The sequence below is a fragment of the Rhodoferax sp. P2_H8_2 genome, from assembly GCF_056403235.1.
Genome location: NZ_JBFUFW010000005.1, coordinates 115344 through 171976 on the forward strand (window position 1 = coordinate 115344; position 56633 = coordinate 171976).

At 59.2% G+C, this 56633-nt stretch carries 54 protein-coding genes (1 of these 54 only partly in view); 41 read left to right on the forward strand and 13 right to left on the reverse strand.

The features are described from left to right. Positions 1-119: 119 nt before the first annotated feature. Positions 120-1241 carry a HupE/UreJ family protein gene (locus tag AC1DV6_RS10955; protein ID WP_477977501.1) on the reverse strand — a complete coding sequence of 374 codons (1122 nt, stop codon included), beginning with the start codon at positions 1239-1241 and terminating at the stop codon, positions 120-122. Further along, positions 1241-2440, reverse strand: a complete 1200-nt coding sequence (locus tag AC1DV6_RS10960; RefSeq protein ID WP_477977502.1) for a tetratricopeptide repeat protein — start codon at positions 2438-2440, stop codon at positions 1241-1243. The genes AC1DV6_RS10955 and AC1DV6_RS10960 overlap by 1 nt, the downstream gene beginning before the upstream one ends. Before the next feature lie 67 nt (positions 2441-2507). Between AC1DV6_RS10960 and AC1DV6_RS10965 the strand changes: the two genes are divergently transcribed. Continuing rightward, the gene (locus AC1DV6_RS10965; RefSeq protein WP_477977503.1) at positions 2508-2693 is read left to right on the forward strand and encodes a hypothetical protein; all 186 of its coding nucleotides are present in this window, start codon (positions 2508-2510) and stop codon (positions 2691-2693) included. Between the two features lie 67 nt (positions 2694-2760). Here AC1DV6_RS10965 and AC1DV6_RS10970 read toward each other — a convergent pair whose 3' ends face one another. Further along, positions 2761-3672 carry a pseudouridine synthase gene (locus AC1DV6_RS10970; RefSeq protein ID WP_477977504.1) on the reverse strand — a complete coding sequence of 304 codons (912 nt, stop codon included), beginning with the start codon at positions 3670-3672 and terminating at the stop codon, positions 2761-2763. After that, a complete protein-coding gene (gene trmB, locus AC1DV6_RS10975) occupies positions 3647-4429 on the reverse strand; it encodes a tRNA (guanosine(46)-N7)-methyltransferase TrmB (protein ID WP_477977505.1) in 783 nt (260 codons plus the stop codon). The genes AC1DV6_RS10970 and trmB overlap by 26 nt, the downstream gene beginning before the upstream one ends. A 227-nt stretch (positions 4430-4656) precedes the next feature. Between trmB and AC1DV6_RS10980 the strand changes: the two genes are divergently transcribed. The 12 genes from AC1DV6_RS10980 to AC1DV6_RS11035 are packed head-to-tail and all read left to right on the forward strand — an operon-like array spanning position 4657 to position 10457. After that, positions 4657-4869, forward strand: a complete 213-nt coding sequence (locus AC1DV6_RS10980) for a hypothetical protein (RefSeq protein ID WP_477977506.1) — start codon at positions 4657-4659, stop codon at positions 4867-4869. Between the two features lie 58 nt (positions 4870-4927). Continuing rightward, a complete protein-coding gene (locus AC1DV6_RS10985) occupies positions 4928-5314 on the forward strand; it encodes a DUF1801 domain-containing protein (protein WP_477977507.1) in 387 nt (128 codons plus the stop codon). 27 nt (positions 5315-5341) lie between these two features. Then, the gene (locus AC1DV6_RS10990) at positions 5342-5590 is read left to right on the forward strand and encodes a hypothetical protein (RefSeq protein ID WP_477977508.1); all 249 of its coding nucleotides are present in this window, start codon (positions 5342-5344) and stop codon (positions 5588-5590) included. A 16-nt stretch (positions 5591-5606) separates the two neighbouring features. Next, positions 5607-5996: a tautomerase family protein gene (locus tag AC1DV6_RS10995; RefSeq protein WP_477977509.1), complete on the forward strand. Its 390-nt coding sequence runs from the start codon at positions 5607-5609 to the stop codon at positions 5994-5996. 11 nt (positions 5997-6007) lie between these two features. Then, complete coding sequence (locus AC1DV6_RS11000; RefSeq protein WP_477977510.1) at positions 6008-6385, forward strand: GFA family protein; 378 nt, start codon at positions 6008-6010, stop codon at positions 6383-6385. After that, entirely contained in the window at positions 6382-6768 is a 387-nt protein-coding gene (locus AC1DV6_RS11005; RefSeq protein WP_477977511.1) for an iron chaperone, read from the forward strand. Before AC1DV6_RS11000 ends, AC1DV6_RS11005 begins: the two co-directional genes overlap by 4 nt. Positions 6769-6781: 13 nt before the next feature. Then, positions 6782-7147, forward strand: a complete 366-nt coding sequence (locus AC1DV6_RS11010) for a VOC family protein (RefSeq protein ID WP_477977512.1) — start codon at positions 6782-6784, stop codon at positions 7145-7147. Between the two features lie 10 nt (positions 7148-7157). Next, positions 7158-7643, forward strand: a complete 486-nt coding sequence (locus AC1DV6_RS11015) for a DUF6265 family protein (RefSeq protein WP_477977513.1) — start codon at positions 7158-7160, stop codon at positions 7641-7643. A gap of 13 nt (positions 7644-7656) precedes the next feature. Then, positions 7657-8283 (forward strand): glutathione S-transferase family protein, encoded by a 627-nt coding sequence (locus AC1DV6_RS11020; protein WP_477977514.1) that lies wholly within the window; start codon positions 7657-7659, stop codon positions 8281-8283. Then, positions 8280-9413 carry an acyltransferase family protein gene (locus tag AC1DV6_RS11025; RefSeq protein WP_477977515.1) on the forward strand — a complete coding sequence of 378 codons (1134 nt, stop codon included), beginning with the start codon at positions 8280-8282 and terminating at the stop codon, positions 9411-9413. Before AC1DV6_RS11020 ends, AC1DV6_RS11025 begins: the two co-directional genes overlap by 4 nt. A 22-nt stretch (positions 9414-9435) precedes the next feature. Beyond that, positions 9436-9990 (forward strand): YdeI/OmpD-associated family protein, encoded by a 555-nt coding sequence (locus AC1DV6_RS11030; protein WP_477977516.1) that lies wholly within the window; start codon positions 9436-9438, stop codon positions 9988-9990. After that, complete coding sequence (locus AC1DV6_RS11035; RefSeq protein WP_477977517.1) at positions 9987-10457, forward strand: GNAT family N-acetyltransferase; 471 nt, start codon at positions 9987-9989, stop codon at positions 10455-10457. Before AC1DV6_RS11030 ends, AC1DV6_RS11035 begins: the two co-directional genes overlap by 4 nt. Positions 10458-10461: 4 nt before the next feature. Here AC1DV6_RS11035 and AC1DV6_RS11040 read toward each other — a convergent pair whose 3' ends face one another. The 4 genes from AC1DV6_RS11040 to AC1DV6_RS11055 all read right to left on the reverse strand — a co-directional run bounded on the left by AC1DV6_RS11040 (position 10462) and on the right by AC1DV6_RS11055 (position 16011). Continuing rightward, positions 10462-12774, reverse strand: coding sequence for a penicillin-binding protein 1A (locus tag AC1DV6_RS11040; protein WP_477977518.1), 2313 nt, complete (start codon positions 12772-12774; stop codon positions 10462-10464). Positions 12775-12799: 25 nt separating this feature from the next. Continuing rightward, on the reverse strand, positions 12800-13780 hold the full coding sequence (gene gluQRS / locus AC1DV6_RS11045; RefSeq protein WP_477977519.1) for a tRNA glutamyl-Q(34) synthetase GluQRS: 981 nt from the start codon (positions 13778-13780) through the stop codon (positions 12800-12802). Next, positions 13777-14820 carry an NAD(P)/FAD-dependent oxidoreductase gene (locus AC1DV6_RS11050; protein ID WP_477977520.1) on the reverse strand — a complete coding sequence of 348 codons (1044 nt, stop codon included), beginning with the start codon at positions 14818-14820 and terminating at the stop codon, positions 13777-13779. The genes gluQRS and AC1DV6_RS11050 overlap by 4 nt, the downstream gene beginning before the upstream one ends. A 249-nt stretch (positions 14821-15069) precedes the next feature. Further along, positions 15070-16011, reverse strand: coding sequence for a LysR family transcriptional regulator (locus tag AC1DV6_RS11055; protein ID WP_477977521.1), 942 nt, complete (start codon positions 16009-16011; stop codon positions 15070-15072). Between the two features lie 116 nt (positions 16012-16127). Here AC1DV6_RS11055 and AC1DV6_RS11060 point away from each other — a divergent pair, with 116 nt between their 5' ends. From AC1DV6_RS11060 to AC1DV6_RS11075, 4 genes are read left to right on the forward strand one after another with little or no spacing between them, the layout of a single operon-like run. Then, positions 16128-16829: a pirin family protein gene (locus AC1DV6_RS11060; RefSeq protein ID WP_477977684.1), complete on the forward strand. Its 702-nt coding sequence runs from the start codon at positions 16128-16130 to the stop codon at positions 16827-16829. 22 nt (positions 16830-16851) lie between these two features. Then, positions 16852-17406 (forward strand): flavodoxin family protein, encoded by a 555-nt coding sequence (locus tag AC1DV6_RS11065; protein WP_477977522.1) that lies wholly within the window; start codon positions 16852-16854, stop codon positions 17404-17406. Positions 17407-17432: 26 nt separating this feature from the next. Next, positions 17433-17852, forward strand: a complete 420-nt coding sequence (locus tag AC1DV6_RS11070) for an OsmC family protein (protein WP_477977523.1) — start codon at positions 17433-17435, stop codon at positions 17850-17852. Beyond that, positions 17849-18727, forward strand: a complete 879-nt coding sequence (locus AC1DV6_RS11075) for a pirin family protein (protein ID WP_477977524.1) — start codon at positions 17849-17851, stop codon at positions 18725-18727. The genes AC1DV6_RS11070 and AC1DV6_RS11075 overlap by 4 nt, the downstream gene beginning before the upstream one ends. A 13-nt stretch (positions 18728-18740) precedes the next feature. On the opposite strand, the gene AC1DV6_RS11080 is transcribed toward AC1DV6_RS11075, so the two are convergent. Continuing rightward, the gene (locus AC1DV6_RS11080) at positions 18741-19205 is read right to left on the reverse strand and encodes a cyclic nucleotide-binding domain-containing protein (RefSeq protein ID WP_477977525.1); all 465 of its coding nucleotides are present in this window, start codon (positions 19203-19205) and stop codon (positions 18741-18743) included. Positions 19206-19209: 4 nt separating this feature from the next. Then, entirely contained in the window at positions 19210-19728 is a 519-nt protein-coding gene (locus AC1DV6_RS11085) for a Crp/Fnr family transcriptional regulator (RefSeq protein WP_477977526.1), read from the reverse strand. A gap of 126 nt (positions 19729-19854) precedes the next feature. On the opposite strand from AC1DV6_RS11085, the gene AC1DV6_RS11090 reads away from it, so the two are divergent. The 23 genes from AC1DV6_RS11090 to AC1DV6_RS11200 all read left to right on the forward strand — a co-directional run bounded on the left by AC1DV6_RS11090 (position 19855) and on the right by AC1DV6_RS11200 (position 50727). Continuing rightward, positions 19855-20673, forward strand: coding sequence for a tetratricopeptide repeat protein (locus tag AC1DV6_RS11090; RefSeq protein ID WP_477977527.1), 819 nt, complete (start codon positions 19855-19857; stop codon positions 20671-20673). Positions 20674-20685: 12 nt separating this feature from the next. Then, entirely contained in the window at positions 20686-22359 is a 1674-nt protein-coding gene (locus tag AC1DV6_RS11095) for a ShlB/FhaC/HecB family hemolysin secretion/activation protein (protein ID WP_477977528.1), read from the forward strand. Positions 22360-22397: 38 nt separating this feature from the next. Then, entirely contained in the window at positions 22398-31685 is a 9288-nt protein-coding gene (locus tag AC1DV6_RS11100; protein ID WP_477977529.1) for a filamentous hemagglutinin N-terminal domain-containing protein, read from the forward strand. 159 nt (positions 31686-31844) lie between these two features. After that, positions 31845-32114, forward strand: a complete 270-nt coding sequence (locus AC1DV6_RS11105; protein ID WP_477977530.1) for a Flp family type IVb pilin — start codon at positions 31845-31847, stop codon at positions 32112-32114. A 45-nt stretch (positions 32115-32159) separates the two neighbouring features. Further along, complete coding sequence (locus tag AC1DV6_RS11110; RefSeq protein WP_477977531.1) at positions 32160-33755, forward strand: TadE/TadG family type IV pilus assembly protein; 1596 nt, start codon at positions 32160-32162, stop codon at positions 33753-33755. Between the two features lie 8 nt (positions 33756-33763). Next, the gene (locus tag AC1DV6_RS11115; RefSeq protein WP_477977532.1) at positions 33764-34585 is read left to right on the forward strand and encodes a hypothetical protein; all 822 of its coding nucleotides are present in this window, start codon (positions 33764-33766) and stop codon (positions 34583-34585) included. Further along, entirely contained in the window at positions 34585-35271 is a 687-nt protein-coding gene (locus AC1DV6_RS11120) for a hypothetical protein (protein WP_477977533.1), read from the forward strand. The genes AC1DV6_RS11115 and AC1DV6_RS11120 overlap by 1 nt, the downstream gene beginning before the upstream one ends. Continuing rightward, on the forward strand, positions 35268-35474 hold the full coding sequence (locus AC1DV6_RS11125; RefSeq protein WP_477977534.1) for a hypothetical protein: 207 nt from the start codon (positions 35268-35270) through the stop codon (positions 35472-35474). The genes AC1DV6_RS11120 and AC1DV6_RS11125 overlap by 4 nt, the downstream gene beginning before the upstream one ends. A gap of 9 nt (positions 35475-35483) precedes the next feature. Next, positions 35484-36482, forward strand: a complete 999-nt coding sequence (cpaB, locus tag AC1DV6_RS11130) for a Flp pilus assembly protein CpaB (RefSeq protein ID WP_477977535.1) — start codon at positions 35484-35486, stop codon at positions 36480-36482. Between the two features lie 20 nt (positions 36483-36502). Continuing rightward, positions 36503-38008, forward strand: coding sequence for a type II and III secretion system protein family protein (locus AC1DV6_RS11135; RefSeq protein ID WP_477977536.1), 1506 nt, complete (start codon positions 36503-36505; stop codon positions 38006-38008). Between the two features lie 5 nt (positions 38009-38013). Next, positions 38014-39888, forward strand: coding sequence for an ATPase, T2SS/T4P/T4SS family (locus tag AC1DV6_RS11140; RefSeq protein ID WP_477977685.1), 1875 nt, complete (start codon positions 38014-38016; stop codon positions 39886-39888). After that, on the forward strand, positions 39885-40736 hold the full coding sequence (locus tag AC1DV6_RS11145) for a type II secretion system F family protein (protein WP_477977537.1): 852 nt from the start codon (positions 39885-39887) through the stop codon (positions 40734-40736). Before AC1DV6_RS11140 ends, AC1DV6_RS11145 begins: the two co-directional genes overlap by 4 nt. Positions 40737-40753: 17 nt before the next feature. After that, the gene (locus AC1DV6_RS11150; RefSeq protein WP_477977538.1) at positions 40754-41635 is read left to right on the forward strand and encodes a type II secretion system F family protein; all 882 of its coding nucleotides are present in this window, start codon (positions 40754-40756) and stop codon (positions 41633-41635) included. After that, the gene (locus tag AC1DV6_RS11155; protein ID WP_477977539.1) at positions 41632-41994 is read left to right on the forward strand and encodes a DUF192 domain-containing protein; all 363 of its coding nucleotides are present in this window, start codon (positions 41632-41634) and stop codon (positions 41992-41994) included. The genes AC1DV6_RS11150 and AC1DV6_RS11155 overlap by 4 nt, the downstream gene beginning before the upstream one ends. Beyond that, on the forward strand, positions 41991-42506 hold the full coding sequence (locus AC1DV6_RS11160) for a tetratricopeptide repeat protein (protein WP_477977540.1): 516 nt from the start codon (positions 41991-41993) through the stop codon (positions 42504-42506). The genes AC1DV6_RS11155 and AC1DV6_RS11160 overlap by 4 nt, the downstream gene beginning before the upstream one ends. After that, positions 42490-43395 carry a TadE/TadG family type IV pilus assembly protein gene (locus AC1DV6_RS11165; protein ID WP_477977541.1) on the forward strand — a complete coding sequence of 302 codons (906 nt, stop codon included), beginning with the start codon at positions 42490-42492 and terminating at the stop codon, positions 43393-43395. The genes AC1DV6_RS11160 and AC1DV6_RS11165 overlap by 17 nt, the downstream gene beginning before the upstream one ends. Before the next feature lies 1 nt (position 43396). Beyond that, positions 43397-43915 (forward strand): DUF3617 domain-containing protein, encoded by a 519-nt coding sequence (locus AC1DV6_RS11170; protein WP_477977542.1) that lies wholly within the window; start codon positions 43397-43399, stop codon positions 43913-43915. 23 nt (positions 43916-43938) lie between these two features. Continuing rightward, complete coding sequence (locus AC1DV6_RS11175) at positions 43939-45726, forward strand: ABC transporter ATP-binding protein (RefSeq protein ID WP_477977543.1); 1788 nt, start codon at positions 43939-43941, stop codon at positions 45724-45726. A 260-nt stretch (positions 45727-45986) separates the two neighbouring features. Next, positions 45987-46559, forward strand: coding sequence for a transcriptional regulator (locus AC1DV6_RS11180; RefSeq protein WP_477977544.1), 573 nt, complete (start codon positions 45987-45989; stop codon positions 46557-46559). Next, positions 46556-47641 carry a sensor histidine kinase gene (locus AC1DV6_RS11185; RefSeq protein WP_477977545.1) on the forward strand — a complete coding sequence of 362 codons (1086 nt, stop codon included), beginning with the start codon at positions 46556-46558 and terminating at the stop codon, positions 47639-47641. Before AC1DV6_RS11180 ends, AC1DV6_RS11185 begins: the two co-directional genes overlap by 4 nt. Positions 47642-47652: 11 nt before the next feature. Then, on the forward strand, positions 47653-48399 hold the full coding sequence (locus AC1DV6_RS11190; protein WP_477977546.1) for a LytR/AlgR family response regulator transcription factor: 747 nt from the start codon (positions 47653-47655) through the stop codon (positions 48397-48399). A gap of 194 nt (positions 48400-48593) precedes the next feature. Further along, the gene (locus AC1DV6_RS11195; protein WP_477977547.1) at positions 48594-49061 is read left to right on the forward strand and encodes a cache domain-containing protein; all 468 of its coding nucleotides are present in this window, start codon (positions 48594-48596) and stop codon (positions 49059-49061) included. Positions 49062-49128: 67 nt separating this feature from the next. Next, complete coding sequence (locus tag AC1DV6_RS11200; RefSeq protein ID WP_477977548.1) at positions 49129-50727, forward strand: methyl-accepting chemotaxis protein; 1599 nt, start codon at positions 49129-49131, stop codon at positions 50725-50727. Between the two features lie 121 nt (positions 50728-50848). Here AC1DV6_RS11200 and AC1DV6_RS11205 read toward each other — a convergent pair whose 3' ends face one another. Further along, complete coding sequence (locus AC1DV6_RS11205) at positions 50849-51601, reverse strand: sulfurtransferase (RefSeq protein ID WP_477977549.1); 753 nt, start codon at positions 51599-51601, stop codon at positions 50849-50851. A gap of 28 nt (positions 51602-51629) precedes the next feature. Next, the gene (locus AC1DV6_RS11210; RefSeq protein WP_477977550.1) at positions 51630-52055 is read right to left on the reverse strand and encodes a hypothetical protein; all 426 of its coding nucleotides are present in this window, start codon (positions 52053-52055) and stop codon (positions 51630-51632) included. 140 nt (positions 52056-52195) lie between these two features. On the opposite strand from AC1DV6_RS11210, the gene dnaE reads away from it, so the two are divergent. Continuing rightward, positions 52196-55750, forward strand: a complete 3555-nt coding sequence (gene dnaE, locus AC1DV6_RS11215) for a DNA polymerase III subunit alpha (protein WP_477977551.1) — start codon at positions 52196-52198, stop codon at positions 55748-55750. A gap of 78 nt (positions 55751-55828) precedes the next feature. On the opposite strand, the gene tolA is transcribed toward dnaE, so the two are convergent. Continuing rightward, on the reverse strand, positions 55829-56633 hold the 3' portion of the coding sequence (gene tolA / locus AC1DV6_RS11220; protein ID WP_477977552.1) for a cell envelope integrity protein TolA. 95 nt of this gene lie beyond the right edge of the window; 805 of the gene's 900 nt are visible here — the last part of the coding sequence; the start codon falls outside the window, past its right edge — the gene reads right to left on this strand; it ends in the stop codon at positions 55829-55831.

Below are 56633 nucleotides of genomic sequence, written 5' to 3' on the forward strand. Positions count from 1 at the left end.
AGGTGGGTTGGGTGCTCTGCGCAGCGAAATCAAGGAGGAGCGGCCCTCCCGGCCGCGGGGGACATTCGCGGAGGGGAGTACCCGACACGCGTGATCCAGAAGTAACGCTACCTCAGCAACTAAAACCCAAGAATCCGAAGATTAAACGCCCGCTCCGAAAACCAGATAGTCGCCAACACAATCGTCAGCACAGAGCCACCTACAAACACCGCCTTCCGATAAAAGACGGAATTACGAAGCATATAGGCCAATGGCAGGAACGCGGTAACGATTGCCAGTTGTCCCAGTTCGACGCCCAGATTGAAGCCCAGCAGTGAAGCGACCAAGGTGTCTTTGGGCAATTCCAGATCTGCCAGTACGCTGGCAAAACCAAAGCCGTGGATCAGACCAAAACCAAACGCGACGGACCAGCGCCGCTTGCGCACGACGGGATACAGATTGTTCAGCGCGGCGACGATGATGGAAAACGCAATCGTTGATTCCACCAGCCGGGAGGGCAGGCTGATATAGCCCAGTGCTGCCAACGACAACGTGATCGAATGCGCGGCGGTGAACGCGGTCACCACCCAGAGCACTTCCTTCAATGCATCTCTGAAGCGCGTTGCACCACGCCATCCCTGTGCAGAATGAACCAGCACCGCCGGTAGCAGCAGCGATAGCAGAAAAAGGATGTGGTCAAAGCCAATCCAGATATGCCATACCCCCTCGACCACGTACTTGCCGAGCTGCTTCAACACGGACGGGTCCTGGTCGTCGAACTGCTGCGTCGCTGCATTGGGGCCGAAAATGCTGGTCTGCGTCTTGCCGTCAAGCGTGAGTTGCAACAGCCCTCGGTGCAGGGCATCCACATCAAATAGCAGCCGATACTGCATCTCAAGTGGCCCCTTGGCTGAGGGACAGTCACCTTGCAGCATCAGGACGGTGTAGTGCCCGTCGGTGTGTTCGTCCACCAATTGTTCGGCAACCTTCACGTTGCAGACGCCACCGCGCTGCAGGTTGAGACTGCTCATCGCCCATGCGGCGATATCCGCGTGCCGGGCTTTGACTTCACCCCACGTAATTTCGCCGTTGCCATCCGCGTCCAGTCCGATCGCAAAGTCGATGTCCCGCAGCGCAATGTCCCAGTGCCCCGACACCTGCGTCCCTTGCACCTGCAATGTCAAATAGCTATCGCTTGCCTTGTGGGCGAAAGCAGGCAGGGCCAATATCCAGAGCGCAACGACTATGAGGATTTTGCGCATCATGGGTTGCCAGCCTTCGCCGACTCTGTCGCCAGTGCGCGCAGGCGCGCATCTTCGAAGCCGCTGGACTGCAGCCAGTCTCGCGCTGGCTGTGCGGCGGCGCTGTCGCCTGCAGCAATCGCTGCTTCAAGCAAGACGCGTGCATCGCGCGGCTCGCGCTGCACCGCAAAGTTGAGCGAGGCCAGCTTGAGTGCTTGAGCGGGGTTCTTGCGCAGCAGCAATTCAAAGCGTGCTTCTTCTGCGCGGTGCGTGGTGTCGCCGCGCAGCGTGGCCGCAGCAAAGCGGTCGCCCAAGATCTGTGCACTGCGCGCCGCTTGGGGAAGCTTCAATGCCTGTTGCGCCAATGCAAGCCGCAACAGCAAGGGGTCAGACGCCTCCCAAGCGCTCAGCAAATCCAGCGTGTTTTGGTAGCGTCCATGCTCCAGAAGAAAGTCACTCCAGGCAGCCAGTAGATAGGCGTCGTCCTGGCCTAAAGCCAGGGCCTGGCGGAAATGCTCTTCAGCGCGTTGCGGCTGGTTGCGCCAAACGGAGACCTCCGCCATACGGGTCTGCAGCCACAAGCGGTTGCCGTCTTGGCTGGTTTGCTGCAATGCCTGCGATAGCGTGGTGTATGCCGCATCGAGTTGACCACCATAGGCTTGGACCAAACCTTTACAGGCACCCCACAGCGCGCGGCGCTCGAGTTTCAACAAGGCAGCGCACTCAGCGTCCGCTGCCGGGTAGTTCGCTTGCACCAAGTAGATCGCACCGCGCCATGCATGCGCAGCCGCCAGCTGCGGGTCTTGCGCCAATGCGTCGGAAAAGTCTTTCAACGCGGCAGCGAAGTCGTGCTGGTATTGCTGCAACATGCCGCGCATCAAGAGCAGTTGTGGCGTCAGCGCATTTTTGTATCCCGCGACAACGGCGCGCGCATAGCCTGCATAGCGCGGGTCGCCGGTTGCTGCCGCGGTGTCAAAGTAAAGTTCCGCCAGTTGCACTGCGGCATTTGCGTTGTCGGGCTGTTCTTTCACGGCGCGACGTAACGCAATTAACTCTTTGGCCACCTGCCGGTTGGCGCGCAGTGGCAGGCGCTCCAGCACCGCAGCGTCGGAGCTGGGCGTGTAGGGCTCTGCATGCAGCGCCACATTGCTTACAAGCAGCAACGCAACGAGCCCCAGATGCTTCAGGTGCGAATAGCGATGGCGCTTGCTAATTGGCATGGGGCGTGTATATCATGCGCGAGCCGAAACCCCGGCTGCATGCTAAGAACATTTAGGAGTACACCTCATGAAGAAGTTACTGACTGGTTTGATGGTTATGGCGTTTGCTGGCGTGTCGTTCGCCGCATCCCATGGCGGCGCTATGAAGGACGACAAGAAGATGGAAGAAATGAAAGCAGCCTGCAAGAAGGCTGATCCCAAGATGGACGACAAGATGAAGGCCGAATGCAAGAAGTTGGAAGAGAAGAAATAAAACGGCTGCGCGTCTTGCGCCAATGAAAAACGGGCCCCAAGGGCCCGTTTTGTTTTTCGGTCGTTTTTTACCAGAGCAACTTGAGCCGGCTTTCAAACGCCAGTGGCGATTGGGTCACCGGGTCGGTGAATTGCAGATGCTTGGCCAATAGTTGCAATGGCTTGGCGTAGTCGGTGGCGTCTTCCGGTGTCAGCACCGGATAAATGCCATCGTTCTGGATTGGCAGGCCCAGTGCGTTCATGTGCACGCGCAATTGGTGGCGCTGCCCACTCAATGGCTTGAGTTGATAACGCGCCCAGTCGCCGCGCGCTTCCATAGGCGCAATGTCAGTGATCGCATTCACTTCGCCCGCCTCTTCGGATTGCTGCATGAAATGCTGCGCATTGCCGATGCGCGTGGCGCGGTGTATCGGCCATTGCAATGCCGGGTTCCATGGCGCAATGCACTCGTAGGTTTTGCTGACCTGGCGCTCGCGGAACAGCGCTGCATAGGCATTGCGCGTGGCGGCGCGTACCGAGAACAATACGAGTCCAGCGGTGTCGCGGTCTATGCGGTGGATGGGGGTGAGTTCGGGCAGGTTGAGTTCGTTTTTCAGGCGCACCAGCAGCGTCTCTTGCACATACTTGCCTGACGGCATCACCGGCAGAAAGTGCGGCTTGTCGGTCACCAGCAGATCGTCATTGCGCCACAGCACGGTGGCCTCAAACGGGATGGGCGCTTCGGCCTCGACCTCGCGGTAGTAATAGAGCCGCTGGCCCGGTACGCAGGGGCTCTCGGCGGCGAGCACGGCGCCGTTGTCGTCTGTCACATCGCCTTGGGCCAGACGCTGTTGCCAGATAGCAGGGTCAACGCGCGCAAAGCGCTGCTGCAGAAATTCGAATACGGTAGACCATGGGCCCGCAGGCACCACCACGCAACTGGCACCCACGCCATTGCGCGGTGCAGGGCTGTGTTTACGCGACGCGCTCAAACACGACATCCCACACGCCGTGACCCAACCGGATGCCGCGGTTCTCGAACTTGGTCAGCGGGCGGTAATGCGGCTTGGGCGCGTAGCCCATCAGCTCGGGGTTGGTCGCCAGTGCGCGATTCTTCAGCAGCGGCTCGGCGGTGAGCACTTCCAGAATCTGTTGGGCATAAGGCTCCCAGTCGGTGGCGCAATGCAGGTAGCCGCCGACCTTCAGGCGCGCTGCCAGCTTGGCGATCAGCGGCGACTGGATCAGGCGGCGTTTGTTGTGCTTGGTCTTGTGCCAGGGGTCGGGGAAGAAGATGTGAACACCGTCCAGGCTTTGCAGTGGCAGCATGTGGTCGATCACCTCCACCGCGTCGTGGTTGCAGATGCGGATGTTGGTGAGATTGTTCTCGCCAATGCGCTTCAACAGCGCGCCCACGCCCGGCTCATGCACCTCGCAGCACAGGAAATTGGTGTCTGGCAGTGTCGCAGCGATCTTGGCTGTGGCCTCACCCATGCCAAAGCCGATTTCCAGTACCACTGGCTTTTCAGCGCCATTTTGGCTCGGAACGCCCGCAGAATGTGCGTAAGCAGCTACCAAATCGATAGCATTCTTCTGGAAGGGCAACAGGAATTGGGGCCCCAAATCCTCAAACGCTTTGGCCTGGCCCGCAGTGGTGCGCCCCGCGCGCTTCACAAAGCTCTTGATGGTGCGCATGAAGGGCCGGTCGGGTGTACCGGTCTCAAGCGTGGTTTCGGGGGATTCGGTGGGGGCGGTCGTCATGGTCAGGAGGAGAGAAGTCAGGCCCCGATTGTAGAGAGGCGGGCCTGTCAGCTTGGGGCGACCCAAATACTGCCCTAGCGCCTGGCGCATATTTGTACACTGGAGTCAGCGCAATACCGGAGTCATTTCATGATCGTGGTTCTTGGCGGATTGGCGTCCGAGCCGCCTGACATGGTGATGTACGAATCCACGCCACTGGCCATGCCAGGAAAAACAGGAGTTCCCCCATGAGTTTTGCAAAAAGCTTGAACTGGTTAAGCCTCGCCATCGCCGTGGGTGCGGTGGGTGCGTGGTTTCTGGATTTTCCTGTCCTGTGGGGGGCGGGCCTGGGGGTTGTGGTGCTTGTCTGGGCCTACTTCAAGAAGGACAGCAAGAGCGATGACGATTCCGAGGGTCTCATTAATACTTCGGACGTGCTGGATATCTTCGACGGCGACTGACCCAGGTCTTCTGAATGGCTCTGGCACGCTATTAAGTGGGGGATTTGAAATGGCCGGAATGCAGAAATCAGTCGCTGCGGCGAGCCCGGACGCCTATGTCGCTGCTTTGCATGGCTGGCAGCGCGAGTGCGTGCAGCATTTGCGTGCGGCTACGAAGGGCGCCGCCAAATTGGAAGAAGTGATCAAGTGGCGCCATTTGGTCTACTTCAGCAACGGGCCGGTGTTGCTGATTCGCGCTGAAGAGCAGCGCGTGCTGTTCGGCTTCTGGCGCGGGCAGCGCTTGCGCGAGACCGAGCCACGCCTGAAGCCGGGCGGCAAATATGAGATGGCGACCCTGGAGCTGCGCGAGGGCGATACCATCTCTGCCACGCTGGCACGTCGCCTGGTCAAGGAAGCGGTGACGCTGAACCTGAGCCTGGGTGACCCGACCAAAGTGAATGACTAAACAAAGATTCTCTTGATGGAGGTGTTTATGCAAAAAGAAACAGCGTATTGGTTTCCCGCCAAGACCTACGGTTGGGGCTGGGGCATTCCTGCTACGTGGCAAGGCTGGGTGGTGCTGGCAATCTTCACGGGCTTGATGCTGGCAGGCGGCCTCCTGCTGCTTCCCAATTACGGTCCCGTGACGTTTGTTGCGTACACCGCGGTGCTCTCACTGTTTCTGATTGCGGTGTGCTGGCTCAAGGGCGAGCCGCCCACCTGGCGCTGGGGCAACAAGTGACTGTGAAAGACCGACCATGCCAATAGCCAAAATCGAAGTCCGTAAATCCCGTCCGCCTGCGGAGGTGCAGGCACTGATGGACGCCGTGTACCAAGCGCAGATTGATGCACTGAAGGTCCCCAAAGACGATAAGCAGATCCGCTACATCGAGCACAAGCCCGAGCACTTTTCCGTGCCTCCCAGCAAGACCGAGAACTACACCTTCGTGGAAATCCTGATGTTTCCCGGCCGCTCGCTGGACGCGAAGCGCAACTTGTACCAGGGCATCGTGCGCCGCTTTGGCGAGTTGGGCATTGCGCCCAGCGACATCATCATCGTGCTGAACGAGCCGCCGCTGGACGACTGGGGCGTGCGCGGCGGCATACCGGGCTCCGAGGTGGATCTGGGTTTCAAACTGAACGTGTAAAGGAGCAGTCGATGATTTCAGGTTCTTGCCACTGTGGTGCGGTGCATGTAGAAGTCCCGCGCCGGCCACCCAGCGTCACCAACTGCAATTGCTCGATTTGCCGCCGCTACGGCGTTCTGTGGGCGTATTACCAAGCCAAGGACGTACGCATCATCGCCAAGCCAGGCGCGACGCAGAAATACCGCTGGGGCCGCAATGCGCTGGACTTCGTGCGTTGCAGTAGCTGTGGTTGCGTGATGGCCTGGCAACGCGTGGACCCGAGCAAGGGTACACGCACGGGTATCAACATGCGCAACTTCGATCCGTTGATGTTGGGTGCGGTGCGCATCAAGTTGCTGGATGGTGCATCCAGCATGGACTATGTCGTGGTGGAGGCCCCGGCCTCATGAAGGCCTGGGACAAGGTCCCGGAGACCATAGACGAATACATCGCCGCGTTTGACGGCGAGCCACGCAAGCGGCTGATTAGCCTACGCAAGGCGATTGCCAAACACGCCGCTGGTGCGACGGAGTGCATCAGCTACCAAATACCGACCTTCAAACTGCACGGCAACCTGTTGCACTTCGCGGCGTACGACAAACACATCGGCTTCTACCCAGGCGCTGCAGCGCTGGTGAAGTTTGCGGATGACCTATCGATCTACGTTACTGGCAAAGGCTCGGTGCAGTTCCCGCACACGCAGCCGATTCCGATCAAGCTGGTCGAGACGATTGTTCAATACCGGGTGCAGACAAATCTGGAAAATGCGCACCTGAAGAAATCAAAAAAGTGAAGGAAAAGTAACCATGTTGTTAGGTTTGCGCACTGCGATTTATCCCGTCCACCATTTGGCCAAAGCGCGCGACTGGTATGCGCAAGTCCTGGGTGCGCCGCCGTATTTCGACGAAAAATTTTATGTGGGCTTCAACTTAGGTGGTTTTGAACTGGGCCTGCTGCCCGAAGGGACGCCCAATGTGAACGGCCCACAACCGCTGTGGGGCGTGGCAAATATCGACGAGGTGTGGCAGCGCTTGCTGGACCTGGGCGCGCAATCCCTGGAGCCGGTGCACGACGTGGGCGATGGCATCAAAGTCGCCGCGGTGAAGGATCCGTTTGGCAACCGGCTCGGACTGATCGAAAACCCGCATTTCAAACTGGCAGACGTTCGGTAGAGTGTGGGTAATGAACCGGATTCGCTTCGTTAGTTGTGTGTTGCTTTACACGTTGCTGGGCTCTGCCCATGCGCAAGAGTCGCCGTTGGCGCCTATGGCCTGGCTAGCCGGTTGTTGGACCGAAGAGGGCAGCGAGCCCGGCACCGTAGAGCAATGGATGGCGCCAGCCGGTGGCACGATGCTGGGCATGGGCCGCACCGTGAAGAATGGCAAGACGGTGACCTTTGAGTTCATGCGCCTGCGCACCAACGACGAGGGCAAGCTGATGTTCATCGCGTTGCCAAAAGGGCAGGGCGAAACGACATTCACGTTGATCAGCCACGTCGACCAGCGTGCGGTGTTTGAGAACCTGGCGCATGACTTTCCGCAGCGTGTGATTTACCAAAAGCTGACCAACGACAAACTTGCCGCGCGTATTGAAGGCCTGCGCAATGGCGCGCTGCGTGGTATCGACTTCCCCATGCAACGCATGGCCTGCCCGGTTGCGGTGCAGTAGCAAGGGCTTGGCCATGCACATTCTTTTTGGCTCCCAGGGCTCGGGCTCCGCCGCGATCGAAGTGGCGTTGCGCCGCTGCGGCGTGGCCTACCGCGTGGTGCGCGCCTCGTCGTGGGAGCCCGATTCTGCGATGAACGAGCTGGCGCAGATCAACCCCATGCGCCAGATCCCCACGTTGGTTTTGACCGACGGCGCTGTACTGACAGAGAGCGCAGCGATTCTTATTCACCTGGGCCTGAGCTACCCGGCCAGTGGCCTGTTGCCGAATGACAGTGTGGAGCGCGGCCAGGCTATCCGCGGGCTGGTGTTCATCGCTGCCAATTGCTACAACGCGATCAGCATTTCTGATTACCCCGAGCGCTGGACCACTGGCGACGACAAGGCGGCGCTGGAGGCTGTGCGTGAGGCGGCGCGCCGCCAGTTGCATAAGCATTGGGAGATATTTGCAGACACTTTCCACGGCGCGCCATTTCTGTCGGGCGAGCAGCCCGGCGCGCTGGATATTTTGGCGACCGTCGTGTCGCGTTGGTCCGGCGCGCGTGCGCATCTGGCCAAGCACCGCCCGAAATTTTCGGAGCTGCTCAAGCGCGTGGAATCGCACCCGTCGGTGGCGCCGGTTTTTGGCGAGCACTGGGCTTGAGCGCTGCGCCCCATCATCCACCGCGTTCCAGCGGTCTGGATACGCTGCGCGCAGTGGCGATTGCGCTGGTGTTCATGTACCACTACATGGTGTTCGTCTCGGGCGAGGCTACCTTTGGCTGGCTCAGCACCGTGGGCTGGGTCGGCGTGGACCTGTTCTTTGTGCTCAGCGGCTATCTGATTGGTAACCAGGTCTTTGGCGGCATGGTGCGCCAGACGCCCTTGTCGCTACCGAACTTTTATGCCCGCCGGGCGCTGCGCACCTGGCCGGTGTTCTGGCTGGTGCTGGCGGCGTATTTCATCTTTCCGGCGGCGATGGGTGGCAAGACGCCGCCGCCGCTGTGGAGCTTTCTGACGTTCACGCAGAATTACCAGTTGCAACCCGGCACCGCGTTCTCGCACGCCTGGTCGCTGTGCATTGAGGAACAGTTCTACCTCGTGTTTCCACTGGTGGTGTTGCTGGCCACTCGCCTGAAAGGACGTCGCTACCAGGCGTGGCTCTTGTTGGGCAGTTTGCTGTGTATTGGCATCGCAGCGCGCGGCTGGTTGTGGGTGCAGTACGGACGTGAAGCGGATGGTCAAATTGCGGGCTACTACCCCAATGTCTACTACGCCACGCTGTGTCGCTTCGATGAATTTTTGCCTGGGCTGGCCGTGGCGCTGTTGAAGAACTTTCATCCCGTGTTGTGGCAGCGCGTGCAGCGCGCAGGGAGATGGACGTTCGGCATGGGGCTGGTGGCTGTCGGCGCGGTGTTGTATGGCGTCTATGCGCATTACTACATCGACGACTATGGTTACGGCTTCTTCATGACCACCTTCGGCTACAGCCTGGTCGCCATGGCGTTTGCGGTGCTGGTCGTGTCTGCGTTGAGCCCCGACTCACCGCTGTACCGTGCACGCATTCCTGGCGCCTATTCGCTGGCCGTGTGGTCGTATTCGATTTATCTTTCGCATAAAGCCGTCGCCTATATCCTGAACCGCCAAGCGAAGGAATGGATGCGGTCATCGTCTGTCACCTTGCTGCTGATCACGGTAGCTTCGTTGCTGGTCGGCTGGGCGCTGTACCGGGCGGTGGAGTTGCCCTTCATGCAGTTGCGGGACAAGCACTTCCCAGTGCGCGGCGCTGCATGATGCGCATGGAGGAAACGGGACCATGGTGACTTTCTTTCATGACGCCAAAGCCCTGCGCGCCTGGTTTACCAAACATGGCAAGAGCGAGAGCGAGCTGATTGCAGGCTTCTACAAAGTCAGCACCGGCCTTGCCAGCGTGACCTGGCCTGAGTCGGTCGATGAGGCCTTGTGCGTCGGCTGGATTGACGGCGTGCGCAAGAACATTGATGCAGCGTCGTACCAAATCCGCTTCACGCCGCGCAAGCCCACATCGCATTGGAGCGCGATCAATATTGCCAAGGTCGACGCATTGATTGCAGAAGGGCGCATGAAGCCCGCAGGTCTTGCAGCTTTTGCATTGCGTACCGAGGAGAAATCACGGCGGGCATCCTATGAGCAAGCCGATATGCCAGTGCTGCCACCCGCTTTGGAGGCACTGTTTCGCAAACACAAGGCGGCCTGGAAATTCTTCGAAGCACAGCCTCCCGGCTACCGCAAGCAGATGATCTGGCGCGTCACCAGCGCCAAGCGCGAAGAGACGCGCGAAAAACGATTGCTGACATTGATTGAGTTCAGCGCAAAAGGAGAGCGATGGTGACCCACATCACACCCATGACGGAGGACGAATACATCGCCCACTTTTCAGAGTCGATCAAGGCCTATGCAAAAGACAAGATCGCGTCGGGCCAATGGGCAGCGGCAGACGCACTGAATCTGGCGCAGAAGGAAATTGACAACCTGTTGCCGCAAGGCTTTGCGACGCCAGAGCATTGGTTTTTCACGGTGCGTGATGAATCGGCACAGAAAGTCGGCGCTATCTGGATTTCGCTGCGCGAGCAGGGTGGCAGAAAGATCGCGTGGCTGACCGATATCGTGGTGCTGCCGCAGTTTCAGCGGCAAGGCCACGCCAAGCGCGCGTTATTGGCGGCGGAGCAGGTGATTGCGGCAGAGGGACTGCCCGGCATGGGCCTGCATGTGTTTGGTCACAACACTGGCGCGCAGGCGCTGTATGCCAGCATGGGCTACGCAGTGACCAACGTCAATATGTTCAAGCCGTTGGGCTAGCGGATCAGTTTGGAGCCGGAGCCTCTTCAGGTGCTGGTGTTGGTGTGCCGGGCGTCCAGGTTGGGCGCACGATCAACGCCGGCGTGATTGGCTCGCCATCCAGGTCCAGGGTACGTACAAAGCCGCCATCCGCCCACTCGGCATAGCGCCATTCGCCATCGACACGCACCACGCCCGCCGGAGGCTGCACTTCCTGCACCGGCACATTCTTCAGCGCTGTCGCCATGAACTCTATCCACGCGGGCAGCGCTAACGCGGAGCCGGATGCACGGGAGCCCAGGCTGCGCGGCGTGTCGTAACCCACCCACACTACTGCGACCAGCCCGGGCTGGAAGCCGCCGAACCAGGCGTCGACCACGTCGTTAGTCGTTCCCGTCTTGCCGTACAGATCGGGGCGCTTAAGCGTGGCCTGCGCGCGAGCGGCGGTGCCGGAGCGGGTGACTTCCTGCAACAGGCTGTTGACGACAAAAGTATTGCGGGCAGGTACCGCACGCATGGTTTCATCGAGCGGCACGCTGGGTGACTCAAACACCACCTCGCCACTGGCCCGCGCAATGCGCGTGACAAACTTCGGCGTCACGCGGTAGCCGCCATTGGCCAGCACGGCATAGGCGCCGGCCATCTGCAACGGGTTGGTGGAGCCGCTACCCAAGGCTTGCGTCAGGTTGTCGGGCTGCTTGTCAACATCAAAGCCAAAGCGGCCGGTCCATTCGCGCGCACCGCGCGGCGACAACAATTGCATCAGACGGATGGAGACTAAATTCTTCGAGCGCGCCAGCGCGCTGCGCAATGTGATCGGGCCATCGGTACTGCCGTCGTCGTTCTCGGGGTACCAGTCACCGACGTTTTCCATCGGTGCGTCGTTGATCAGCGTGTCGGGTTGCACGCCGTTTTCAATCGCACCGGAATACAGGAATGGCTTGTAGCTGGAGCCAGGCTGGCGCCAGCCTTGGGTCACATGATTGAACTGGTTGCGGTGAAAGTCAAAACCGCCGACCAGTGCGCGAATCTCGCCGTTGGTGGTGTCCATTGCCACCATGGCACCCTCAGTCTCAGGCCATTGCACGAGTGCCCAGTTTTTCCCCTGTTGCACCACGCGTACCACCGCACCCCGGCGCACGCGCAGCTTGGCTGAAGCGTTGTCAGCCAAGCCGCTTTGCGCCGCGCGCAGGCCAGCGCCATCGATCTTGATGACGTCTCCGGAACCCAGCACCACGGTCACTGACTTGGGGCTGGTGCGGGTCACGACGGCAAGGATCAGGTCTTCGTCATCGGCGTAGTCGGCCAGCGTCTGCGCAACGCGCGGGTCCTCGTCTTTCCAGTCGGGCGGAAGCACCTCGTTGCCTTCCGGGCCGCGCCAGGCTTGGCGCAGTGCATGGTCAACCAGCGTACGGCGCAGCGCTTTGTAAGCGGCCTGCTGTTCGTTGGCGCGCAGCGTGGTGGTGACGTTCAGCCCGGTGGTATAGGTCAGCTCGCCGTATTGCGCATAGATTTGTTGGCGCACCATCTCGGCCACGTACTCGGCGTGCACCTCCACATCGCGCGGCTTGCGGATCACCAGCTTCTCGGCCTTGGCCGCGGTGTACTGCGCTTCATCGATCACGTTTTGGGATCGCATGCGCGAGAGCGCCCAGAGCTGCCGGTTGCGCGCGCGCTCGAAGTTGCGGTGCGGGTTGGCGAAGTAGGGGTTTTGTGGGAGGCCGGCCAGCATCGCGCATTCCGCCGGGCTCAGCGCAGCAAGTGTCTTGCCAAAGTAGGTTTGCGCAGCAGCCTCGAAACCATAGGCGCGGGAGCCCAGATAAATCTGGTTCATGTACAGCTCCAGCACCTGGTCTTTGCTGAGCTGGGCCTCGATGCGGAACGCCAGCATGGCCTCCTTGATCTTGCGCTCGGCGGTGACGGAGCGGTTCAGAAAAAAGGTACGCGCGACCTGCTGCGTGATGGTTGATGCGCCCTGCATGCGCCCGCCGGTCAACATGGCGACTGCGGCGCGGCCAATGCCCACCGGATCGAGACCGTGGTGCGCATAAAAGCGCGTGTCTTCGACCGCCAGCAGGCTGTCTTTCATCAATTGCGGAATCTGGTCGATGCGCTGGTAGACGCGCCGCTCAGTACCAAAGCCACCGATCTCCACACCGTCGGCGGTCAGCACGCGCAGCGGCTGCTTGGGCTGGTAGTTGGACAGGAAGGAGGTGTCCGGCAACTGCAGATAAAAAACGATTAGCGTGACAAGGGTGAGGACCGCTGCCGCCGCCAGCAGCGAAAGCGTGATCAGAAAGCCGCGTTGGCGCCAGGAGCCAGTGAAAGTCAGATTCATAGAGTTGGGAAGAACAGTGGCCGGATTATGGGCCGCAGAAAAGTTGCTGCCATTGCGGTACCCATGCCGCAGGGCTAACCGCCGATGTATTGGTACTGACCTGCAAGCCCAACGCGCGCGCCGCGTGCTGGAGTGATTCGCTGGCAGCTGTGGGGGACGATGTGTCCAAGGCCGTGGCGCCGTTTTGTTTGCTGAGTTTTTCGCCGTTAGGCCCCAGCACCAGAGGGGTGTGCAGATAGCTTGGCGTTGAAAACCCGAGCGCCCGTTGCAGCAGGATTTGCCGGGCCGTGTTGTCAGTCAGGTCTTCGCCGCGCACGATGTGGGTAATGCCTTGTGCTGCATCGTCCACGACGACGGCGAGCTGGTAGGCGAACAGGCCATCGGCACGCAGCAGCACGAAATCGCCGACTTGCCTAGCAACGTCTTGCGCCTGCGGGCCGAAGCGTCGATCTGTCCAATGCACCAGGCTGCCTTGCTTTGCTATTGATTTAGTAGCTGCTTGCGCAAGTTCTGCGGGCACTGCAGCCCGATTTCGCACCAATTTGCCAGCGTGGGTGCTGGTATCAAAACGCCAGGCTCGGGCCGGCTTGCCTTGCAAACCGCTACGGCAGGTGCCCGGGTAGACCAGCTCGCCATTGCGTGGCTTGTCGCGGCCGATCTGTTGCAACGCGGCTTCGATGTCTTTGCGGGAGCAGGCGCAGGGGTAAGCCTGCTTGTCGGCAATCAGTGCGTCCAGCGCCTGCTGGTACAGCCCGGTGCGCTGGCTTTGCCATACGGGCGGCTCATCCGGATACAGGCCGCAGGCCGCGAGTTGTTGCAGGATGGTCTGGTCGGCGCCGGGAATGCAGCGCGGCGTGTCTACGTCTTCGATGCGGAGTAGCCATTGCCCACCATGTGCTTTCGCATCCAGCCAGCTCGCCAGTGCGGCAACCAGTGAGCCAGCATGCAGCGGGCCAGTGGGGGAGGGGGCGAACCGCCCCCGGTACAAGAGCTGTTTTGGAATCACACCATGGCTAAGGCCATTTCAAGGCCAGACACAAAGGCGTTTTCCACGCGGTGGCCCAGGCACCAGTCGCCGCATACGCCGATGCCAGCCTTGGCGTCCCACAAGTGAGACTGGCCCAAGGGGTTCAGTGTTTGGGCATAGAGCCAGCGGTGCGTTTCCACGTGCGCAGGTTCGGCGCGGATGCCGGTTACTTCGGCAAAGGCCTTGATCAGCTTGGCTTGTACGCGTGCGCTGTCGTCTTGCAAATGCTCTGTGGACCAGGCGGCGCTGGCCTGCACCGTCCAGCGTTCGACGGTGCCACGACCCGGCTTGCTCGACTCGCGGGTCAGCCAGGCGAGGCGATGGTGTGTGCTGCGCGCAGCATTCCATTGCGGGCCCAATGTGGTGAGGCCGGGTTGCACGGCTTGCGGAAAGGCCAGCATCATGGTCCAGCAGGGTGCGACGGTGACTTTGGATGTCTTCTGGTGCAGGGCTTTGCCCTTGGGCGTGGTTTGCAACAGCAGTTGTGCTTGTGTGGAGGGGATGGCCAAGACCACGGCGTCAAAGCCGCCGAATACATGCGTGGAGCCTTCGGCACCGGTGGTGCGCAACTGCCAGCCGGTCTTGCTCAACGCGTCGGGCTCAATCGCGGTGACTTGGGTTTCCAGCTCCACCGCGCCGGAATCGATCAATGGCTGTGCCCAGCGCTTGGCCAGCGCATTCATGCCGGGCTTGGGCACCCAATGCGGCTCGCGGGCAGGCAGGCCCGCGGCGGCGACCATGCCATGGGCGTCCAGCACCTGCACCGTATTGGCACTCCAGGGACGGCACAAGCCCGGCGCTGTTTGCAGCGCCAGCGCAAAGCGTGGATCGCGCACCGTGAAGTACTGCGCACCATGGTCAAACGTCCCAAACGCACTGGCACGCGTCGCCATGCGCCCACCGACGCCGTGACTCTTCTCGAACACCGTGACCTTGTGCCCGGCTTGTACAAGCGTGCGGGCACACGTGATGGCCGCAAGGCCTGCACCAACGATGGCGATGTGTCGGGAAGCGGTCATGGGCGCGGTCTCCTGTTTATGGTTGTCGTAGGTGCTTTATACACGGCTCTGTATGGCCTTTTGTGCATTGGCCCGCCGGGGTAGGGAATACCGGGAGGCCTCATGGTGTGCCTAAGGCCACACAAATCGGCTCCCGGCACTCCCCACCCCGGCGAGACGAGACCGAATTGGCGGTCAGGTGATAACTACCAACCACTGTCCCCTTTGCAGGTAGCGCCACCCAAAGTAGTCAATGACCCGCTGCACAAATCAATGGCTGCGGTGGTTCTCCAGCAGCGCGGCGCGCGTGGTCGGGCTCTCCAGCTGTTCCAGCCACCATTGCAGCGCGCGCCCCTGCGTGCCCGCTTTGGCGACGCGCCACGCATAGCTGATGGGGACAACGCGCTGGGGACGTTCGGTGCGTTTGACGACCAGGCGACCAGTTTCGATATAGGTGTCGGCCATGCAGCGTGGCAAGTGGCCTCCGCCCAAGCCACGCAGTTGCGCATCCAGCTTGTTCAACATGCTGCCTACGGTAAACACATCCTGCCCACCCAGCAGCCCGAAAGTCACACCGGTGCCACGCTGCACCGAATCGGCGACAGCCACGGCGCGGTGCTTTTGCAGCACCTCATCGCTCAAAGGCTCTGGCGCATTGGCCAGCGGGTGGTGCGGTGCAACCGCATACACAAAAGCCATGGTGCCCAAGGGCTTGGACAGAATTCCATTGGTACCGGCTGCGTCTGGCGCTACGCCGATGGCCAGATCGGCCTGGCCCGATGTAAGCGCCTCCAGTGTGCCCATCAGGGTTTCATCGCGCAGGCGGATGCGGGTGGGCGGTGACTGGCTAAAAAAGTTTTCGCACAACTCCATCACTGTAGGTTTGGCGATGACGGTATCGATGGCGATGGTCAGTTGCGATTCCCAGCCTGTGGCGACGCGTTTGACGCGGTTGGCCACTGCGTCAATGTCGGCCAGCAGGCGTGCGCCTTCGCGCATCAGCTCTTTGCCGGCTTCGGTCATCTTGGCCTGGCGTGAACTGCGGTCGTACAGCAACACATCCAGCGCATCCTCGATCTGGCGCACCCGGTAGGTCAGCGCACTGGGCACCATACCCATCTCTCGCGCCGCTGCGGCAAAGCTGCCCGCGTGCTCTATGGACTGCAGCATCGCCAGCGCATCCGGGGTCAGCACATCACGTGCAGTTTGCATGAAAGGCCCCTTTAAATTGAAACTTTTTGAATGATGCCATCAAAGGCCATGGATCGCAAAGCCGCAGGTGCGGCCTAAAGTTCAAACACTGATTCGGAACTATGAAAGGGCACACAATGTTGACGATTCGCAAATCACAAGACCGGGGTTTTGCCGACCATGGCTGGCTGAAATCCTTCCACAGCTTTTCATTCGCCGGCTACTACGATCCGGCCCACATGGGCTGGGGCAACCTGCGCGTGATCAACGAAGACCGCATTGCGCCGGGCACCGGTTTTGGCACGCACGGCCACCGTGACATGGAAATCATCAGCTATGTCCTGGAGGGCAACCTGGCACACAAGGACAGCATGGGCAACGTCAAGGGAATTCCGCCTGGCGACGTGCAGCGCATGAGTGCTGGCCGCGGTGTCCAACACAGCGAGTTCAACCATGCGCCGAACGACACGACGCACTTTTTGCAAATCTGGATTGAGCCCAATGTCACTGGCATCCCGGCGAGCTACGAGCAAAAGACGTTTGCACCGCAAGACAAGCAAGGCAACCTGCGCTTGTTGGCGTCGCCGGATGGTGCCGATGGGTCGGTGTTGATCCATGCCGATGCGCGCATGTATGGCAGCCTGCTGGATGGCGCCGATGCTGTCAACCTGACGCTGGACCCGGCTCGCAAGGCCTATGTCCACGTGGTGCGCGGCAGCGTCAGCGCGAACGGCGAGGCTTTGAATGGCGGTGATGCCGTGCTGTTGCAGCAAGAGTCCAAGCTGACGCTCTCGGATGCGGCGAACGCCGAAGTGCTGGTATTTGATTTGCAAGCGTAATTTGTTTAAACAGGAGTTCCAAATGGCAAAAGTAGCAGTGATTTTTCATTCCGGATACGGCCACACACAGCGCATGGCGCAATCGGTTGCCAATGGCGCTGATGCCGAGCTGATTGCCATCGATGCAGACGGCAATCTGCCGGACGGCGCGTGGGACACATTGGCTGCTGCCGATGCGATCATCTTCGGTTCGCCCACTTACATGGGCAGCGTCAGTTGGCAGTTCAAGAAGTTTGCCGATGCATCCAGCAAGCCCTGGTACACCCAGTCGTGGAAAGACAAGATCTTTGGCGGCTTCACCAACAGCGCCAATGTCAACGGTGACAAGTTTTCTACGCTGCACTATCTGATGACACTGGCGATGCAACACGGCGGCATTTGGGTCGGCACTGGTCTGAACTACAACAACACCAAAGCCTCGCAGCGCAACGACATCAACTACCTCGCCTCCAGCGGTGGCCCTATCGCGCAAACGGCGGGCGATGCCAGTGCGGCAGAAATGAATGAAGGCGATCTGGAAACCGCGCGTCTGTTTGGCGCCCGCATTCAGGCCGTGGCAACGCAATTCAAGGCGTAAAGTTCGGCTCACTGGAGATCATCACCATGTCCCTCACACTGCAACGCAAACCCGGTGCGCCCATTGCGCAGCTGCTTCAGATCGGCAAGCACAATCTGCTGGCCGATGAGCCGCCAGAGGTGGGGGGAGAGGACGAGGGGCCCAGTCCGCACGAGTTTTACGACGCGGCACTGGGCGCCTGCAAGGCGCTGACGGTGATGTGGTACGCCCGTAAAAAGGGTTTCGCGGTGGACGATGTCAAAACCAACATCGTGCGCGACGATACGCTGGAGCGCCAGGGCACCTACAAGCTGCGTGCTGAGTTGCAAATCAGCGGCGCGTTGAGCGATGCAGAGCTGGCGCAACTGGCGGCGGTCGCCGAGAAGTGCCCCGTGCACAAACTAATGACGACCGTGACCACCGAAATCGAAACTGTCGTGACACGACAAGCAGGAGCGACCCTATGAGTACCGCTGTCCAACTTCTGAAGCCCCATGTCAAAGACCTGGGCGGTGGCTTTCTGGTGCACCGTGTGCTGCCGTCGGCCGTGCAGCAGGCCGTCGGCCCGTTCATCTTCTTCGACCACTTCGGCCCGGTGACGGTTGAGCCCCAGACCAACCACGACGTGCGGCCACACCCGCACATCGGCCTGGCCACGCTGACCTACCTGTTTGAAGGCGTGATCCTGCACCGCGACAATCTGGGCTATGTGCAGCGCATTGAGCCTGGCGCGATCAACTGGATGACCGCAGGCCGCGGCATCGTGCATTCCGAACGCCGCCCGCCGGAGCAGGCGCAAATGACGTACGTCAACCACGGCCTGCAACTCTGGCTGGCCTTGCCGGAGGCTCTCGAGGAGACCGAAGCGACATTCACACACACGCCTGCGCAAGCGATTCCAGAAATCGTTCACGAAGGCGCCAAGGTGCGCGTGCTGGTGGGCGAGGCGTTCGGTGTGCAGTCGCCGGTGGCTACGCTGTCACCCACGCTGTACCTGGATGTGGAGCTGCCCGCGAATACATTCTGGACTTTGCCCATGTTGGCCGAACAGCAGGCGGTGTATGCCGTTCAAGGCGCGTTGTCAGTCGGCGGGGTGGAGGTGCCGGGACACACTTTGGCCTTGGTGTCTGAGGATGTTGCGCTGGTGAGCGGGGCAGAGCCCGTTCGGCTGGTCGTGGTGGGAGGCCAGCCACTGGGGCGCCGCTTCATGTGGTGGAACTTTGTATCCAGCAGCAAGGAGCGCATCGAGACAGCGTCCGCAGCCTGGGATCGCATGGACGCCGCAGCCGGTATGGGTCAGGTGCCAGGCGAAACTGAGCGGATCGATTTGCCCGCGCGCTAGCGCAAAGGCAGTTTTATCCTGCCAGATCGATGCGCATACGGGCGCGCAGCAACCGATTGCGGAACTGGAGTTCGCGCGCCAGTTGCACCGCCACCATGCGCTTCAAGCGCAATGCGGCCTTGGGTGCTTGAGAAGCCAGGCTCGCATAGTCATGCTGATTGATATGTGCCACCGTGACCGCAGATACTGCCCGCGCAGTGGATGTGGCCGGAACATTGGGCACCAGACCTAACAGCCCGAATACCTCGCCAGCCCGCAGTTCTGCAGACTCCATGACCGCATCGTTGTCGTCCGTGCGTATGACCTGCACGCCACCTTCCAGCAGTAAAAACATTTCGGTGGTCGGCACGCCGGGTACAAAAAAGGTATAGCCGCTGGCGTATTCGCTGCGTTGCAGCGCCTGCAGCAACAGGTCGGTCTCGTCTTGTGGCAAGTCCTGGAAGGCCGGCAGATTATTGAAAAATTGTTTCTCGTCCATCGCATCAACCCCCGGATCCGCCAAACAAAGCCCACAACAAACCCACCCGCTTGGGCTGCTTTTCTACGTCGGCAGCAGTTACTGCGACGTTGCCAGCACTTAAAGAAACACGCAGGCGTTCCGACAGCATGCCGGTTAACTGATCCAGCACTGCGTTGGCCAGGACTTCGTTGCGCTGCAGCAAATCCTCAAACGCCTGGTGCTTAAGCCGCAGTAGTTTCACGGGTGTGACGGTGGTGACCGTGGAGCTGGCCAGCATTTCGCCGGACAGCACCGAAATTTCGCCCAGCCACTGACCGGGACCGATATTGCCTAGGGGAATCTGGTTGCCGCCTTCTTCGACGGAAACCGCAACTTCTCCTTCCATCAGCAGGTAGATGGAATCAACGGGCATGCGGTCGCGAATCAATTTCCGATAGGCGGGCAATTCGACCGTGCTGGTCGCCTTGAGCAGCGTGTGCACCTGGGATTCACCCAGAGAAGCGCTGAATTCAGGGAATTTTCGCGTGAAGTCAGAAATCATGGAGCTCTTTCACAGGCGGGCGACAGTGTTGTCAGGATCGCACGAAATTCGATTTTTTGTAATTTATGTGCCTATTGTGTTTCAATTCGCAGTCCAGTTCATCTTTTTTTCTATCGGGAGAGAGTTTTGAAGCATACGCATGCATTGCTTGCTGTGGTTTTTGCAATTGCCGCTTTCGGCGCAAATGCCCAGACTCCAGAAAATCCCATAGAGCCAGGCCTTCGCGCCGCGCAACGCGGTGACTATGCCACCGCCCGCAAGCTCTGGTTGCCCTTGGCCGAAAAAGGCAATACTGACGCACAGAACAATATTGGCGTGATGTTTGAACGCGGCTGGGGCGTACCGCGCGACGCCACCAAGGCTGTGGAGTACTACACGCAGTCGGCAAAGGCCGGTAACGCTGCTGCGCAAAACAATCTGGGTGTGGCGTATGAGCGTGGTGTGGGTGTGCCTGCGCGCGACCCTGCCTCTGCCGCTCAGTGGTACGCCAAGGCCGCAGCCGGCGGCGATTTGAATGCACAAGACAATTTGGGTGTGCTGTATGAACGTGGCGAGGGCGTGCCCAAAGACCTGTCCATTGCCTTGCGTTGGTACAGCGCTGCTGCAGCAAAAAACCATCCCTCGGCGCAAAACAATGTAGGCGTGATGCTGGAGCGTGGCAATGGCGTTCCGGCGGACGTGGTCAAGGCTGCGGCCTGGTACAGGAAGGCAGCTGGGCAAAACCATGCGGCGGCACAAAACAATCTGGGCGTGCTCTATGGCACGGGCCGCGGTGTTAAAGAGGATCTGGTGACAGCCAACTTCTGGTTCACGCTGGCCGCGCGCGGCGGTAGCGTCAATGGTTCGACCAATCGCGACGCCACCAACCGCAAGCTCAACGAGGCGCAGCGCGCCGAAGTCCAGCAAATGTTGGTGCGCTGGCAAAACCGCAACACCAAGTCCTGAGAGGTTTCTGACATGCAGCGTTCTTTGAACGGCATACGCCGCCCGCGCGCCCGCAGTGCTGTCGTGCTGGCGGTGTTGGCCATCACGTTTACGAACCGTGACGCGACAAACGCATGGCTGGCGCAGGCTTGGGCCCAAGTCGCTCCGCCGACGGCAGGCATCATTCTGGATGGCGTTGAAATTCGCCGGCCCATGTTGCCGGGTAGTCCACCCGAAGTGGTATTCAACAGCGGACAGACCGCCAACACGCAGGATCGCAACGGCCGCAAATTCCTGGTCAAGGGTTTTCAGTTCGTTGGCAATGCAGTGCTGACCCAGGGCCAATTGCGCCAGGCAGTGGAGCGCTTTACGGAATCCGAGCTCAACCTGTTTGAACTCAAGAAAGCTGCCGACGCAGTGACGGCCCTTTACCGCAATCAGGGCTATCCACTGGCGGTGGCGATTGTCCCGGCACAGAAGGTGGAAGATGGACTGGTCATTATCGAAGTCATTGAAGGCCGCATTGGCATCCTGGCATTCGACGGAAATGACCGCTACAGCACCTCGTTTTTACGTACCTACACAAAGCCCGCTGTCAATGCACCCGTGGTCACGATGGAAACATTGGAGCGGGCACTGCTTATGCTGAACGATCTACCGGGCCTCACTGCCACTGCAACACTGTCCCCGGGCCAAAACAGGGGTGACACCGATGTGGTTGTGAAGGTGAAGGAAAGCCCGTTTCGCGCGACGCTGTCGGCGAACAACAATGGCCGCACGGAGGCCGGTGCGTTCCGCGTTGACGCTACATTGGGCTGGGCCAATCCGCTGGGTTTCGGTGACGAACTGGTGTTTCGCAAGATGCAGGCCGAGAAGCTGCTGATGGATTACACGCAACTGAAATACAGCATACCTGTGGGTACCAGTGGTGCACGTGTTGCGCTGAGCCAATCCAACGCCAAGTACACAGTGGCCGGGGATTTCGAGGCTCTGCAAATTGGCGGTGAAGTCACTACAACCGAGCTCTCTGCCACCTATCCGGTGGTGCGCAGCCGCAGCCGCAATCTTGTTGCGTCTTTTGGTGTGCGCGATACACAAACCCGCCAGTCCGCTCTGGCCACGCCGCTGGCTGAAAATAGCATGCAATTGCTCAGCATTGGCGGCTCGGGCAATTGGGTGCACAAAGACTCTTCGTCGACCAGCGCATCTGCGGTTTACTCTACCAATTTCCGGGACAACACTGGCAATGAGCCCGGTACGGTGTTGTCCAAGCTCGACGTTGATGTCACGCATCTGACCGGTATCGCACGTAAATGGGACTTCTATTTGCATGGCAACGGCGTGGCCAGCGGCAGTTCGTTGCCTGACAGCGAAAAATTCAGCATCGGTGGCCCCGATAGCGTGCGCGGTTTTCGGTCCGGAGAAATGCGCGGTGACCGCGGCTATATGCTCAGTACCGAGCTGCGGCGCCAGTTCATGGTGGGCCGTACTGTCGGTGTCTTCAGTGCGTTCCACGACTTTGGTACGGTTACCAACCTCGGCTTTGCATCCCAGGACATTCTGACCTCAGCCGGTATGGGGGTGGCGGTCTATCCGACACAGAAGTCCCAGGTCAAACTGGACGTCGCCTGGCCGCTTCGCAACAATCTGGTCACCGATCCAGGGTCACAACCCCGGGTGTGGGCCAGCGCCAGTATTTCATTCTAAGGTTCCAAGTGCGCACCACCCCACATCCAAAACTGACCATGCCAACGCGCATGCGCTGGCATGTGCGGGCACTGGCGTGTGCTTTGGCCTGCGCACAGGTGGCAGGGCCAGCTTGGGCCCAGGTGCAATCGGTGGCGGCGCCACCAACCCCATCCATATTGCCCACTGGCGGCAAAGTCGTTGCCGGTGTGGCAAGCATCACGCAAACCGCGACCACACAAACCATTGAGCAGAGTACGCCCAAGGCCGTAATTGACTGGCGGACTTTTTCGGTAAGCAGCGGCAATTCGGTGGTGTTCAAACAGCCTAGCAGCAGCGCGATCACACTGAATCGGGTCACTGGTTCAGAGCCGTCGAATATTTTTGGCAGTGTCACCAGCAACGGTCAGATTTTTCTGGTCAATCAAAACGGTGTCTACTTTGGTGCCGGTGCGGTGTTGGACACGGCCGGCCTGGTGGCAACCACGCTGGACATCAAGAACGAAGACTTCCTGGCGGGGCGCTATCTGTTTAGTCGCCCGGATGGGGCTCCCGAAGCGGCTGTTGGCAATGCTGGCACGCTGCGCGCCAAAGAGGGCGGCTATATCGTGCTGGCGGGTGGTCAAGTCAGCAATTACAAGACCGGCGCTATCGACGCCAAGCTGGGCACCGTGGCACTGGCTGCCGGTGGCCAGTTGACACTGGATCTGCAGGGCGACAGCCTGTTGCGTTTTTCAGTCGATGCTGGAACGGCGCAGCGCGTGCTCGGCGTCAGCAATTTGGGACAAATCAGCGCGGACGGCGGTCAGGTCTGGCTCAGCGCCGCAGCCGCGCGCGATGCCGCTGGCAGCGTAGTCAATAACACCGGCGTGATTCGTGCGGCGGGCATTGAAGAGCATGACGGAGAGATCGTGCTGACAGCTGCCGACGGCGCTGTGCATGTTGGCGGCGTGCTGGATGTCAGCGGTGCGCAGGGCGGCGGCTCCATCAAAATTAACGGCGGCGACATTGTTGTCAACGATGCCCGTTTGGCAGCCGATGCACAAACCCGGGGTGATGGTGGGCGTATTGTGCTGTTCGCAGAAAACACACTGAGCTCGGCCGGTCAGTTTTCTGCGCGCGGTGGCGCGCTGGGTGGTAACGGCGGGTTTGTCGAAACATCTGGCAAGCGGGCCATACAAATTGGTGGCAGTCGAGTTGATACGTCGGCAATCAACGGCCTGTTCGGTAACTGGTTGCTGGACCCGACCGACATCACGATTACCCATGGTGGGGTTACGGCAGCGACATTTGCCAGCGGCAACTTGAACGTTCCAGCGGTTGCCTCAACCTCGATTTCTGACGGAGACGTCAACGCCAATCTGGCGACCACCAATGTCACGATTTCCACTGCCAGCGCCGGTGCGTCGGCCGGCACTATATCGTTGAACAGCGATGTCAGTATCACGGGCAATAACGGCCGCGACCTGAGTCTGATTGCCAATAGCTCCATCGCATTGAACAACGCCCAGATCAATCTGGGCTCGGTCGGTTCTGGTGGCAACCTGTTCCTGACCGCTGGCGCTGGCGTTACGCAAGGCGCCACTTCGTCAATTACTGCCAAAGGCGTGGGCCTGAGTGGTAGCGGCACCTTCAACCTGGGCGACATCGGCTCGCTGCGAGCCAACAAGGTTGGTACCTTCGCGGCCAACGTCAATGGTGCGGTCAGTTTCACCAACGGAAACGCCGACCCGGGTAGCGTGTTCGCTATTGGTACGGTTGGCTCTGTGAGCGGTGTTTCTTCGGCCGGCAGCAATATCACGGTCTACAGCGATACCACTGCCGGTATGAATGTCAATGCGGCGGTAACCACCGGCAATGCGAGCACGGGCACCATCGTTCTGCAAGCTGCCGAGGTCGGCACCACCGGCATTCAACCGTTGACGTTGAATGCCAATGTGACTGGCGGTACCGTCAAGCTGCTGGCGGCAGACAACCTGGTGCAAAGCGGCGGAGTTATCAACGCCGGATCGTTGTTGGTGCGCTATGCAGAGGGCACGAATGCCGATTCCGCAGCGCTTACACAAGACAACAACGTTGGTACGCTTGCAGCCGCAGTTGCTGGCACCGGGGTTGGCGCCGCCAACAGCTTTGCATTTAAGAATGCTGCAGGCAACGGATTGACAGTGGGCACGGTGGACACCACCAACGGCTTATTTACCAAGGGTGGCGATGTTACGCTGACGACCGACAGTATCAACATCACGAAGGCGGTGGATGCCCGTGGCGGTATCAATACCGTGGTTGCAATTGCCACCAGCAGTACTGGCCGCGCCATCCGGTTGGGTGACGACGGCGCCAACAGCTTGGCACTGACGCAGGCCGAGTTGGATCTGATCAAGATGCCGGCTGACGGCTTGTTGCGTGTCGGTTCGAGCAGTAACACGGGTGGCATCACGATCGCGGGCGACACCAAACCCAATGCTGACCTAAAGAGCCTGTCGTTGAAAACCGGTGGCAGCATTACACAATCCAATGGCGCGGCCTTGACGTTTTCCAGGCTTGCGGCAGAGAGCGGTACCGGCGCAATGACATTGGTCAACACCAGTACCGCAGCTGGTGAAGTGGCCTTGAAGGCGGCTGGCGCGATCACCTACACGTACGGAAGCGGTGTGGCTGGGGATTTGACCGTTACCACCATTGATGGCCTTGCCGGTATCAACTCTGGCGGAAACAGCATTGCATTGACTACGATTGGTAGCCTCGGGTTGAGTGCGCCTGTGAATGCCACAGTTGCTGGCAATGTACGCATCAACGCCGCCGGCTTCAGCCAGCAGGCCGGAGCAGCGATCACTGCCAATGGGCTGAGCCTTGCCGGTACCAGCGCCATGGTATTGGCTGACCCCACCAACAAGTTCAGCATATTGGCGGCCAACACGACCGATAGTCTGACGGTGGTCAGTTCGGTCCCCTTGACCGTAGGCGCAGTGACGGTGGGCAGCAATACAACGACCGGAATTAACACGGGTGGTGGTCTGTTGTCGCTGGCAAGCGACATGCTCACTATCAACAACAACATTGTTACCGGTGGCGGTTCGGTGACCATTCGTCCAGTGGGCAGCAGCACCGTATTCGATATCGGCACAGCCACTAAAGGCACGGCAGGCAGACTGGAGTTATCGACGACGGAGCTGTCGCGCATCAATAGCGGCACTGGTGCGCTGACGTTGGGCGCGATCGGCCTCGATGGCGCCTTGAACGTGTTGGCACCTATTTCACTCACCTCCGTCGGCGCAGTGGCGTTATCCAATGGCACTGGAGGCATCTCCATCAAGAGTACAGTTCTTTCAACCAACTCAGTGACGCTCAATAGTTTGGGTGCAGTGAACGATATCGGCGGCACATCGGGTGTGGCCGGCACTGGTCTGGTTGTGACATCTGGTACGGGTGTCAGCTTGACCGGAAGCTTCAACAAGTTTCCCACTTTGGTGTTGAACAACTCCATCAGCGGCAACATCAATGTGGTCGACCACAATACCGATTTATCGATACTGAGCCTTGCATTGACTGGCGGCGGTTCCATCACAGTTAGCAACACAGGCAAGCTCAGCGTGTCGGGGGCTCTCTCTGCACCGGGTAGCACTGTGTCATTGACATCGGGCGATGCGATGGCTTTGCAAAAAAGCATCAACGTTGGCAGTGGCACACTCAATTTGCAAGCGAACAGTGGTGGCATCAGCCAGTCCAGCGGCTCCATTACCGCGGCTTCGCTGAAATTGCTTGGAAGCGGTGTGTTCAATCTGTCCAATGTGGACTCGCTGACTACGGGCGGCAATACGGCCTACACCTATAACGATGTGGACACGCTGGCTGCGGATGTCACCGGGAACCTGACTTTCCGTGACAAAAATGCGCTGACTCTAGGCACGGTTGGCAGCACCACTGGCATTCAAACCCACGGTGGCGCCTTGACGATAGAGACGGGCGGCCCGCAGCAGACAGGCACTGTGCCGCTGGCGCCCTTTGGTGGCACGCTGACGGTAGCAGGCAATCTCCAATCTGGCGCAGGCAACATTTCCCTGAAGGCCAATAACTCCGGTGCCAGTGGTATTCAGCAGACCGGGGGTGCCATCACCGGGGCCAGTCTGTCTGCCAACAGTGGCGGTGCAGTGAATGTGAACCAGGCTGGCAACCACGTTGACAATCTGGCCATCATTGCAACGGGTACCGTCGACTACAAGGACTCCGGCGCCACCACCATTAACGGCGCGGGCATTCTCAGCCATGACGGCAATGTAACGTTAACGACCGGCGGCTTGCTGTCGATCACTCAAAGTATCAACGCTGGAACTGGCGTCATCAGCCTGAATAGTGCTGCAGGCGCGCAACAGACGACCTCCACTTCCACCGCTAACGAGCCCGTCCAAGCCAGCGGCGGCATGACCGCATCCAAACTGCTGGTCAGCGGCACAGGCCCTTACACGCTAACTAGCGGCGACAACAGCGTTGGTACGTTGGCTGGCACCTTTGCCGGCAACCTGTATTACGTCAACAGCGGCGCGTTGCATATTGGTACCGTCGGCACGACCAACGGTCTGACCAGCACCAACGCCGGCATCATCGATGTGCGCACCAATGCCGGCTCGCTCTGGGTTGATCAGCCGGTACTGAGCGGCCCCACCCCGGGTCCGCGTGGCGATGTGTCACTGATGGCTGGAGGTCCTGGCTCTGTATTGACATTGGGCGCGGATATCCGCGGTGCGATGGTTCGACTCAATAGCGAAGGCACCATTAACCAGACCGCTGGCACCGTTGATTCGACCAGCCTGTCGCTGGGTGCCACCAATGACGCGCTGGCCGCAGTGCCACAAAGAACCAACTCTTTAGTCACCGAGTACGTGGTGTATTTCTCCGGCGTGACTGACGGAAGTGGCTACTCGATTTTCAATGCTGGCGCGCCCAGTGTTGTCAAACTGGTCCTGTATGGCACCACCACGAACAGCAGTTTCAAACTGGGTGCCGGTCAAAGAGTTCTGGCGGATCAATTGTTGTTGGGCGGTTTTGGCAGCTACGACCTGAGCAATGCTGACAATGACATCACCACACTGGCTGTACTGCGGCCATGGGGCAGCAGTTCCTCCTATAACGTCAGCTACACCGACAAGAACGGCTTCGATGTAGGTGCTATTACGTGGGATGCGTTGCTTACCAATAAAGTCGGCAGCGTCAATTGGAGTTGGTCAGGCACGAAGACGGTTGCTGGCATCGAGAACAATGGCCGCTGGCCGACCTATGGGTTTGGTGGAAACGGCGGCGATGTGCGTCTGATATCGGGCGGCAGCAGTGGCATCAAACTTGAAAAAGGCATTGCCACTGGCGGATTGGTGGCAATCACCACCAATGGTGGGGTGACGGAAAGTGCTGGGGCGGGAATTGTTGCTGATCGCTTGAAGATCAAAGGCGAGGGTAGCTTTGCATTGACTGGCCCGAACGATGTGCGTACCTTGGCGGCCAGCATTACCAACTCGGCCAACTTCTTGTTCAAGAACACGGGCAATCTGACGGTTGGCACGGTCGATGGTACCAACGGTATTACCCTGACCGGCGCTGGAGCTACGGCAATTGATGTGCGCTCTGTCCAAGGCGAGTTGACAGTCAACCAGTCCATTGACTCGACCGCTGATGCCGGCGCTACCACCAAGTCGTCTGCTGCGAGTGTCACGCTGCGCTCGTTGAACAATATGGCCGTGACGGCCAACATCTCTGCCAATGGCGGGTCGTTGGCTAGCGGCGACGCCGCACTGGTTTCCCTGCAATCAGATGCCGGCGTTGTGTCGCAGACAGCTGGAGCCATCACCGTGACTGACTCCGGCGGCGCCACACCCGCCGCTCAAGAAGCGCACAAGGCACGCGTACTGGTTCGTGCTGGCGCCAATTACATTGACAACGTCATCCCGATTGTTGATGGCCCTGGAGCCGTGACGCTGTCCACTGTCACTGCCACCTCACTCAATGGAACCGCCATCATTGACGTGTATGCACCCGGCGGATTGACTGCAAATGGCAATTTGCTGGCAACCGGACAGACTGCACCGCGCATCAACTTGACCGCCGACATTGTTGACAGCGAGAACAAAATCAAGTCGTCACGCAACATCAGGCTCAACGGCACCGTCACGGTAACGCAGCCTGGCGGCAAGGATGTCAACAAGCGCCCGGCGCTTGCCCCGACGGGTCTGCTGATTTCGGGGCAGAACATCGATACACGCGGCGTGCTCAGCACCTCTGGCGATTACGGTATTTCGCTGTTCTCGCAAAACAATGTCGACATCTATGCCGATATCAATTCGCAATCGTTGGCAGGCGTGGCAATCGCCACCGGGGGTACTACCGGCCTGGTCAAGACCTATGGCACTGCGCGCATCAATGCCAAGCAGTTGGGCTTCACCGGCGGCAAGGACAAGGGCATCTTCGATGTCAAGACCAAAACCGAAAATCTGGTGGTTTTGGGCGCGCGTGCGGTCACCATCGAAAACAGTCCTTACACCGGTGAGTTGCTGGCGGTGATCGGTCGTGTCTCAGAAGCCACCTCCAATCCACTCGACGGTACAGCCATCCCGGCGACCAACAGCCCGGTCGGTGCGGCCTCTGTCACCACCGGCGGCAAGCTGACGATACTGTCGCTGAACAACAAGTCGGCAAACTCCTATGACTTGGCTGGCAACCAGATCAGCGGCCGGCGGCCGTTGATGCTGATTGCCGACGCGGTAACTGACACACCGGGAACGCTGGCTATTGATCCGAACACCGAGGTCACGCTGCATCCCTACACCGTTACGCGTGACATCAACGTACGCAAATTCCCGACCGACACCCCCGACGCCAACACGACCTATTACATGGCAGGCATTGCTGGCATGCTCAACGAACTAAACACCAATGTGCGGCTGGTGATTGGTGGTACTGGCTACAAGGGCAATATTAGTATCGGCAGTCGCGATGCGGTGACTGGGGGCTTTCCCATCACTGAGCAGTTCAGCTTGGGCAAGATTGAGATGGCCTTCATCACCGAAGGGCGTGTCTACAACATGTTTAACAACATTGCCGACGCCCCGAGTAACTGGGACTATTCCATTCTTCTAAATGCACCATGGGCTCCCAGTCCCGAGGTGAGTTGCCAGGCAGGTTTTGCGTGTCTCGCGAACATTACACAGGGCAAGATTTACATCAAGGATAGCCTGACCCGGTCCGACGGTATCAAACGCGACATCGTGTTCCAAGGCAAGGGTGACGGCAGCGGCGCTTCATCCATCCCTACTACGGGAGGCACTCCGGACAACAACGACAATTCCGGCGATGGCGACGGCTCCGGCAGCAGTGGCAGCGGTGGCCCGTCTGATTCGTCGCCCCCACCCGCGGAAACCGTAGAGCCTGGTAAGCCTGGCGGCGGTGGCGAAGATGGACCGCCTGAAACGAAAATTGTTACCGTGGTTACCAAGACCAGCAGCCCGCCCGTGGTCCCGACTGCGCCGACTGGCACAGGTACAGACGACCCCGGTGACGACATTCCGGACACCACTACGCTTGACCCTTTGTCACCTGACGGGGGTAGCGGACTGCCTAGCGGCGGTGGCAAGTTTGCCGATGGCAAACCCAAGGTCGACGGTCCAGATATTGACGGTGATGATCCGACTCCGAAAGATCCGAAGTTCTCCGACCCATTGACTCCGGACGAAGACGGTCCGAAAGATCCGAAGCTCTCTGACCCATTGACTCCGGACGAAGGCGGCCCGAAAGATCCGAAGCTCTCTGACCCATTGACTCCGGACGAAGGCGGCCCGAAAGATCCGAAGCTCTCTGACCCATTGACTCCGGACGAAGGCGGTCCGAAAGATCCGAAGCTCTCCGACCCATTGACTCCGGACGAAGGCGGTCCGAAAGGCCCGCTCGATCCAAATACAACGCTGGTTGGCGGTCCCTTGCCACCTAGCGACAGTCCAACGGATACGGATACTGGCGTGGATGGAAATCCGCCCGGCGGCCCGAACCCCAACAACAAGGTGACGGGTAACGGCCCCGACGATGGCCCTCTGGTTTCCAACAATGGCCCGACTGGCCAGGATGGTTCCGGCTTCTCCGATGGCAACAATGGGAATAACGGAAACAACAACGGAACGGACGGAAACGGCTCGGGTTTCGGCAGCGGCTCTGGCAACAACAATGGCAACGGGTCGGGCAATGGTCCGGATGGCAGCAGTCTGGCCGGTGGCGGACAGTCCAGTGGTGGCGATTCGTCGGGCTTGAGTGGTGGCAATGGTGGAGGTAATGGCTTTGGTCAGGATGGATCGGGGCTGGCTGGCGGCGGTAATGGATCTGGCTCAGGCGATGGCTCTGGTTTTGCGAGCGGCTCAGGTCAGGGCCAAGGCGGCAATGGGTCCGGTCTTGCTGGCGGCGGCAGTGGTTCAGGCCTGGATGGTGACGGCGGCAATGGCGGTGGAAACGGTACGGGTCTGGCCGGTGGTGGCAATGGCTCGGGCAACGGCACGGGATTGTCAGGCGGTGACGGACAGGGTGGCGGCACTGGTTCAGGTTTTGTGGGTGCGGATGGTAAGGGCGGTGCGAACGGTTCCGGACTCGCGGGTGCCGACGGCACGGGTGGTGGCAACGGCACCGGCCTCGCTGGCGCAGATGGTCAGAGTGGTGGTGCCGGAAGCGGACTTGTTGGTGCGGATGGCAAGGGCGGCACCAACGGTACTGGACTTGCTGGTGCAGATGGTCAGGGCGGCGGTAACGGAACGGGGCTGGCTGGCGCCGGAAACGCGAACGGTAGCGGGCAAGGCGATGGCCAGGGTGCTGGCACAGATCTTACGGGTGACGATGCGCGCAATGGTGCGCGCGGTACGGGGCTGGCGGGCAGCCGCGACGCGAACGGTCTGACAGTCGATACCGATAGCACGGATGGGTCAGGCCGCGGTGCGGGTGATGCTGACGCGCGACGGGGCGCGCAAGGTACCGGTATCGCACGTGCCAACGACGGCGGCAATGCAAGCAGTGCTGCCGGTGCGGACAGTGGATCCGGATTGCAATTGGTGGGTGGTGCGCAGAGTGATTCGCAAGTAAGTCAAGCCAATGGTGCAGGCAATGCTGATGCGAATGCCGAACGTGGCTCGGGTGATTCCGGATCACGCAACAGCGGTACCCGAGTGGCACGCGTTGACGATGCGTTTGCTTGTGCGGCAGACCGTAACCAAGAGACACGCACGCTGCGTGTCAACAGCGGCCAGGCGATGTTGTCGGTCAAGGGCGCAGGTGTGCGATTGGCGCGTGGCAGTTGTGGCGATGCGGGTTCCGTCCAGGCCAGCAAATAGTGTTGTACCACTGTGTTTCCCGGCAAATATCCTAGGAATTTCCGGTAATATTTATTGGCTTTGTGTTACGCTTTGTAAGCACCGAGCTGGCTTGGAAAAAGCGCGGCATGGCCCGGTACAGAAGTGGCAGTTTCAACGTTTTATTCCAGGAGATACCGTATGCAAAGCATTCACACACTATCGCGCCAACGTGGCCAGGGTATGACCGAATACATCATCATCGTGGCGCTGATTGCAGTTGCCGCCATCGGTGTGTACTCCTACTTTGGTCAGACCGTGAAGACGCAGACATCTGCGATGGCACAGGAATTGGCAGGCAAGGATGCTGCAACCGAGCAGACCAAGACCAAATCAGCCGCTGATACCAGCGCTACCCTGACAGACAAGAAAACCAATCTGAGCAATTTCGGTAACGAGCGCGCCAAGTAAGCCAGAGGCTTGCTGATAGCCCCGTAATCAGAGCGCTTGCCGACCATGCAGCACCCCTCTACTGGTCGGCACCTGCAGCGTGGGCAGGCCATGGTGTTCGCATCGGCAACCATGGTCATCGTGCTGTTGGCCATGCTGTCGATGTACAGCGTGGGCCAGCTCACCACGCAAAAAATGAAGCTGCAAACCACCGCCGACGCGGTGGCCTACAGCGGTGCGGTGGTCCAGGCGCGCGATCTCAATTTCGCGGCCTACATGAATCGCGCAATGATCGCCAACCAGGTTGCGGTCGGACAAGTTGTCAGCATGACGGGCTGGATTCGCAACGCCGACGACACTTATAACGGCCCCTACAAAAGCATCGCGACGACACTCGCGAATCTTTCGCCGATGGGCTGGATGTGGACCACACCGGCCAATGTGATTGGTAGCGCCGCCAAGACGGCCAAGAGTTTCATGGACTCTGCCGGGCCTATCACGGTGCAGGTGCTGGACACGCTGATCAAGATATTCAGCCTGGCCTCCAAGATTTACCACTTGGCAACGATAGAAACCATCGTTACCACGTCGATGGAAGTCAAAGACAAGAACGATGCCGAGGCGTCGTTCTCCGATTTTGGACTGGTCAAGTCAGGCTACGATTTGATACAGCATCTGAGTTTTGCCAAGTCTTTCGATCCCACGGTTACTGACAAGGATGGTGCGGACCGTTTTGCCAAAGTGGTGGATGCGTCCTCGGACTTGTTCTACAAGGACCGCACGTTGCCGCTGCCGCTGCGCCTGACACCTTCGTTGATTGATCCATTCCGCTTGGTGACGCCGGGCTTTGGACCTCTGCTGATGCTGCAGTTTCACTCCGGCGGAACTGTGATGAGCAATGACAAGAAGAGTTATGTCAGCGCGGATGCGACAGGCTTGTTTGTGATCCTTTGCTTCACTTTTTCATTGTTTGGCATTCCGATTCCCATTCCATTTCCGCTCCCTCCGCTTCCCTCGGGTGCCGGCGCCGCCGTTGCGTCGGGCGGCGGTTCACCTGGTTTGGAGACCGCCCGCACCAGTCCTTACGTGGGCCACCGCAACGAGACCAACAACGGCGGTGACGATGCTGCCGCGGTAGCCTATGGCGCGGCCTGGTTCAATCCCATGACGGCGATCCCGTACTTCATCAAGAACGCCCAGGGGCCTGGTAAAAACATGCACACCGGCGCAGGCCTGCAGTCCTACCTGGACCTGAAGGACAATTTGCCCACATCCGCTGGCGCGAATTCGAACCAGGCAACTGCTACCGAACACCACAACGATATCGGCCCGCCGTTCACCATAGAGCTGGAGCGCGCCAGCGACTCGATTGCGACCACCAGCTCACCCAAGTTCCGCATTGGTGGCGGTAGCGGCGGCCAGCTGAATCTGGAAGACAAGACTGCCGCCAAGAAATTGCGCAGCATTGCCAGTGCGGAAACGTATTTTTCGCGTCCTAGCAGCCTGTTTCCACGCAAGTCTTATACCTTGATTGGTGGTTTGGCTGACGACAAACGTACCGAGTATGGAAGCCTCTATAGCCCATATTGGCAGGCACGTTTGAAGAAGAGCACTTTGGTCGATCAAGGCCTCAGTTTGACGCCTCAATTGCTGGGCCTGTGAACATGCGGATGACTTCACGATCCCAACGCGGTCAGGCGCTGACAGAGTTCATCGTCGTCGCGGCGCTGTTTCTTGTGCCTCTGTTTTTGCTGATACCCGTGTTGGGGAAATATATAGACATGAAGGGCGCGGCCATGCAGGGCGCGCGTTACGCCGCGTGGGAACGCACAGTCTATTTTGGCGGCGCGACCTCCACCGACAGCTGGCCGGGAATTGACAAGACCGATGCGATGATTCAGAACGAAGTGCGCAAGCGGGTCATTTCGCACGGCACAGGCATTGCCAATGATGATGGCACCGTTGGCGGGTGGGGCACCAACGGCTACCGCGCAATGTGGCGCAACCGCGATGGCACAGTGATGCTGCAGGCCTACAACAAAGTAGCCAACGCGCGTGAACAGACCGAATCTCCAGGTTACGCCAATATGGCGCTGAAAGTTGCCGTGAAGGTGGCTGATGCACTGGGCCCGTTTCAGCTCGAGCTGGACGGTGGCTTGCATGCAGCTGATGTCAGCGTCAATGCAAGCGTCCTGCCCATCAATTTCTCTTGGGATGGCGATCCGGCCAAGGCTTTCAACCCTGGCCCTTTGGGTTTTTCTGACCACAGCGTGGTGTTGGTGAACACCTGGAGTGCCAACGGACGTGACCACGTCAAGAAGCAGACCCAGGGACTGACGCCAACGGGCGTGTTCCAGACCACTGCGGGTGAAGTGATCTTGACGTTGGTGAAGGCGGTGATCGGCATTGCGATGCCAGAAATCTGGTTTCTGGAGTTGGGCAAGATTGAGCCCGACGTTGTTCCCGAAGACCGTTTGACGGGGTCACCGTGATGCGTACGCCCCTCATACCAATGCTGCTGGCAGCATGTGCGTTTTTGCATGCGCAGCACGCGGCAGCCGGTTGCCAGCGCTTTGCCACGCCGGAATCATCGCGCGTGGTGATAGTCGCCACCGATATGCTGATTAACGGCGTCCCCATGTCGGTTCAGGAGTTGCACTCGGGCCGCAGTCCGGACGAAGTGGCACGGTTTTACCGCAGTGACTGGGAGACGCGCCGCCAACGCGTGCTGGAAACCAATGAGGGTGGCTGGCGCACGCTGGCGACCAAGGATGGAGATTGCTTTTTCACGGTGCAGATAAAGCCTGGGCCCAACCAAGGCACGTACGCCCTGCTTGGCGTGACTCTGCTGGGCACAGTGTCGGCGCGCGCTCGCGGCGATGGTTTTCCGAAGATGGGTGGCAGCGTGATTTACAACGACATGCAAAGCAACGACAGCGGCAAGAACGGTCGCACGCTGTTGCTGAAGAACACGTTTTCAGCGGCTGCCAATGCCGAGTTTTATCGCAACACCCTGCGTGCCGATGGCTGGGTGGCGGTGACCGATCAGACCACAAAGACACCCGTGGGTCTGCAGATGGTGCAGGTTTGGCGGCGTGGGTTGGCAGAGGCCAATCTGGTGATTGGCGGTGGCCGCAGTGAAACTCAGGTGGTGATCAACACGGTGGATCGGCCATGAAGCAACGCATCATGTCGTGCCGACGGCGCACACAGCTTGGACAGTCAATGCTGGAATACAGCATTGTTGTGGGAGTGGCAGTTTTGGTCCTGATCGAGGGCGGCTCCAGCTCGCCCGTGGCAGAGGTGGTCAAAGCCATGAAGGCAGCGTACCAGGGCTTCGCGTATGCGATCTCCCTGGCCTCAAATTTGATAGCTCTTTAGGAGACGTACATGGCTTTGCGAATTCCGCGCTTGCGCATAAACCGATTGTGGTTGGTGCTGGGCGGCGCGATAGTGATGGGTTTGTTGGCGGCATGGCTGTCTGTCGGCTACTTGAAAAACAAAGAGGCCGTTCTGGCTTCCGAGTTGGCCGAAAAAGCCAAGGGTGGGCCGTCGACCTCGGTTGTCGTTGCAACGTCAGATGTGCCCAAGGGCGTAGTAGTCGCAGGCAATTTGATGGCTGCGCGGGATGTGCCGACCGACTTGCTCTATGACGATGTGGTCACTGCGGACAACTTCGGCGAAATCGAGGGCAAGAAGCTCCTCAAGCCAGTACTGCGCGGTCGGCCCTTGCGCAAGTCGGATGTATTTGACGATCGCCCGCGCGATCTGGCAACAGACGTGACGCCGGGCAACCGCGCCCTGACTGTCGACATTGACGAAACGAATTCTTTCTCGCAGATGTTGCGTGCAGGCAGTTTCGTTGACTTGTACTTGATTGCGCAAAATCCGCAGGCTACAGGTGGCGGTAGCGAGATTCGTCCGTTGCTGCCCAAAATCAAGGTGCTCGCCACGGGGCAGTTGCTACAGGTTCCTGCTCAGGTGGAGCAGATGCAAGGCCAAGCCCGTCCGGTCTCTTACAGCAACATTACGGTTGACGTGACACCGGATCAGGCGGTGCGCATTGCGTTGGCAACCCAGGTTGGAAAAGTGCGGGTGGTGTTGCGCAAGCCGGAAGCAGAGGATGACCTCAAGATGGCACAACTCACCGTGCCAGAGCTGTTCCAGGGCGGCGACAAGAAGGGCCGTGCTGTGTCCTACATTGTTGGCGGTGGAGGTGGTGGCTCAACGGCACCTACCAGCATCCAGTTACCAGGCATTACGCTGCCGCCGAACATGCCTGGCGTGCCGCCGGGTGCAGTCATGGGTACGCAACCGTCCGTCTCCAGCATGCCGCCCTCCGTCAATAACATGATCCCAGCCGTGCCTACCGGCATGGCGGCACGTTGAATCAATTACCGGGATACATGATGCGCTTGTTCACACGCTCCAAACTGATCTCTACTATGGTCGTCCTGGGCCTTGCCGCCCCGGCCTTTGCCCAACAGACCAAACCTGTCAACCCAGCACCCGTCGCAGCGGCACCTGCAGCCGCAGCGTCTGCGCCGGCGGCTGTGGTGACACAGTCCAAAGTACAGCAAATCCCGGCCAAGTCTGCCGCGCCCATGGCCAAGCCCGCTGGAAAGATGATCAAGCCGCCGCCCATGCCTGTGATCCCGCCGGTTGTGACGGAAATCATGCCTTTGACCATGTATGTGGGTGAAGTAAAGACGCTGCCCTACAAGGACTTGATGCGCGTCGCCGTTGGCAACGGCAAGTTGCTCAGTTCCAGCGTGCTGGACGACGATGTGCTGTTGCTGGCAGAGGGTGCCGGTGACACCAGCCTTTACCTGTGGCAACGCAACGGCAATGTGATTCGCTACAAGGTGCGCATCCACCAGTCGGATGCCGATGATGCAAAGGTGCAGGCTGAGGCCTTTCTTTCTGGCTTCCCCGGCCTGAAGATTGAACGGATCAACGATAGCGTGGTTGTGCGCGGCTTTGCTTCCAAAGCCAACTTGCCGCGCATTGACCTGGCGCTGAAGAATTTGCCCAAGGTCGTGAATCTGGTGATGGAAGAAGACGTCACCATGAAGAAGATGGTCTACATGAAAGTGCAGATCATGGAATTCAAGAAATCGGCGCTGGAAAACCTTGGCGTGCAATGGGCGGGTTCGATGCCTGGCCCGGGCATGGCGATGGCTGGCGACCTGATCACCAATGGCCAGTTCCGTTATTCATCCGGTACCACACTGCCCAGCTTTCAGGTCAGCACTTCGGGCGGCGCCAACTCGCTGCTAAGTATTCCCAACCAGGTCGGCAAGGCCTACTTCGGTATCGCGACGGCGTTGTCTTCGAGTATCAATCTGTCGGTGAACAACGGTGACGCCTGGATATTGGCTTCACCAGAATTGTCCACGCGCTCCGGCGGCGAGGCGAAATTCCTGGCCGGCGGTCAGATTCCGTTGCCCAGTCTGAGTCCGACTGGCATGAGCGGCGTGAACTTCAAGGACTACGGTATCAAGCTGACGGTCAAGCCGGTGGCCGACGACAAGGGCAATATTTCGGCCTCCATCAGTACGGAGCTTTCGGACGTAGACCCGGCTGTCACAGTGCAGGGCATTCCTGGTTTCCTGATGCGCTCCACCGATTCCGAGGTGAATGTCCGTAGCGGCCAGACCATTGTGATTTCGGGCCTTCTGGACCAGAAGTCCAGCAATGACACGAACAAGTTCCCTTTCCTGGGCGATGTGCCCATCCTCGGGGCGCTGTTCAAGTCCAACAACTTCAAGAATGGACGCACCGATCTGGTCATCTTTGTGACGCCGATGATTACCGATCCGACCTCGACTACCAATGTCCAGCGGATCGAGAAGGCTAAGGAGCTGCGTGAGCGCTTCGAATCCGAAGTCGGCAACAAAGGCATCGTGGACTAATGACTATGTTGCGCATCGTCGTTTCCGATAGCAAAGGCGCCAAGAGCGAGTACGCGGTCAAGAGCCATGCCGCGACGCTGGGACGTGCCGAGGACAATTCTGTTGTGTTGCGCGGATGGACCGTCGGCAAGCGCCAGGCCACCATTGAACTGCGTGGCGAAAGCATCTACGTTGTAGACCATGGTGGCCTGTCGGCCACCGAGCTAAACCAGAAAGCCATCGACAAGGAGGCTGGGCCATTGGGTGTCGGTGACATCATCGGCATTGCCGGGTACAGCATCGAAGTTTCCAATGGCGCCGCGGCAGAAGTGCCCCCCGCACCAGTGCAAGTATCAAAGCCGGCGCCCGTGAGCTCATTGGCTGCCAAGCTGGCCGCCGTGCCGGCCGCGGAACCGGCGCAGCGTGCGGTCGTTGACGCGCATTCGCAAACCACCTCGCTGGACTTGCGCGCCGCGATTGCTGGCCTACCGACGATGGAGGCGCCAACAGCTCCAGCAACACCGAAGCCCGTGATCGCTGCGCCAACCCCGGCGCCTGCCGCTCCACCGCCCGCGCCTTCCACGCCAATCAAACCACCGCCAGCTCCGATGTCGACCGAGTTGGCCGATGTGATGACACATTGGCGTGCGGTGATTTACGAAAAGCTGATTTCGACGATGGACTTGCGTCGCATCGACGTCAGCCGCATGAACGAAGATCAGTTGCGCGCGGCGACTGCGGGCATCGTCAACGAAATCATCGCTGCCGAATCTGGGGTTCCGGGCGCGATCGACAAGGTGCGTCTCGGCAAGGAAGTGCTGGATGAGGCCGTCGGTCTGGGTCCACTGGAGGAACTGCTGGCCGACCCGACCGTGACTGAAATCATGGTAAACCGTTTTGACCAGATTTACGTCGAGCGCAGTGGCAAGCTAACACGATCAGCCGTGGTGTTCACCAGCGAAAAGGGCGTGGTCTCCGCCATTGAGCGTATTGTGGCTCCGCTGGGTCGGCGCATTGACGAGTCTTCGCCCATGGTGGATGCACGTTTAAAAGACGGCTCGCGCGTGAATGCGGTGATTCCGCCCTTGGCACTCAAGGGCGCCAATATCACCATCCGCAAGTTCTCCAAAAACAAGCTGCACGATACGGACCTGATCAAGTTTGGCTCGGTTACCAAGGAGATCATGGCGTTCATGCAGCAAGCGGTGCACCATGCGGCCAACATCGTTATCTCTGGCGGTACCGGGTCCGGCAAGACAACCTTGCTCAACGTGCTGTCCAATTACATCCCGGAAGACGACCGCATCATTACCGTCGAAGACGCGGCCGAACTGCAACTGGGCCAGCCCCATGTGGTGTCACTGGAGTCGCGGCCACCGAATGTCGAAGGCAAGGGGGCGATACCGATTCGCGATCTGGTGAAGAATTGTTTGCGTATGCGCCCTGACCGCATCGTGGTGGGTGAGTGCCGCGGTGGTGAGGCACTGGACATGCTGCAGGCGATGAACACGGGCCACGATGGGTCGATGACCACGGCGCACGCGAACACACCACGTGACTGTATTGCGCGTTTGGAAGTGATGACCTTAATGTCCGGTCTGGACCTGCCGATTCGCGCGATCAGAGAGCAGATTTCTTCTGCGGTGCACATCATCATCCAGCAAAGCCGCTTTCCCGACGGTAGTCGCCGCGTGACCCACGTGACCGAAGTGACTGGTATGGAAGGGGAGATGATCCAGCTGCAGGACATCTTCCTGTTCAAGATGGAAGGCTATGGGGCAGACGGCCGAATCCGCGGCAAGTTCTTCGCCACAGGCGCTATCCCTGAGCTGTACCAGAGCCTGACCGAGCGCGGTATTCCGGTCGACCTGTCCATCTTCCAGAAGGACAAGGCGCTGTGAGCAACTTTGGCCTGGTAGCGGGCATCGTCACCATAGCGGCACTGCTGGTACTGTGGACTCTGGGCGAACTGATAGCACGCGTGCTGAAACGCCAGCGAGCCACTATCCAGCGGGAAGCCGATTCGACGCTGCAGGACATGTTCATCTTTGTCGACCCGGCGGAGCTGTTCTACTGGAACGCTGGTGCATTGTTTGTAGTGCCGGCTTTTCTGTGGCTGCTGACCGAGAATCCCGTGTTTGTCGTGGGATCGGCGATTGGCCTTCTGATTTTGCCGCGCTGGTTGACCAAGCGACTGAAGAAAAAGCGCTATGAAAAGTTCGAGAAGCAACTGCCCGACTCGTTGCTGATGATTTCCGGCAGCATGCGCGCTGGTGCCGGTGTCAACATGGCTATCGAGTCGATGGTGTCGGAAACCCCGGCGCCGCTGTCTCAGGAGTTTGAGTTGCTGCTGCGCGAGATGCGCGTGGGTGTGGACTTCGATACCGCGCTGACCAATATGGAAGCACGCCTGCCGATTCAGGACTTTGTGATGGTGGTCTCGGCGATGCGGATTGCGCGCGAGGTGGGCGGCAACCTGGCCGACATTCTGGAATCGATAGCTGACACGTTGCGCAAAAAGCATGTGATGGAAGGCAAGATCACCGCGCTGACCGCACAAGGCAAAATTCAAGGCTTGGTAATGACCTGCCTGCCGCTGTTTCTGATGGGTGCGTTGTACAAAATGGAACCAGAGGCGATGGCGCCGCTGTTCAAGACGCCGATGGGTTGGGCCGTGTTGGCAGTGATTGCGGTGATGGAGATACTGGGTTACTTTTTCATCCAGAAGATCGTCACGATTGACGTGTAAACGAGGGAACTGAAATCATGGAAACCTTCCTCTTTATTCTGATTCCGTTATTGGTCGGCGGCGCGTTGTTACTGGCCGTCTATGCCGTGACCCAGCTGAAATCCGAAGTGCCCAGCGAAGATCGCGAGTACATGGATCCGCTGCCTCCGTTGCTACGTTTGATATGGCCGCTGGTGCGTTTTCTGGAGTTTCATGTCTGCGCTTTTATTCCCGGAAAAGCGCTGGAACGCACCCATGAAAAACTGCAAAAGACGGGCGTCGGTTACCTGATCGGCGCGGAGCAGTTCTTTGCGATCCGTCTGCTGTCGGTGCTGGCCTGCTTTGGCTTGGCGTATTACATGCAGGTCATGCTGAAGAAAGAATCTTTCGAAGTACTGTTGGGGGCTATCGTTGCCGGATTTTTCTATCCCAGCATCTGGCTTGCCGACGTGCAGGCCAAGCGCCTGAAAGCAGTGCAAAAGACGCTGCCGGTCTACCTGGACTTCATCACCATGGCGGTTGAGGCCGGCCTGAACATGACCGGTGCGATTAACCAGGCGATGGACAAGGGTCCCCCTGGCCCGCTGCGCCATGAGTTCTTTTTGGTAGTCCGCGATCTGCGCTCCGGCCTGTCCCGCAGTGAGGCCTTGCGCCGGATGGATGCGCGGCTGCACATGTCGGAGATCACCAGTTTTGTAGGTACCGTCATTCAGGCCGAGCGGATGGGTGCGCGCATTGGCGCAGCCTTGCGGGCGCAGTCTGAGCAGCGTCGCACGGAGCGCTTCCAGCGCGCCGAAAAACTGGCGATGGAAGCACCGGTCAAGCTGATTGGTCCGCTGATGATGTTCATTTTTCCTGTGACCTTCATCGTGCTGTTCTTCCCTATCGTCAGCAAATTCATGAACTCCGGTTTGCTATGAAGGTTGGTACGGTGACGACTTCGAATGTAGCGGCGTCGGCGGTCGGGCTGGAACAGGTCTGGCAAGCGCAATCGGTGTGGGAACGCGGGCGCGGCCTGTTGGGTCGTGCCCAATTGGATTGGAATCAGGGTTTCTGGATCGAGCCCTGTAGCAGCGTGCACACCATCGGCATGGGCTACCCTCTGGATCTGGCGTTTCTGGACGAAGAGGGCGTGATCCGCAAGCTGGTGCGCCATGTGCGGCCATGGCGTATGGCCTCCAGTTTTCGGGCCCGGACTACGTTGGAGATGCGCAGTGGGCAGCTAGACCGCTGCGCCTGGCGCGTCGGTGACCGACTTATCTGGAGGGCCAAAGCATGAGCCGGCGCCTCTTGCCTTGTGCGTTGCTGCTGCTGGCGCTGGGTGGTTGTGGTTCCATCCAATTGCCTGCTGCGTTGTCTGCTGCGCCGGAACGTGAAATCGATTTGATGAGCCTGAATCGCGACGCACAGCTCGCTGCTGAAAGCGGAGAGACGGCCAAGGCCGAAGCGCTGTACAAGAGCCTGGTGCGACGTATGCCCAACGATGCCGATACCTGGCTGCGCTTGGGCAACCTGTATGCCCGTAACAACAAGCCCGATGAAGCCGTGAGCGCCTACCACCGCGCGCTGATCATCAATGGCGCAGATGCCAAGGCCTGGTACAACCTGTCGGTGATCCGCATGCGCCAGGCTTGGGCGGCGATGCTGCAAGTACAAGCGCAAGAGTCGCTGCCAGCCAGCGACCCGCTGCGGCAACAGGCCGAGGAGGTGCTCGGGTATCTGGAAAAACTGCCCTTCCTGAAGGACGAGCAGCGCAAGAGCAATGCCGGTGCCGATGCGACGCGTTTCTGACACCCTGCTGGCACGGTCCTTACCCGGCAAACAAAGGCCGCACGGCCAGGCCATGATCGAGTACCTGATCATCCTGCCGGTGCTGATGATGCTTGTATTGGGGGCTGTGCAGTTCGCGTTGCTGTACCAGATCAAGAGCACGCTGAACTATGCGACCTTTATTGCGGCGCGCCAGGGTGCGGTTTCCAATGCCAAGACCAATGCCATCAAGGATGGTCTGGCCTCGGGCATGACACCTTTATTTACGTTTGAGCCTGACCTCGGCGGCCTGTTGCGTGGGCGTGCTATAGCCATGATTGAGGTGTTCAATCCGCTGACTGCGAAAGTTGAGGTTTTGAACCCGACCAAGGAGGCGATGCAGGACTTTGGCATTGCCAACCCGGACGGATCTGGTGGCAATATCATTCCCAACGACAACCTGATGTACCGCTGCACCGGTACCCCTTGCGTCTCGGTGGTGGGTGACAAGTCTGGCATCACGATTCAGGATGCGAACATCCTGAAAATACGCGTGACTTACTGCGCAAAGCTGATAGTGCCCATGGCCAATTTCACGATTTATTCCTTGGTCAATGGCATTACCGGAACCAAGAACTTTGTCAGTGAGTTTTTCAATACCAAGCCCAGTGTTGCCGCGACACCCAACATGTGCAGCAAGCTCAAAGACCAGTTCGGTGGCAAGGCCGCCAGCGTGCAATCCGCGCTGAACTCCATCACCGGAGTGATGGGAGTGTCCACCGACTTTACGTTCCTGACGGACGCGTTGGACAAGATATCTTCGACACTGAGCTCGGCCACTGTCCCGGGGCTGGATTGGGGTATCGGTGGTTACCGCATTCCTATCACTGCCGAGGCGATAGTGCGCATGCAAAGCCCCGTGAAGTCCTGACATGCAGGCGGGTGCGTCTGTTCGCGCCGCGGCGCTGCTGTGGGTTTTGGCAACTTCTGCGGCAATTGCAGCACCCAAAGTCAACTTGCGCGAAGGCCAGTGGCGCATCGATATAGAAATGACACTTCCGGGCAAAGGCCCACAAAGCAACGAGCCGATCTTTCGCGAGATGTGTCTAGATGCGGCGAATTTAAAGGCACTGGTCATGCCACAAAACCCGTTTTGCCAGGGCAGCATCACGAAACAAGATGCCGGCAGTATTGACTGGAAGATGCAATGCAGCCAGGGCGGCACCGACACCCAGAGCAAGGCCCATTTTGAATTCGTGGGCGAGAAGTTTGCCGGCGCAATACTGACTACAGCACCGCGCTTTCGCATGGAGTTCAAGACCGTTATTAAGGGAAAATACCTGGGTGCCTGTCCACCCGGTCAAGCACCGGCCAAGCCGCCGTTACAGTCTCCCGATGCCGTTGTTGTGCCGGAGAAACCGCTCGTGCCGCTGCCATCATATAAACCCTGATCCGCCCCTCGGGCGCGCTTTCTATGCACCCGATTCAGCGTCTTTTTGCCTACGCCGCCAGCTACCGCCGCGATTTCCGCCTCGCTACGCTGTACTCGGTTCTCAACAAGTTCTTTGACATTCTGCCCGAGGTGCTGATCGGTGCGGCGGTCGACGTGGTGGTCAAGGGTGACCAGAGCTTTCTGGCGCGGCATGTGTTGGTGGGCGTGGGCATCACTGACACGTGGCAGCAACTGCTATTTCTCGGCGCGCTCAATGTGGTGATCTGGGGCGGCGAGTCGCTGTTTCAGTATCTGTACGAAGTGAAATGGCGTCAGTTGGCGCAAGACATCCAGCATGATTTGCGGCTCGACACCTATCGCCATGTGCAGCACCTGGAGATGGCCTATTTCGAGAACCAGCGCACCGGCAACCTGATGGCCATCTTGAACGACGACATCAACCAGATGGAGCGTTTTCTGAACGGTGGCGCGAACCAGATCATTCAGGTGTTTTGCTCCAGCATCATGGTCAGCGCGGTGTTTTTCGCGCTGCAACCCGGCATTGCGATCATCGCGCTGCTGCCTGTCCCAGCCATTTTGTTCGGGGCCTTCTGGTTCCAGAACCGGCTGGCACCGCGCTACACCGAGGTCCGCGAGGCGGCGGGCGATGTGGGGGCAAGGCTCAACAACAACCTGTTGGGACTGGCAACCATTAAAGCGTTTGCGACGGAGGGCTTTGAGGCCAGCCGCATTGAAGAGGCCAGCAACAATTACCGTCAGGCCAATGCGCGCGCGATCCGGCTCAGTTCCGCCATCACGCCGGTCATTCGAATGGCGATCTTGAGTGGCTTTACCGCGACCTTGCTATATGGTGGTTGGCTCACATTGCACGGTGAACTGGCGGTGGGGGCGTATTCCGTGTTGGTATTCCTGACGCAGCGCCTCCTATGGCCGCTCACCGGCTTGGCTGAAGTGGCGGACATGTACCAGCGCTCGGTGGCCGCCATTGAGCGAGCGATGAAACTGCTGGACACACCGATTGCCATTCCTTATGAAGGGCAGCATTTCCCGGTAGACAAAGTACAAGGCGCGTTGCGCTTGGAAAGTCTGGCGTTTGCCTATGGCGACACGCCCACGCTGCACAACATCACACTGGATATTCCCAAGGGCAAGACGACGGCGTTTGTCGGCTCTACAGGCTCCGGTAAATCCACATTGGTGAAGCTGCTGTTGCGCTTTTACACAGCGCAAAGCGGGCGTATTCTGCTCGACGGACAAGACATCGTGGAGTTGAACTTGCAGGACCTGCGCCGCGCGATCGGCTACGTATCACAAGACACTTTTTTGACCGATGGCACCGTGGCAGAAAACATCGCCTATGGAGCAAACGATGCTACCGAGGCGCAGATTGCAGACGCCGCACGCGCGGCAGAGTGCATGGAGTTCATTGACAAGTTGCCGCTGGGCTTTGCAACCCGCATCGGCGAACGCGGGCAAAAGCTTTCCGGCGGCCAGCGCCAGCGACTCGCTCTGGCCCGCGCGATCCTGAAGAACCCGCCCGTCCTGATTCTGGACGAAGCCACCAGCGCCGTGGATAACGAAACTGAAGCCGCGATTCAGCGTTCGTTGGAAATCGTCAGCCGCGATCGCACCACTATTGTGATTGCGCACAGGCTATCGACCGTGCGGCAAGCAGACTGTATTCACTTGATGGAAGGCGGGCGCATTTTGGAAAGTGGCACGCATGACGAGCTGCTTCTGCGCAGAGGTGGGTATGCGGCTTTGTGGCAGCTACAGACAGGTGCGCGGGGAGGCTTAAATGAATCCTGAAATTAGTGGGAAATTGGCCGCAGATGCCCATGGAACGTGCGTAAGCAGCTATTAAAGTTGTAGCGGTTTCGCTACTTCCTCTACCAAAGCCTATGCAACACTGTCGGTGCTGCAAATAGATTCACGAACCAATTGGGTTATCCGCAGTCTGCTGCGTTTATCCTTCTGGTGTATGCCTTCGTCGCATGCTGTACCGCGTTCAGTAGAAATGCCGGACATTGCGCGGCATGACGACTTTGTCATGCCACAGGGGAAAAACCATGAAACCACGTCTTGTCATCCTTGCTGCCTTGGCCGCAACGTCCTTGTTCGCGTTGGCGGCTGGAAGCATCACCAAACTGCCGGCTGATTGGGGACTGGCTGGCCAATCGCAAGACCTCTATGAGATAGGCCTCGACAGCGATGTGACGATCAGCGGAAAGGGCGGCAAATTCATCCGCAGCATTCCGGGCACTGAACCCAGCTGGGGCACGCTGATGCAGACGTTCACTGCCAAGAATTACCTGGGTCGCCGGGTGCGGTTTGAAGCCCAGGTCAAAACCAAAGACGTCAAGGGTGCTGGCCTGTGGATGCGGGTTGACGGAGTAGACGGTCAGACCCTGGCCTTCTATAACAGCCAGGACAAACCCATCGTCGGCAGCCAGGACTGGCAGTTGCGCAGCGTGGTGCTGGATGTTCCCAGCAATGCGACCAACATCGCATTCGGCGTACTGCAATACGGCAAGGGGCAGGTTTGGATAGATAAATTGAGCATGGACATGGTCGGCACCGATGTGCCCGTGGATGTACCGGCACGAACCATCCGTAAACCGATGGACCAGCCCAGTCTGTGATCAATCGCCTCTCACTGCGCGCCCTGTTGCTGCCCATCACGCCGGTGGGCAGTGATTTGGACCTGAGCAGCAGCGTGCGCAGTGTGGTGGGTGGCAGCCTGCGCGAAGCGCTGCTCAGCGCGGCATTGACGGCGCTAGTCGTGATCGTGGCCTGTGCGCTGCACGCACAAGTCTGGCTGGCACTTTTTGTCACGCTGCTGTTCCCCAGTGCTGCTGTATCGCTTTTACTTCAGGTGTTTCAGTTTTTCGACCCGGAGCACGAAAGCTGGTCACGTATCTGGTGGGTGTTGCTCATTGGGCTGCTGCTGTTCTGCGGACTGGCCTGGGTGGCCTACCAATATTGGAATACACAGATCGGCTCGCGCGGCCTCAATGCACTGCAATTTTTCAGTGGTGCTATCGCCTTTGGCCTGCTGAATCTGGGGGCGCCTCTGTGGAGCGCCCAAGGCCGGGTGCGCGCTGTGCAGGTCGCTGAGCTAAAACGGGCTGCCATGGCGGCACAGCTGAAAGCGCTGCAGGCTCAGGTGGAGCCGCACTTTTTATACAACGTGCTAGCCAATGCACGCTACTTGACCCGCCAAGACCCGCCACGCGCGACCCAGATGCTGGACCATTTGATTGCTTATTTGCGCAGTGCGTTGCCCGACATGCGCAGCAGTGTGTCCACGCTCGGTCGCGAATTCGAGCTTGCCGGGCACTACCTGGAGCTCATGGCAATGCGCTTTGGTCAGCGCCTGCAGTTTCGGCTGGATATCGCAGACGCACTGCGCCCATTGCCGATGCCACCCTTGATGTTGATGACCTTGGTGGAAAATGCTGTGCGCCATGGCGTGGAGCCAAGCCCGGGTAACGTACAGATAGAGATCAGTGCCACCACCACAGAGAGCCATTTGCAGTTGCGCGTGTGCGATGACGGCGCGGGCCTGCAGGACAAGGTGCTTGGCAGCGGTGTCGGTCTGCGCAATCTTCGTGAGCGTCTGGGCGCGATGTACGGGCAGCAGGCCAGCTTTACGTTGCAGACGCTGCAGAATGGCGCCATAGAGGCCACGTTAAGCTTGCCGCTTGCGAACTCCAATCTTTGAGGAATCCATTTTTGCGCCGCCCCCGCATCCTGATTGCCGATGACGAGCCGCTGCTGCGCGCCGAACTGATCGATTCATTGAAGCTCCTGTGGCCGGATGCAGAAGTGGTGGGCGAAGCGGGCGACGGCTTTGAGGCTTTGCGTTTGGCGCGCGAGCTGGAGCCTGATTTGGCCTTTCTGGACATTCGTATGCCAGGGCTGACAGGTCTGCAAGTTGCGGCTACCTTTGGCCTGCGTATTCACGTCGTGTTTGTTACTGCGCATCAGGAGCACGCGCTGGAAGCCTTTGAAGAAGGTGCGTTGGACTATGTGCTCAAGCCGACGGACCCGGCACGCCTGGCGCGAACAGTGAATCGGTTGCGTGAACGACTTGAACTTCCACCGCCCGATCTCGCACCCGTCATGCGACGCATCGCGCAAGGCCCCAAGACGGATGTGCCGCAATGGCTGCAGACCACCGTAGGCAGCGCCATCCATTTCATTGATCTGACCGATGTCATGTACTTTTGTGCGGAGACCAAGTACACCAAGGTTGTGACGCCTGCGTTGGAGTCGCACATCCGTACGCCATTGAAGGACTTGGCAGATGCGCTGGAGGAGGTGGGCTTCTGGCAGATTCACCGCAGCTACGTGGTATCCGTGAAACGGATCGCTAAAGTGACGCGCGATGAAGACGGTGCTTTGTGGGTATCGCTGCGGGACCATATCCAAAAGCTACCCGTCAGTCAGCGGTTTCAACACCGCTTCAAAGGGATGTGAGCGCAAAGCGGGCCTCGCACTCCAGGGCTCTACGAAGTTCCTTTTTTTCCACTGGCTGGGGCATAATAAATTTGACGGGGCTTCTTGGGTTTGCCGGGCTCGGTAAGCATGACTCGGACGGAAGCGTACTGTTGAAATGTATTTGTGCCGCGCACTGCGGCGTCCTATCTGAAACCAATCCAGGAGAATGATCTATGCAAATCCGTACTATTTTCAAAGGGGTTTTCGCAGCAGCCCTGATGGGCATCCTTGTGGGAAATACTGCAATGGCCGCAGACCAGGGCACCCAGGCTGAGGCTGAGGCGCTGGTGAAGAAGGCGATCGCATACGTCAAGGCGAACGGACAGGACAAGGCGTTTGAAGAATTCACCAATGGCAAGTCGTTCAAAGACCGCGATCTGTATATCTTTGCGTACGACTTCACGGGTAAGAGCCTGGCACACGGCGCCAATCCCAAGCTTGTGGGTAAAGACCTGAGCGGCCTGAAAGATCCGGATGGCAAGATGATCCTGCCTCCCTTGGTGGAAATTGCCAAGGGCAAGGGCAAGGGCTGGTCTGAGCCATTCAAGTTCCGCAATCCAGTAACCGAAAAAATGGAACCCAAGATCGTGTATGTCGAACGCGTGGGAGACATCTTCTTGGGCTGCGGCGTTTACAAATAAGCGCTGGTCCGTCCGCGGTTCGCATGGGCCAGCCCGCGCTGGCTTGGGTTTTGCTTTGGAGATCTGAATGAATCTGCGTGACATGAACATCGGGCTGCGGCTCGGCTTGGGCTTCGGCATCATCCTGCTGGCGGCGGCGGCTATGCTCGCTGGCGCGCTGATCAGCAATAGCGTAAACCGGACAGCGCTGCTGGAGACACTGCAACGCGCAGCGGCGCAGCAAGACTTGGCCGAAAGCATGCGCCAGGCCTTGCTGAGCAGCGCGGTGTCCGTGCGCAATATGGGCTTGCAGACCAAGGTCGAAGAAGTCCAGAAAGACGAAACAGAGGCCAAGAAGCAACGCGCCCTTTACCTCGCGGCTAAGAGCAAGCTCGAGGCCGGCGGTCTGGAATCTCGGGAGCGCGAAATCTTTGCGCGGCTGGCAGACATCGATGCCAAGACCGACGCATTTTTCAAAGAAGCGGTGGATTTGGCATCCCAGTTCAATACCGAGCAGGCCGCTGCGGTCATTACCGGCAAGATTGATCCCTTGCTGACCCAGGCCTCTACCGAGCTCGCCTCTTTCATCGCATTGCAACGGCAGCACACGGACGAAGCAACGACCCAGGCCAACGCGCGCAATCAGCAAGCCGTGGGGGCCATTACGGTGGCCGGCCTGGTGGTGTTGGCGGTCGCAGTGTTGATTGCATGGAATCTCACGACGAGCATTACCCAACCGCTTAGTACCGCCTTGAAAGCCACAGCCCGGGTGGCAGATGGTGATTTGGTTAGCAATATCGCAGTCAGCGGGCGCGATGAGGCCGGGCGGCTTTTGGGCGGCTTGCTGGAAATGCGCAACAAGCTGGCCCAGGTGGTAGGTCAGGTGCGTTTGGGTGCCGACAGTATTTCTACCGGTGCCAACGAGATTGCAGCCGGCAATGCAGATTTGTCCCAGCGCACCGAGACACAGGCCAGCAACCTGGAGGAGACTGCCGCCTCTATGGAGGAGCTGAGCTCCGCTGTCAAAGACAACGCAGACACAGCGCGACAGGCTAACCAGATGGCAGAGTCTGCCAGCGCTGCGGCCGAGCACGGTGGAGTGGTGGTCGGGCAGGTGGTTGCCACCATGGACGAGATCAGTGCCTCGTCGCGCAAGATTTCAGACATCATTGGTGTGATCGACGGCATCGCCTTCCAGACCAACATCCTGGCGTTGAACGCGGCGGTGGAGGCGGCCCGTGCGGGCGAGCAGGGGCGTGGGTTTGCCGTGGTGGCCAGCGAAGTGCGCAGCTTGGCTGGGCGCTCAGCCGAAGCGGCCAAAGAGATCAAGGGCCTGATCAACGCCAGCGTTGAAAGAATCGAAGCTGGCGGTCGCCTGGTTGGCGCTGCGGGCGAGTCGATGAATGACATCGTGACCCAGGTCAAGAAGGTGGCTGGACTGATTGGCGAGATCAGCTCTTCCGCACACGAACAAACCAACGGCATTGCCCAAATCAACCAGGCCATTGCGCAACTGGACAACGTGACGCAGCAGAACGCGGCCCTGGTCGAAGAAGCGGCGGCGGCGGCCGACAGTCTGAATCAGCAGGCGGCGCGCATGGTGGATGTGGTGAGCGTCTTCAAGCTGGACGGTATGGCCGCCAGTTCCGTTGGACAGCTTGGCCATACGCCTTTGCGGCTGCGATAACTGAATCACCGGCCTTACGCCACGGGCAGTCTTTGGGTAGGTTGAATACCTTTAAAATAGTGCCGCGGCGCCCGTGGAATGTGCGTAAGCAGCTACCAAATAGATAGCATTTCAGCGAGCATCAAGCCGGCGTTACCCGGTGGTTGAGTGCTTCCAGGTCGACTCCCACCGCCTCCCGCTCATCAAACACAAAGCAGCCGCCGTTGTAGTGTGCGCCACCTGCTTCTTCAAAGTATTTGAGGATGCCGCCTTCCAATTGGTAGACGTTTTCAATACCGGCTTCCTGCATGAGAATGGCGGCCTTTTCACAGCGGATGCCGCCCGTGCAGAAGCTGACCACGGTCTTGCCTTCCAGCTCGGCCTTGTGGCTCAGTAGCGCCTGCGGGAACTCGGTGAACTTGGTGATGCGCCAATCGATGGCGTTTTCAAACGTGCCGCAGTCAATTTCCACGTCGTTGCGGGTGTCCAGTGTCACCACCGGGCGGCCCTCGTCGTCATGGCCTTGGTCGAGCCAGCGTTTGACGGTCAGCGGTGCCACCGCAGGTGCGCGGCCTTCAGCCGGACGAATCGTCGGGTGGTTCATGCGGATGATTTCGTTCTTCACCTTCACCAGCATTTTCTTGAAGGGCTGCTTGTCCGACCAGCTTTCCTTGGGCGTGATATCGGCAAAGCGCGCGTCGGTGTGTAACTGCGCGATAAAACCGCGGACTGTCTCGGCAGGGCCGGCTAGAAACAGATTGATCCCCTCTTCGGCCAGCAGGATGGTGCCTTTGAGATTTAGTGCGGTGGCCCGTTCCAGCAGCGTTTCCCGCAGCGCAGCGGCGTCGGGCAGGGTGACAAACTTGTAAGCGGAGATGTTCAGGATGGTGTTCACCCCCTGATTTTAAGTTTCCTGCCTCGGGTCAGACTGCGGGAGGTGTTTCTGCTGCGGTTCGCAGGTGTGCCTGCAGCCATTGCAGAGCTTCTGCGTGGTCGGCGAAAACATGGGAGGCAATGACGCCGTCCAGCAAATTTTCGAACCGGGACCGCATGAGCAAAGCACCTTCCACCTGCGGTCCGATCACGAAAGCGACGGCCGCGAGCCTGGAGCTGGGCGGGCGCGCCGCATAGGCCTCGCGGGTGGTGGTGAAGATGTCCTCGCAGTACACCAGTGTGTCGTGCAGGTAATTCAGGATGCCCCAAGGGCCAGCGGAGTTGAGCGTGGGCACATGTTGCATCATGGTCAGGCCCGCCTGGGCGCGCATTTCCGCATTCCAGTCGCCACGCATGTGGACGGTCAGAATCGCACCGGACAGATCAACCTGGGCCGAACCATGGGGCTTAAACAATGGCGGCTTTTTGGGCATAACAGCAAACGCGATGGATAGCAGCTTCAATCTGCATTTATTTTGTGTCTCCTGTTCCGCATTATGAAGAAGTGGCTGCTTCCGGGTCAAATCATCAGGTTGCCAAAACCTACAATGAAGCCATGTTTATCCACCTGCGCCTGCATACCGAATTTTCCGTCGTCGACGGTACCAACCGCATTGACGATACCGTCAAGGTGGCGGCCAAAGATGGCCAGGGCGCTTTGGCGATTACGGATTTCAACAACCTGTTTGGCGCGATCAAGTTCTACAAGGAATGCCGGGGCAAGGGTGTCAAACCGCTGATCGGTGCAGAGGTTTTGGTCGAAGGATTGGGGACCGATACGACTGCAACGGCCCGCATCGTGCTGTTGGTGCAGAACAAGCAGGGCTATCTGAATCTCTCCGAGCTTATCGCGCGTGCCTACACGCGCAACATCGTCAAGGGTCAGGCGGTATTGAAATGGGACTGGCTGCGCGAGTGCAATGAAGGATTGATCGCGCTGTCAGGCGCACAGGCCGGTCCGGTGGGCCAGGCGCTGGTGCAGGGCGATGACACGCGCGCCCATGACGCTGCCCTGTTGCTGGCCGGTATTTACCCGCACCGTTTTTATCTGGAGTTGCAACGCGCAGGGCGCACCGACGATGAGGCCCATGTGGGCAGCACGGTGCAACTGGCGGCGCGCATTGGCTTGCCCGTGGTGGCGACGCACCCGGTGCAGTTCACCACACCGGATGACTTTGAGGCGCACGAAGCGCGCGTCTGTATCGCCGATGGCGAAATCCTCAGCAACCCCAAGCGGGTGCGGCGTTTTACGCGCGAGCAGTATTTCAAGAGCGCGGCACAAATGGAAGCGTTGTTTGCAGATGTTCCCTCGGCAATTGCCAACACCGCCGAGATCGCCAAACGCTGCAATCTGACATTGGTGCTGGGTAAACCGCAGTTGCCGGACTTCCCAACGCCGGAAGTCAACGGCCAACGCATGACGCCGGAAGAGTATTTCCGTTACGCGTCGCTGGAGGGCCTGAAGGAACGCATGCTGCATCTGTATCCAGATGCGGCCAAGCGCGAGGCAGAAATGCCGCGCTATCTGGATCGGCTGGAGTTTGAGATTGGCACCATCTTGAAGATGGGCTTTCCTGGCTACTTCCTGATCGTGGGGGACTTCATCAACTGGGCCAAGAACAACGGCTGCCCGGTAGGGCCTGGGCGTGGCTCCGGCGCTGGTTCGCTGGTCGCCTATGCATTGAAGATTACCGATCTGGACCCGTTGCAATACAACCTGCTGTTCGAGCGTTTTCTGAACCCTGAGCGGGTATCGATGCCCGACTTCGATATCGACTTTTGCCAGGGCAATCGCGACCGAGTGATCGATTACGTCAAGCTGAAGTACGGCAAAGAGGCAGTCAGCCAGATTGTCACCTTCGGCACGATGGCCGCGCGCGCGGCGATCCGCGATGTGGGCCGTGTGCTGGACATGAGCTATACGTTTTGCGACGGCATCAGTAAACTGATCCCGAACAAGCCGGGTACCAACGTCACGTTGCAATTGCCGCCCACCGATGGCAAGAAGAGCGACAAGTACATCTATGCGGTGGAGGCCGAGCCCATATTGGCCGAGCGCGAAGCCAAGGAAGAAGACGTCAAGACGCTGCTGGAGCTGGCGCGCAAGCTCGAAGGCATGACCCGCAACGTCGGCATGCACGCAGGCGGCGTGTTGATCGCGCCGGGCAAGCTGACGGATTTTTGCCCGCTGTACCAGCAGCCCGGTAGCGACTCTGCGGTGAGCCAGTACGACAAGGATGACGTGGAGGCGATTGGCCTGGTGAAGTTCGACTTCTTGGGCTTGGCCACGCTGACGATTCTGGAAATTGCACGCGAGTTGATTGCCAAGCGCCACGCGGGTCAGGAAGCATTTGCGTATGAGAACTTGCCGCTGGACGACGCTCGGGTGTACCGGCTGTTCTCCGAGGGCAAGACTGAAGCCGTGTTCCAGTTTGAAAGCCGCGGCATGCAGGGCATGCTGCGCGACGCCAAGCCGACGCGCCTGGAAGACTTGATTGCGCTGAACGCGCTGTACCGCCCCGGCCCCATGGACCTGATCCCCAGCTTCGTGGCGCGCAAGCACGGGCGTGAAGTGATCGAGTACCCGCACCCGCTGGTGGCCGAGATGCTGTCCGAGACCTACGGCATCATGGTCTACCAGGAGCAGGTAATGCAAACCGCGCAGATTCTGGGCGGCTACTCGCTCGGCGGCGCCGACATGCTGCGCCGCGCGATGGGCAAGAAGAAGGCCGAGGAGATGGCGGAGCACCGCAGCATCTTCCGCGCGGGCGCTGCGAAGAACGACATCAGCGAACAGAAGGCCGACGAAGTTTTCGACTTGATGGAGAAGTTCGCCGGCTACGGCTTCAACAAGTCGCACGCCGCCGCGTACTCGCTGTTGGCGTACCACACAGCCTGGATCAAGGTGCACTACACGGCCGAGTTCTTCTGCGCGAATATGACCGTGGAAATGGACAACACCGACAAGCTGAAGGTGTTATTTGAAGACGCGGAGAAGATGGGTCTGGAGTTTGAGCCGCCCAATGTGAACCGTGGCTTCCACCGGTTCGAGCCCATTTCCAACAAACAGATTCGCTACGGGCTGGGTGCCATCAAGGGCACCGGGCAGCAGGCGATTGAGGCCATCGTTGCTGCGCGTGAGGGCAGGGGGCCGACGGAAGAAGCAGGCCCATTCAAGAGCCTGTTTGACTTCTGCCGCCGCGTTGACCGCAGCCGCATGAACAAGCGCTGCGTGGAAGCGCTGATCAAGGCAGGTGCGTTTGACACGCTGCAACTCAACCGCGCGGCCCTGGTGGAAAGCATTGACCGCGCCTACGACTTTGCGAATGCGACGGAGGCCAACGCGAACCAGCATGGCCTGTTCGACATGGGCGATGACGACCACGGGTCGAGCACGCAGGAACCGGACCTGGTGGATACGTTGCCATGGGGTGTGAAAGAACGTCTTTCACAAGAGAAGACGGCGATTGGCTTCTACCTCTCGGGCCATCTGTTTGATGAAGTTGCGCTCGAAGTGCGCCGCTTTGCCAAGCGGCCGATTGAAGAGGTGGCAGACACCCGCGAGCCGCAGTTGCTGGCCGGCATCATTGGCGATTTCCGGGTGATCAATGGGCAGCGTGGCAAGCTAGCGCTGTTCAAGCTGGACGACAAGTCGGGAATGATTGAGGCGCGCGCCAGCGAAGAACTGATCAACACGCACAAGCATTTGCTGAAAGACGACGAACTCATCATCGCGATGGGAAAGGCGCAGCCAGACCGCTTCTCCGGCGGCATGCAGTTCACGATCAACCAGATCTGGGATCTGGAGCAAGCGCGCTGCAAGTTCGGCAAGTACCTGCGTGTGGCGGTGAATGGCCATTCCCCCGACGTAGCGCGCATGGTGCGCGAGTTTCCAGCCAAGCGTGAGATGAGCGAGCAGGGCGAGCTGATACGCGGTTTGCCTGTGCGGCTGATCATTCGGCAGGAAGCGGATGCCTCAGTGGAGGGGATTGCAGGCGCAACCGCCGAGTTGCAATTGGGCGAGGCGTCCAAGTTCTACCCCAATGACGCAGCCTTGGCGCTATGGCGCGCACAGGCAGACCAGGGAAAAGCGGTTATTGCCTACGACTGAAATTCCAATGAAAAGTGGCTGCAAGGCGCATGGAATGTGCGTAAGCAGCTACTAGAAACATAGCGTCTCCGGAGACGCCTAGTCCCTCGGACGGAAGCTGATGACCAACGAAGTCGGCACCCGGCCATCCACATCACGCGGCAACACTTCGGTTTTGTCGATGGCGTTCAGCACCGCGTCATCCCATGACTTCACGCCACTAGGCTTGGTGAGCTTGCGGCTGATGATGGTGCCGTCTGGTGAAGTGCGCACCTCGACCTCTGCAATCGGGTTGCCCGAAATCGTGTCGGTGAAGATGATGTTGGGCTTGATGCGCGCGCGGATGCGGCCTGCGTAACCGGCAGATGGTCCGGATGCCTGCGCGGCGCTGCCAGTGACATTGGCGTCGCCATTGCCGACAGCGGTGCCTGCCTGGCCCATCATGCGTTTGAGATTTTGCTGGCGCAACTCTTCCAGCTTGCGGGCGTCAGCCGCGTTCTTGGGGTCTGGTTTGCGCTCGGCCTGGAGCTTCTTCTCTTTGGCTAACTGTTCCTGCTTGGCTTGCTCTTTCTTGGCCAGCTCCAGCTTCTCGCGTTTGAGCTTTTCCTGTTTGTCTTTCTCGGCCTTGTCTTTCAAAGCTTTCTCTTTGTCGGCCTTTTCTTTCAGCGCGAGTTGCTCCTTGCGCTTACGTTCCTTCTCCAGCGCAATGTCGGGAGCGGGCGTTGGAGGCGTTTGCTCGACCACAGGCGGTGGCGGTGGCTCTGCTACCGGAGTGGGGTCGGGTTCGGGCGCAGGTGGCGGTGCGGCCATTTCCGGCACGGCGGACCAGAGCTCTGCTTCGGCCACGACCGGCGGTGTTTCCCGGTGCCACTGCACCCCAGCCGCCAAAAACGCCAACAACAGA

Excerpts from the sequence above, each read along its gene's own strand:
- AC1DV6_RS10985 (WP_477977507.1), top strand. The coding sequence starts at position 4,928 with ATGCAGAAATCAGTCGCTGCGGCGAGCCCGGACGCCTATGTCGCTGCT.
- AC1DV6_RS10990 (WP_477977508.1), top strand. The coding sequence starts at position 5,342 with ATGCAAAAAGAAACAGCGTATTGGTTTCCCGCCAAGACCTACGGTTGG.
- AC1DV6_RS11095 (WP_477977528.1), top strand. The coding sequence starts at position 20,686 with ATGCAGCGTTCTTTGAACGGCATACGCCGCCCGCGCGCCCGCAGTGCT.
- AC1DV6_RS11165 (WP_477977541.1), top strand. The coding sequence starts at position 42,490 with ATGCGACGCGTTTCTGACACCCTGCTGGCACGGTCCTTACCCGGCAAA.
- AC1DV6_RS10995 (WP_477977509.1), top strand. The coding sequence starts at position 5,607 with ATGCCAATAGCCAAAATCGAAGTCCGTAAATCCCGTCCGCCTGCGGAG.
- AC1DV6_RS11060 (WP_477977684.1), top strand. The coding sequence starts at position 16,128 with ATGTTGACGATTCGCAAATCACAAGACCGGGGTTTTGCCGACCATGGC.
- AC1DV6_RS11115 (WP_477977532.1), top strand. The coding sequence starts at position 33,764 with ATGACTTCACGATCCCAACGCGGTCAGGCGCTGACAGAGTTCATCGTC.
- AC1DV6_RS11105 (WP_477977530.1), top strand. The coding sequence starts at position 31,845 with ATGCAAAGCATTCACACACTATCGCGCCAACGTGGCCAGGGTATGACC.
- AC1DV6_RS11175 (WP_477977543.1), top strand. The coding sequence starts at position 43,939 with ATGCACCCGATTCAGCGTCTTTTTGCCTACGCCGCCAGCTACCGCCGC.
- AC1DV6_RS11135 (WP_477977536.1), top strand. The coding sequence starts at position 36,503 with ATGCGCTTGTTCACACGCTCCAAACTGATCTCTACTATGGTCGTCCTG.
- AC1DV6_RS10965 (WP_477977503.1), top strand. The coding sequence starts at position 2,508 with ATGAAGAAGTTACTGACTGGTTTGATGGTTATGGCGTTTGCTGGCGTG.
- AC1DV6_RS11010 (WP_477977512.1), top strand. The coding sequence starts at position 6,782 with ATGTTGTTAGGTTTGCGCACTGCGATTTATCCCGTCCACCATTTGGCC.
- AC1DV6_RS11075 (WP_477977524.1), top strand. The coding sequence starts at position 17,849 with ATGAGTACCGCTGTCCAACTTCTGAAGCCCCATGTCAAAGACCTGGGC.
- AC1DV6_RS11085 (WP_477977526.1), bottom strand. The coding sequence starts at position 19,728 with ATGATTTCTGACTTCACGCGAAAATTCCCTGAATTCAGCGCTTCTCTG.
- dnaE (WP_477977551.1), top strand. The coding sequence starts at position 52,196 with ATGTTTATCCACCTGCGCCTGCATACCGAATTTTCCGTCGTCGACGGT.
- AC1DV6_RS11050 (WP_477977520.1), bottom strand. The coding sequence starts at position 14,820 with ATGACCGCTTCCCGACACATCGCCATCGTTGGTGCAGGCCTTGCGGCC.
- AC1DV6_RS11070 (WP_477977523.1), top strand. The coding sequence starts at position 17,433 with ATGTCCCTCACACTGCAACGCAAACCCGGTGCGCCCATTGCGCAGCTG.
- AC1DV6_RS10980 (WP_477977506.1), top strand. The coding sequence starts at position 4,657 with ATGAGTTTTGCAAAAAGCTTGAACTGGTTAAGCCTCGCCATCGCCGTG.
- trmB (WP_477977505.1), bottom strand. The coding sequence starts at position 4,429 with ATGACGACCGCCCCCACCGAATCCCCCGAAACCACGCTTGAGACCGGT.
- AC1DV6_RS11125 (WP_477977534.1), top strand. The coding sequence starts at position 35,268 with ATGAAGCAACGCATCATGTCGTGCCGACGGCGCACACAGCTTGGACAG.
- AC1DV6_RS11180 (WP_477977544.1), top strand. The coding sequence starts at position 45,987 with ATGAAACCACGTCTTGTCATCCTTGCTGCCTTGGCCGCAACGTCCTTG.
- cpaB (WP_477977535.1), top strand. The coding sequence starts at position 35,484 with ATGGCTTTGCGAATTCCGCGCTTGCGCATAAACCGATTGTGGTTGGTG.
- AC1DV6_RS11055 (WP_477977521.1), bottom strand. The coding sequence starts at position 16,011 with ATGCAAACTGCACGTGATGTGCTGACCCCGGATGCGCTGGCGATGCTG.
- AC1DV6_RS11020 (WP_477977514.1), top strand. The coding sequence starts at position 7,657 with ATGCACATTCTTTTTGGCTCCCAGGGCTCGGGCTCCGCCGCGATCGAA.
- AC1DV6_RS11030 (WP_477977516.1), top strand. The coding sequence starts at position 9,436 with ATGGTGACTTTCTTTCATGACGCCAAAGCCCTGCGCGCCTGGTTTACC.
- AC1DV6_RS11150 (WP_477977538.1), top strand. The coding sequence starts at position 40,754 with ATGGAAACCTTCCTCTTTATTCTGATTCCGTTATTGGTCGGCGGCGCG.
- AC1DV6_RS11160 (WP_477977540.1), top strand. The coding sequence starts at position 41,991 with ATGAGCCGGCGCCTCTTGCCTTGTGCGTTGCTGCTGCTGGCGCTGGGT.
- AC1DV6_RS11015 (WP_477977513.1), top strand. The coding sequence starts at position 7,158 with ATGAACCGGATTCGCTTCGTTAGTTGTGTGTTGCTTTACACGTTGCTG.
- AC1DV6_RS11200 (WP_477977548.1), top strand. The coding sequence starts at position 49,129 with ATGAATCTGCGTGACATGAACATCGGGCTGCGGCTCGGCTTGGGCTTC.
- AC1DV6_RS11170 (WP_477977542.1), top strand. The coding sequence starts at position 43,397 with ATGCAGGCGGGTGCGTCTGTTCGCGCCGCGGCGCTGCTGTGGGTTTTG.
- AC1DV6_RS11140 (WP_477977685.1), top strand. The coding sequence starts at position 38,014 with ATGTTGCGCATCGTCGTTTCCGATAGCAAAGGCGCCAAGAGCGAGTAC.
- AC1DV6_RS10970 (WP_477977504.1), bottom strand. The coding sequence starts at position 3,672 with ATGTCGTGTTTGAGCGCGTCGCGTAAACACAGCCCTGCACCGCGCAAT.
- AC1DV6_RS10960 (WP_477977502.1), bottom strand. The coding sequence starts at position 2,440 with ATGCCAATTAGCAAGCGCCATCGCTATTCGCACCTGAAGCATCTGGGG.
- AC1DV6_RS11100 (WP_477977529.1), top strand. The coding sequence starts at position 22,398 with ATGCCAACGCGCATGCGCTGGCATGTGCGGGCACTGGCGTGTGCTTTG.
- AC1DV6_RS11110 (WP_477977531.1), top strand. The coding sequence starts at position 32,160 with ATGCAGCACCCCTCTACTGGTCGGCACCTGCAGCGTGGGCAGGCCATG.
- AC1DV6_RS11065 (WP_477977522.1), top strand. The coding sequence starts at position 16,852 with ATGGCAAAAGTAGCAGTGATTTTTCATTCCGGATACGGCCACACACAG.
- AC1DV6_RS11120 (WP_477977533.1), top strand. The coding sequence starts at position 34,585 with ATGCGTACGCCCCTCATACCAATGCTGCTGGCAGCATGTGCGTTTTTG.
- AC1DV6_RS11005 (WP_477977511.1), top strand. The coding sequence starts at position 6,382 with ATGAAGGCCTGGGACAAGGTCCCGGAGACCATAGACGAATACATCGCC.
- AC1DV6_RS11080 (WP_477977525.1), bottom strand. The coding sequence starts at position 19,205 with ATGGACGAGAAACAATTTTTCAATAATCTGCCGGCCTTCCAGGACTTG.
- AC1DV6_RS11155 (WP_477977539.1), top strand. The coding sequence starts at position 41,632 with ATGAAGGTTGGTACGGTGACGACTTCGAATGTAGCGGCGTCGGCGGTC.
- AC1DV6_RS10955 (WP_477977501.1), bottom strand. The coding sequence starts at position 1,241 with ATGCGCAAAATCCTCATAGTCGTTGCGCTCTGGATATTGGCCCTGCCT.
- AC1DV6_RS11040 (WP_477977518.1), bottom strand. The coding sequence starts at position 12,774 with ATGAATCTGACTTTCACTGGCTCCTGGCGCCAACGCGGCTTTCTGATC.
- AC1DV6_RS11000 (WP_477977510.1), top strand. The coding sequence starts at position 6,008 with ATGATTTCAGGTTCTTGCCACTGTGGTGCGGTGCATGTAGAAGTCCCG.
- AC1DV6_RS11195 (WP_477977547.1), top strand. The coding sequence starts at position 48,594 with ATGCAAATCCGTACTATTTTCAAAGGGGTTTTCGCAGCAGCCCTGATG.